57 protein-coding genes and 1 riboswitch (1 of these 58 cut by a window edge) are annotated in these 54,830 nt (G+C 63.1%); of the genes, 28 read left to right on the top strand and 29 right to left on the bottom strand.

Annotated features, from left to right (window positions below; translation table 11 throughout):
• Positions 1 to 19 precede the first annotated feature (19 nt).
• Positions 20 to 460, bottom strand: coding sequence for a winged helix-turn-helix transcriptional regulator (locus HU737_RS19810; protein WP_186557333.1), 441 nt, complete (start codon positions 458 to 460; stop codon positions 20 to 22).
• Between the two features lie 102 nt (positions 461 to 562).
• Between HU737_RS19810 and HU737_RS19805 the strand changes: the two genes are divergently transcribed.
• Positions 563 to 1,759: an MFS transporter gene (locus HU737_RS19805; protein WP_186557334.1), complete on the top strand. Its 1,197-nt coding sequence runs from the start codon at positions 563 to 565 to the stop codon at positions 1,757 to 1,759.
• A gap of 42 nt (positions 1,760 to 1,801) precedes the next feature.
• Here the strand turns inward: HU737_RS19805 and HU737_RS19800 are convergent, their stop codons facing one another.
• The 5 genes from HU737_RS19800 to HU737_RS19780 all read right to left on the bottom strand — a co-directional run bounded on the left by HU737_RS19800 (position 1,802) and on the right by HU737_RS19780 (position 5,746).
• Entirely contained in the window at positions 1,802 to 2,485 is a 684-nt protein-coding gene (locus tag HU737_RS19800; protein WP_186557335.1) for an OmpW/AlkL family protein, read from the bottom strand.
• Between the two features lie 109 nt (positions 2,486 to 2,594).
• Positions 2,595 to 3,185: a DUF3299 domain-containing protein gene (locus HU737_RS19795; protein ID WP_225915628.1), complete on the bottom strand. Its 591-nt coding sequence runs from the start codon at positions 3,183 to 3,185 to the stop codon at positions 2,595 to 2,597.
• A gap of 9 nt (positions 3,186 to 3,194) precedes the next feature.
• On the bottom strand, positions 3,195 to 4,460 hold the full coding sequence (locus HU737_RS19790; RefSeq protein ID WP_186557336.1) for an ABC transporter permease: 1,266 nt from the start codon (positions 4,458 to 4,460) through the stop codon (positions 3,195 to 3,197).
• Positions 4,460 to 5,170 carry an ATP-binding cassette domain-containing protein gene (locus tag HU737_RS19785; protein ID WP_186557337.1) on the bottom strand — a complete coding sequence of 237 codons (711 nt, stop codon included), beginning with the start codon at positions 5,168 to 5,170 and terminating at the stop codon, positions 4,460 to 4,462. The genes HU737_RS19790 and HU737_RS19785 overlap by 1 nt, the downstream gene beginning before the upstream one ends.
• Complete coding sequence (locus HU737_RS19780) at positions 5,171 to 5,746, bottom strand: DUF2796 domain-containing protein (protein ID WP_186557338.1); 576 nt, start codon at positions 5,744 to 5,746, stop codon at positions 5,171 to 5,173.
• A 132-nt stretch (positions 5,747 to 5,878) separates the two neighbouring features.
• Here HU737_RS19780 and HU737_RS19775 point away from each other — a divergent pair, with 132 nt between their 5' ends.
• Positions 5,879 to 6,220, top strand: coding sequence for a hypothetical protein (locus HU737_RS19775; RefSeq protein ID WP_186557339.1), 342 nt, complete (start codon positions 5,879 to 5,881; stop codon positions 6,218 to 6,220).
• 495 nt (positions 6,221 to 6,715) lie between these two features.
• On the opposite strand, the gene trxA is transcribed toward HU737_RS19775, so the two are convergent.
• The 3 genes from trxA to HU737_RS19760 are packed head-to-tail and all read right to left on the bottom strand — an operon-like array spanning position 6,716 to position 8,747.
• Entirely contained in the window at positions 6,716 to 7,603 is an 888-nt protein-coding gene (gene trxA, locus HU737_RS19770) for a thioredoxin (RefSeq protein WP_186556616.1), read from the bottom strand.
• A 31-nt stretch (positions 7,604 to 7,634) separates the two neighbouring features.
• Complete coding sequence (locus tag HU737_RS19765; protein WP_186556617.1) at positions 7,635 to 8,294, bottom strand: class I SAM-dependent methyltransferase; 660 nt, start codon at positions 8,292 to 8,294, stop codon at positions 7,635 to 7,637.
• Positions 8,295 to 8,747 carry a YbaY family lipoprotein gene (locus HU737_RS19760; protein WP_186556618.1) on the bottom strand — a complete coding sequence of 151 codons (453 nt, stop codon included), beginning with the start codon at positions 8,745 to 8,747 and terminating at the stop codon, positions 8,295 to 8,297.
• Between the two features lie 105 nt (positions 8,748 to 8,852).
• Here HU737_RS19760 and nrdR point away from each other — a divergent pair, with 105 nt between their 5' ends.
• From nrdR to HU737_RS19700, 12 genes are all read left to right on the top strand, one after another.
• Entirely contained in the window at positions 8,853 to 9,317 is a 465-nt protein-coding gene (nrdR, locus tag HU737_RS19755) for a transcriptional regulator NrdR (protein ID WP_186556619.1), read from the top strand.
• A 2-nt stretch (positions 9,318 to 9,319) separates the two neighbouring features.
• A complete protein-coding gene (gene ribD, locus HU737_RS19750; protein WP_186556620.1) occupies positions 9,320 to 10,450 on the top strand; it encodes a bifunctional diaminohydroxyphosphoribosylaminopyrimidine deaminase/5-amino-6-(5-phosphoribosylamino)uracil reductase RibD in 1,131 nt (376 codons plus the stop codon).
• 43 nt (positions 10,451 to 10,493) lie between these two features.
• Positions 10,494 to 11,159, top strand: a complete 666-nt coding sequence (locus tag HU737_RS19745; RefSeq protein ID WP_186556621.1) for a riboflavin synthase — start codon at positions 10,494 to 10,496, stop codon at positions 11,157 to 11,159.
• Between the two features lie 18 nt (positions 11,160 to 11,177).
• Complete coding sequence (gene ribBA / locus HU737_RS19740) at positions 11,178 to 12,269, top strand: bifunctional 3,4-dihydroxy-2-butanone-4-phosphate synthase/GTP cyclohydrolase II (RefSeq protein WP_186556622.1); 1,092 nt, start codon at positions 11,178 to 11,180, stop codon at positions 12,267 to 12,269.
• A gap of 90 nt (positions 12,270 to 12,359) precedes the next feature.
• On the top strand, positions 12,360 to 12,836 hold the full coding sequence (ribH, locus tag HU737_RS19735; RefSeq protein WP_003255395.1) for a 6,7-dimethyl-8-ribityllumazine synthase: 477 nt from the start codon (positions 12,360 to 12,362) through the stop codon (positions 12,834 to 12,836).
• On the top strand, positions 12,833 to 13,333 hold the full coding sequence (gene nusB / locus HU737_RS19730) for a transcription antitermination factor NusB (RefSeq protein ID WP_186556623.1): 501 nt from the start codon (positions 12,833 to 12,835) through the stop codon (positions 13,331 to 13,333). Before ribH ends, nusB begins: the two co-directional genes overlap by 4 nt.
• 18 nt (positions 13,334 to 13,351) lie before the next feature.
• Entirely contained in the window at positions 13,352 to 14,317 is a 966-nt protein-coding gene (gene thiL / locus HU737_RS19725) for a thiamine-phosphate kinase (RefSeq protein ID WP_186556624.1), read from the top strand.
• Entirely contained in the window at positions 14,314 to 14,817 is a 504-nt protein-coding gene (locus HU737_RS19720) for a phosphatidylglycerophosphatase A family protein (protein ID WP_186556625.1), read from the top strand. Before thiL ends, HU737_RS19720 begins: the two co-directional genes overlap by 4 nt.
• 17 nt (positions 14,818 to 14,834) lie before the next feature.
• Positions 14,835 to 15,587 carry a substrate-binding periplasmic protein gene (locus HU737_RS19715; RefSeq protein ID WP_186556626.1) on the top strand — a complete coding sequence of 251 codons (753 nt, stop codon included), beginning with the start codon at positions 14,835 to 14,837 and terminating at the stop codon, positions 15,585 to 15,587.
• A 426-nt stretch (positions 15,588 to 16,013) separates the two neighbouring features.
• Positions 16,014 to 16,631 carry a GTP cyclohydrolase II gene (gene ribA, locus HU737_RS19710; RefSeq protein WP_186556627.1) on the top strand — a complete coding sequence of 206 codons (618 nt, stop codon included), beginning with the start codon at positions 16,014 to 16,016 and terminating at the stop codon, positions 16,629 to 16,631.
• Positions 16,628 to 17,047 carry an MFS transporter gene (locus HU737_RS19705; RefSeq protein ID WP_186556628.1) on the top strand — a complete coding sequence of 140 codons (420 nt, stop codon included), beginning with the start codon at positions 16,628 to 16,630 and terminating at the stop codon, positions 17,045 to 17,047. The genes ribA and HU737_RS19705 overlap by 4 nt, the downstream gene beginning before the upstream one ends.
• On the top strand, positions 17,047 to 17,859 hold the full coding sequence (locus HU737_RS19700) for a cobalamin-binding protein (protein ID WP_186556629.1): 813 nt from the start codon (positions 17,047 to 17,049) through the stop codon (positions 17,857 to 17,859). The genes HU737_RS19705 and HU737_RS19700 overlap by 1 nt, the downstream gene beginning before the upstream one ends.
• On the opposite strand, the gene HU737_RS19695 is transcribed toward HU737_RS19700, so the two are convergent.
• From HU737_RS19695 to HU737_RS19680, 4 genes are all read right to left on the bottom strand, one after another.
• On the bottom strand, positions 17,837 to 19,729 hold the full coding sequence (locus tag HU737_RS19695) for a TonB-dependent receptor domain-containing protein (protein ID WP_186556630.1): 1,893 nt from the start codon (positions 19,727 to 19,729) through the stop codon (positions 17,837 to 17,839). The genes HU737_RS19700 and HU737_RS19695 overlap by 23 nt on opposite strands.
• 93 nt (positions 19,730 to 19,822) lie before the next feature.
• Positions 19,823 to 21,718, bottom strand: a complete 1,896-nt coding sequence (gene dxs / locus HU737_RS19690; RefSeq protein WP_186556631.1) for a 1-deoxy-D-xylulose-5-phosphate synthase — start codon at positions 21,716 to 21,718, stop codon at positions 19,823 to 19,825.
• Positions 21,719 to 21,844: 126 nt separating this feature from the next.
• Complete coding sequence (gene ispA, locus HU737_RS19685) at positions 21,845 to 22,732, bottom strand: (2E,6E)-farnesyl diphosphate synthase (RefSeq protein ID WP_186556632.1); 888 nt, start codon at positions 22,730 to 22,732, stop codon at positions 21,845 to 21,847.
• The gene (locus HU737_RS19680) at positions 22,729 to 22,971 is read right to left on the bottom strand and encodes an exodeoxyribonuclease VII small subunit (RefSeq protein WP_186556633.1); all 243 of its coding nucleotides are present in this window, start codon (positions 22,969 to 22,971) and stop codon (positions 22,729 to 22,731) included. Before HU737_RS19680 ends, ispA begins: the two co-directional genes overlap by 4 nt.
• A gap of 242 nt (positions 22,972 to 23,213) precedes the next feature.
• Here HU737_RS19680 and HU737_RS19675 point away from each other — a divergent pair, with 242 nt between their 5' ends.
• The 3 genes from HU737_RS19675 to HU737_RS19665 are packed head-to-tail and all read left to right on the top strand — an operon-like array spanning position 23,214 to position 26,936.
• Positions 23,214 to 24,617 (top strand): MBOAT family O-acyltransferase, encoded by a 1,404-nt coding sequence (locus HU737_RS19675; protein ID WP_186556634.1) that lies wholly within the window; start codon positions 23,214 to 23,216, stop codon positions 24,615 to 24,617.
• Positions 24,604 to 25,740, top strand: coding sequence for an SGNH/GDSL hydrolase family protein (locus HU737_RS19670; protein ID WP_186556635.1), 1,137 nt, complete (start codon positions 24,604 to 24,606; stop codon positions 25,738 to 25,740). The genes HU737_RS19675 and HU737_RS19670 overlap by 14 nt, the downstream gene beginning before the upstream one ends.
• A 2-nt stretch (positions 25,741 to 25,742) precedes the next feature.
• Entirely contained in the window at positions 25,743 to 26,936 is a 1,194-nt protein-coding gene (locus HU737_RS19665) for an SGNH/GDSL hydrolase family protein (RefSeq protein WP_186556636.1), read from the top strand.
• A 109-nt stretch (positions 26,937 to 27,045) separates the two neighbouring features.
• On the opposite strand, the gene ribB is transcribed toward HU737_RS19665, so the two are convergent.
• Entirely contained in the window at positions 27,046 to 27,696 is a 651-nt protein-coding gene (gene ribB / locus HU737_RS19660) for a 3,4-dihydroxy-2-butanone-4-phosphate synthase (RefSeq protein WP_186556637.1), read from the bottom strand.
• Between the two features lie 80 nt (positions 27,697 to 27,776).
• A riboswitch (FMN riboswitch) is annotated at positions 27,777 to 27,918 on the bottom strand.
• Between the two features lie 93 nt (positions 27,919 to 28,011).
• Between ribB and HU737_RS19655 the strand changes: the two genes are divergently transcribed.
• Positions 28,012 to 29,217: an RtcB family protein gene (locus HU737_RS19655; RefSeq protein WP_186556638.1), complete on the top strand. Its 1,206-nt coding sequence runs from the start codon at positions 28,012 to 28,014 to the stop codon at positions 29,215 to 29,217.
• A gap of 87 nt (positions 29,218 to 29,304) precedes the next feature.
• Positions 29,305 to 30,279: a zeta toxin family protein gene (locus HU737_RS19650; protein ID WP_186556639.1), complete on the top strand. Its 975-nt coding sequence runs from the start codon at positions 29,305 to 29,307 to the stop codon at positions 30,277 to 30,279.
• Between the two features lie 37 nt (positions 30,280 to 30,316).
• Here the strand turns inward: HU737_RS19650 and HU737_RS19645 are convergent, their stop codons facing one another.
• From HU737_RS19645 to exaC, 10 genes are all read right to left on the bottom strand, one after another.
• Complete coding sequence (locus tag HU737_RS19645) at positions 30,317 to 31,207, bottom strand: alpha/beta hydrolase (RefSeq protein WP_186556640.1); 891 nt, start codon at positions 31,205 to 31,207, stop codon at positions 30,317 to 30,319.
• Between the two features lie 555 nt (positions 31,208 to 31,762).
• Complete coding sequence (locus HU737_RS19640; protein ID WP_186556641.1) at positions 31,763 to 32,461, bottom strand: XRE family transcriptional regulator; 699 nt, start codon at positions 32,459 to 32,461, stop codon at positions 31,763 to 31,765.
• Positions 32,462 to 32,649: 188 nt separating this feature from the next.
• Positions 32,650 to 33,177 (bottom strand): inorganic diphosphatase, encoded by a 528-nt coding sequence (gene ppa, locus HU737_RS19635; protein WP_110737970.1) that lies wholly within the window; start codon positions 33,175 to 33,177, stop codon positions 32,650 to 32,652.
• A gap of 105 nt (positions 33,178 to 33,282) precedes the next feature.
• Complete coding sequence (locus HU737_RS19630; RefSeq protein ID WP_186556642.1) at positions 33,283 to 34,098, bottom strand: M90 family metallopeptidase; 816 nt, start codon at positions 34,096 to 34,098, stop codon at positions 33,283 to 33,285.
• Between the two features lie 7 nt (positions 34,099 to 34,105).
• Entirely contained in the window at positions 34,106 to 34,753 is a 648-nt protein-coding gene (locus tag HU737_RS19625; RefSeq protein WP_186556643.1) for a DedA family protein, read from the bottom strand.
• Between the two features lie 274 nt (positions 34,754 to 35,027).
• Positions 35,028 to 35,486: a GNAT family N-acetyltransferase gene (locus HU737_RS19620; protein WP_186556644.1), complete on the bottom strand. Its 459-nt coding sequence runs from the start codon at positions 35,484 to 35,486 to the stop codon at positions 35,028 to 35,030.
• Between the two features lie 109 nt (positions 35,487 to 35,595).
• A complete protein-coding gene (gene eutC, locus HU737_RS19615) occupies positions 35,596 to 36,414 on the bottom strand; it encodes an ethanolamine ammonia-lyase subunit EutC (protein WP_186556645.1) in 819 nt (272 codons plus the stop codon).
• Between the two features lie 8 nt (positions 36,415 to 36,422).
• Positions 36,423 to 37,817, bottom strand: a complete 1,395-nt coding sequence (locus tag HU737_RS19610) for an ethanolamine ammonia-lyase subunit EutB (protein ID WP_186556646.1) — start codon at positions 37,815 to 37,817, stop codon at positions 36,423 to 36,425.
• Positions 37,818 to 37,866: 49 nt separating this feature from the next.
• Positions 37,867 to 39,315, bottom strand: a complete 1,449-nt coding sequence (gene eat / locus HU737_RS19605) for an ethanolamine permease (RefSeq protein WP_186556647.1) — start codon at positions 39,313 to 39,315, stop codon at positions 37,867 to 37,869.
• 225 nt (positions 39,316 to 39,540) lie between these two features.
• Positions 39,541 to 41,061 carry an acetaldehyde dehydrogenase ExaC gene (exaC, locus tag HU737_RS19600; RefSeq protein WP_186556648.1) on the bottom strand — a complete coding sequence of 507 codons (1,521 nt, stop codon included), beginning with the start codon at positions 41,059 to 41,061 and terminating at the stop codon, positions 39,541 to 39,543.
• A 268-nt stretch (positions 41,062 to 41,329) separates the two neighbouring features.
• Between exaC and HU737_RS19595 the strand changes: the two genes are divergently transcribed.
• The 4 genes from HU737_RS19595 (at position 41,330) to HU737_RS19580 (ending at position 45,689) form a co-directional block, all read left to right on the top strand.
• The gene (locus tag HU737_RS19595; protein WP_186556649.1) at positions 41,330 to 43,360 is read left to right on the top strand and encodes a sigma-54-dependent Fis family transcriptional regulator; all 2,031 of its coding nucleotides are present in this window, start codon (positions 41,330 to 41,332) and stop codon (positions 43,358 to 43,360) included.
• 66 nt (positions 43,361 to 43,426) lie between these two features.
• On the top strand, positions 43,427 to 44,776 hold the full coding sequence (gene mpl / locus HU737_RS19590; RefSeq protein ID WP_186556650.1) for a UDP-N-acetylmuramate:L-alanyl-gamma-D-glutamyl-meso-diaminopimelate ligase: 1,350 nt from the start codon (positions 43,427 to 43,429) through the stop codon (positions 44,774 to 44,776).
• The gene (gene ubiX / locus HU737_RS19585) at positions 44,776 to 45,405 is read left to right on the top strand and encodes a flavin prenyltransferase UbiX (protein WP_186556651.1); all 630 of its coding nucleotides are present in this window, start codon (positions 44,776 to 44,778) and stop codon (positions 45,403 to 45,405) included. The genes mpl and ubiX overlap by 1 nt, the downstream gene beginning before the upstream one ends.
• Entirely contained in the window at positions 45,402 to 45,689 is a 288-nt protein-coding gene (locus HU737_RS19580; RefSeq protein WP_186556652.1) for a YceK/YidQ family lipoprotein, read from the top strand. The genes ubiX and HU737_RS19580 overlap by 4 nt, the downstream gene beginning before the upstream one ends.
• Positions 45,690 to 45,839: 150 nt before the next feature.
• Here the strand turns inward: HU737_RS19580 and HU737_RS19575 are convergent, their stop codons facing one another.
• From HU737_RS19575 to HU737_RS19565, 3 genes are all read right to left on the bottom strand, one after another.
• Entirely contained in the window at positions 45,840 to 46,484 is a 645-nt protein-coding gene (locus HU737_RS19575) for an oxidoreductase (RefSeq protein ID WP_186556653.1), read from the bottom strand.
• Positions 46,485 to 46,510: 26 nt separating this feature from the next.
• Positions 46,511 to 48,244, bottom strand: coding sequence for a C13 family peptidase (locus tag HU737_RS19570; RefSeq protein ID WP_186556654.1), 1,734 nt, complete (start codon positions 48,242 to 48,244; stop codon positions 46,511 to 46,513).
• A gap of 203 nt (positions 48,245 to 48,447) precedes the next feature.
• Positions 48,448 to 48,903 (bottom strand): MaoC family dehydratase, encoded by a 456-nt coding sequence (locus tag HU737_RS19565; protein WP_186556655.1) that lies wholly within the window; start codon positions 48,901 to 48,903, stop codon positions 48,448 to 48,450.
• Positions 48,904 to 49,062: 159 nt separating this feature from the next.
• On the opposite strand from HU737_RS19565, the gene HU737_RS19560 reads away from it, so the two are divergent.
• Genes HU737_RS19560 through HU737_RS19550 form a run of 3 tightly spaced genes read left to right on the top strand, consistent with a single transcriptional unit; the run spans position 49,063 to position 50,738 of the window.
• Positions 49,063 to 49,425: a CidA/LrgA family protein gene (locus HU737_RS19560; protein WP_186556656.1), complete on the top strand. Its 363-nt coding sequence runs from the start codon at positions 49,063 to 49,065 to the stop codon at positions 49,423 to 49,425.
• The gene (locus tag HU737_RS19555) at positions 49,422 to 50,138 is read left to right on the top strand and encodes an LrgB family protein (RefSeq protein ID WP_186556657.1); all 717 of its coding nucleotides are present in this window, start codon (positions 49,422 to 49,424) and stop codon (positions 50,136 to 50,138) included. The genes HU737_RS19560 and HU737_RS19555 overlap by 4 nt, the downstream gene beginning before the upstream one ends.
• Positions 50,139 to 50,147: 9 nt before the next feature.
• Positions 50,148 to 50,738, top strand: a complete 591-nt coding sequence (locus HU737_RS19550; RefSeq protein WP_186556658.1) for an LON peptidase substrate-binding domain-containing protein — start codon at positions 50,148 to 50,150, stop codon at positions 50,736 to 50,738.
• 82 nt (positions 50,739 to 50,820) lie between these two features.
• On the opposite strand, the gene HU737_RS19545 is transcribed toward HU737_RS19550, so the two are convergent.
• Both HU737_RS19545 and HU737_RS19540 read right to left on the bottom strand, forming a co-directional pair.
• Positions 50,821 to 52,137, bottom strand: coding sequence for a bifunctional DedA family/phosphatase PAP2 family protein (locus HU737_RS19545; RefSeq protein ID WP_186556659.1), 1,317 nt, complete (start codon positions 52,135 to 52,137; stop codon positions 50,821 to 50,823).
• A gap of 3 nt (positions 52,138 to 52,140) precedes the next feature.
• Positions 52,141 to 52,833, bottom strand: a complete 693-nt coding sequence (locus tag HU737_RS19540) for a DNA-3-methyladenine glycosylase (protein ID WP_225915627.1) — start codon at positions 52,831 to 52,833, stop codon at positions 52,141 to 52,143.
• 317 nt (positions 52,834 to 53,150) lie between these two features.
• Here HU737_RS19540 and HU737_RS19535 point away from each other — a divergent pair, with 317 nt between their 5' ends.
• Complete coding sequence (locus HU737_RS19535) at positions 53,151 to 54,422, top strand: glutamate-5-semialdehyde dehydrogenase (protein WP_186556661.1); 1,272 nt, start codon at positions 53,151 to 53,153, stop codon at positions 54,420 to 54,422.
• On the top strand, positions 54,391 to 54,830 hold the 5' portion of the coding sequence (nadD, locus tag HU737_RS19530; protein WP_186556662.1) for a nicotinate-nucleotide adenylyltransferase. The gene runs 253 nt beyond the window's last position; only the first 440 of its 693 coding nucleotides appear in the window; the start codon lies at positions 54,391 to 54,393; the stop codon falls past the right edge of the window. The genes HU737_RS19535 and nadD overlap by 32 nt, the downstream gene beginning before the upstream one ends.

The raw sequence follows: 54,830 nt of genomic DNA, 5'->3' as shown, positions 1-54,830 counted from the left end.
CGCAGAGCGGCCCCAAAACCTAATGCCGCACCGTACGCCTCAGACAATCCCCAGGCGCAAGTGCCCGCCCATCCTTAGCCCGCACCTGTAACACCTCTACCGGCTGCCCCTGAGCACTGTCCACCAATTGCGATCGCACTTCCCCCGCCTCGAACAGATACCGCTCCCCCCACTGGCGCATTCCAACCACGATCGGAAACACCGAGCGGCCTTTCTCGGTCAGTACGTATTCCTTGTAGGCACTGCCATCCGAGGCCGGTTGCAACTGCAGCAATTCACTCTCCAGCAACAGTTTCAACCGTGAGGCGAGGATGTTCTTCGCCAGACCAAGGTTTTTCTGAAACTCACTGAAGCGCCGCAGGCCGTCGAAAGCATCGCGCAGAATCATCAGCGCCCATCGATCACCAATCACCTCGAGGGCTCGGGCCACCGGGCATTGTTTATTTTGTGGGTCGAGCATGAGCCAAGCCTTCTCTTCAGTTCTGGTTGCAGATTAAAACCAGGTTTGCTAGAAAGCCAGCATGTGGTTTCATTTTGAAACCAGATTGGCAAGGTAGTGCACATGTCTTCGATCCAGTCTGCGACCGTCGGCCAAATCCCGCTGAGCCGCTCCCTGACGCTATTGCTCGCCGCGACCTGCGCCTTGGCTGTGGCCTCGGTGTATTTCTCCCAACCATTGCTGGAGTCGATGGCTGCCAGCCTAGGCGTAGCGACAGCCCGGATCGGACTGGTGGTGGGGGCGACCCAGGCCGGTTATGCGCTGGGGCTGCTGCTGGTGGTTCCGCTGGGCGATCTGTTCGACCGCAAGCGCCTGATTCTTTCGCAGTTGCTGCTCTCGGCGTTGGCCCTGCTGGCTGTTGGCATGGCGATGGACTGGGCGCTGCTGCTGGTAGCCATGAGCATGCTCGGCCTGATGGCGGTGCTGGTGCAGGTGGTCGTGGCCCATGCCGCGACCTTGGCCACCCCCGCCGAGCAGGGACGGGCCGTGGGTACGGTCACCAGTGGCGTGGTGCTGGGGATTTTGCTAGCGCGCCTGGTTGCAGGTGTGACGGCCGATCTGGCCGGTTGGCGCAGCGTATATTTCGCCGCTGCCGGGTTGACTGTGCTGATGGCCTGCCTGCTCTGGCAAACGCTGCCTAGCGCCAAGCCGGTGACAGCGTCAGTAAGTTACTTGCAGTTGTTGGCTTCGGTGCTGCGCATGTATCGACACGACCGTCTGTTGCGTCAGCGCGGTGCGTTCGCGCTGTTGATATTCGCCGCATTCAGCGTGATGTGGAGTGCCATGGTATTGCCGCTCAGTGCTGCACCACTGGCGTTGACCCATACCCAGATCGGTCTGTTCGGCCTGGCCGGAATTGCCGGGGCACTGGCCGCATCGGGCGCTGGACGTTTGGCCGATCAAGGCCACGGTCAGCGCACCACGGGGCTGGCCCTGGCGCTGTTGACGCTGGCGTGGATCCCCAGTGGATTGCTCGAACACTCGTTGCTGGCGCTGGTGTTGGGCGTGCTGCTGCTGGATTTCGCCGTGCAGGCGGTGCATGTCACTAACCAGACGCTGCTGTTGACTGGGCGGGGAGAGATGGCCAGCCGTTTGATCGGCGCCTACATGTGCTGCTATTCGGTAGGCAGTGGCCTGGGCGCAGTGGCGGCAAGTTGGGTGTATGCCCGCTGGGGTTGGCTTGCGGTGTGTGGACTGGGGGCGGGGTTCAGTGCACTGGCTTGGGGTTATTGGCTGTATCTGCGCCTACGCGGGGAGTAGAACGACACATGGCGGCCGCAGCCGCCATGTGAGGGCGATGGATCAGAACTTGTAGCCCAGGCCCACCATGTAGACCCATGGGTCTACATCCACGTCGACCTTGGTCTTGCTGTAGCCCAGTGCGGTTGGGCCATCGACGGTGGCCTTGGTGTCGATATCGACGTACCAGACCGAGGCGTTGACCAGCAGGTTGTCGGTGATCATGTAGTCCATGCCCAACTGGCCGGCCAGGCCCACCGAGTCTTGCAGCTTGAGGTTGCTGAAGCCCTGCTGTTTACGTTCGCTGCTCAGGTCTTCATCGAAGAACATGGTGTAGTTGATGCCCACGCCCACGTACGGTTGGAACTTCGAGCTTGGCTCCATCGGGAAGTACTGCAGCGACAGGGTCGGTGGCAGTTGCTTGATGTCCGCCAGCTTGCCGTCCAGGCCGCCGCCCAGGCCCTTGACGCCAACGGTGTGCTGGAACGGGGTGGCCGCCAGCAGCTCCAGGCCGATGTGATCGGTGAGCATGTAGGCGAAGGTCAGGCCCAATTGGGTATCGCTGTCCAGAGTAGCCTTGGTGCCCGAGACCTTGTTGCCGTCGAACTTCAGGTCGCCGCTATTTTCGTTGGGTGCGGTGGTGATGGCGCCGGCACGCAGGATGAAATCGCCCGCCTGGTGGGCGTGGGCAACAGGGGCTACGAGCGCCAGGGCAACGAGCGAGGCGCCGAGCAAGGACTTGTTCATGGAAGCTCCCAAAGGACGTTATTAAATGAGTAGTCCAATGGTACGGAGGCGTCTAAACCTAATGTTTGACCCAGCTCAAAGAACTGGCTTCACGAATCGCTAGCAGTTCTCATTTCAGCTCATAAGCGTAGATTTTCTCGGCTTCCATCTGATAACCCGCGTCGGCCAGCTCGCTGCTGCTGGCTTTGACCTGCATGCGCCCTTCGATCCAATAGGGCTGATAGAGGTCTTCGACGCGTACGCCCATCTCGCTGAAAATGTGCACGATCTGGTTCGACGGGGGTGGCGGTACATGGATGCACGCGCCGTAGTAGGGCACCAGCAGAAACTCGGTGGTGCGGCCCTCTTCGCTGACTTCCAGTGGCACGATGTAGCCGGGCAGTTTGACCTGCTGCTTGTCGAGTGCCTTGACCACTGGCGCGGCGGGGGCTTGTTGGCGCGCAGCGGGGGCGGCTTCGGCAGCCAGCGCGTCGCCGATCTGCGACAGGTCGTGCAGTGGCGTGAGCTGGGGCGGGATGACCGGGGCGCCTTCCGGGATCAGCGCCGGCCAGTCCAGCTCGCGCGGCTCTGCGGCCCAGGCTAGCGGCGTCAGCGCTATCAGCACCAGCAGCAACAGGATTTGCTGTGTGGCTGCCCGCCTGTGCGCGGGCTTGTCGAACTGTCGAACCGCAGCGAACAGGTGTGTAAGGTTCTGGATCATTGCCACTACTCAGAGATGAATCGACAAACCATCGGCCAGCGACTGCCGATAGGCACGCCAGGCTGGCACGCTACCCATCAGCAATGCCGCCCCAAGGATGATAGCCAGCAGCGTCCACTCATGTGCGCTGGGCCAGGCCAGTGGCAGGTACAAACCATAGTTGGCCTGCACATAGCCCTGGGCCAGGGCGATCCCGGTGTACAGTAGCCCCAGCCCGGCGGCAATACCGGCCACCGCCAGGGCCAAGGCTTCGAGCACCAGCAGGCCGGCGATATGCCAAGGCCGGGCGCCGACCGAACGCAAGATGGCCATCTCCCGCCGCCGTTCGTTGAGGCTGGTGAGAATGGCAGTGAGCATGCCGATCAACCCAGTCAGCACGACGAACAGCGACACCACGAACAAGGCCTGCTCGGCCGTGCCCATCAGGCTCCACAACTCCTGCAAGGCCACGCCTGGCAGGATCGCCAGCAACGGCTCAGTGCGGAACTGGTTGATCTCGCGCTGCAAACTGAAGGTGGCGATCTTGTTGTTCAGGCCCAGCATGAACGCGGTAATGGCAGCGGGCTGCAGGTCCATGGTCCGCGCTTGCTCGGCGCTGATCCTGCCGGCACCGCGTGCGGGCACGCCGTTGTGCCAGTCGATATGAATGGCCTCCATACCGCCGAGGCTGATGTGCAAGGTGCGATCGACTGGCGTGCCGGTGCGCTTGAGCACACCGACCACAGTGAACGGCTTGTCATCGTGCTTGACCAGGCTGATCGCCGCCACGCCGTGGGCCAGCACCAGTTTGTCGCCAAGCCCGTAGTGCAGCGCATCCGCCACTTCGGCGCCGAGCACCACCTCGAAGGGATCATCGGCGAACGCCCGGCCCTGGCTCAGTTCCAGGTGCTGGCGCCGACCGTATTGGTAATGGCTGAAGTAATCGCCCGTGGTGCCCATTACCCGGTAGCCGCGATGAGAGTCGCCCAGGGAGATCGGGATGGCCCACTTCACCCGTGGATCCTTGGCGTAATGCTGGTAGCTGTCCCAACGGATGTTGTTGGTGGCGTTACCGATGCGAAACACCGAGTACAGCAGCAAGTTGACCGACCCGGAGCGGGCGCCGACGATCAGGTCGGTGCCGCTGATGGTGCTGGCGAAACTGGCGCGGGCCTCGGTGCGCACGCGCTCGACGGCCAGCAGCAGGCACACCGACAGGGCAATCGCGAAAGCGGTCAGAAAGGCGGTGAAACGCCGGTTGGCCAGGCTGGCCAGGGCAAGGCGGAGCAGGTACATCAGGCCTCCCGGGGCTTGGCGGCGCGATTGAGTTCGGCCAGGGACAGGTGACGGTCGAACAGCGGTGCCAGGCTTTGGTCATGGCTGACGAACAGCAGGCTGGAGCCGGCCGCCCGGCATTCGTCGAACAGCAACCGGATGAACGCCTCGCGGGTATCGGCGTCCAGCGCCGAGGTCGGTTCGTCGGCGATCACCAGTTCAGGCTGGCCGATCAGCGCGCGCGCCGCCGCCACCCGTTGTTGCTGCCCGATCGACAGGGTGTCGGCACGTCGAGCGAGCAAGGCCGGATCGTCCAGCCCCAGGTGCGCTAGCAACACCGCAGCGGCCTGGTCGATGCTGCCGTGGCGCTGGCTGGCGCGTTCGGCGCGACTGCGTGAGAAGCGACAAGGCAACTCGACGTTCTCGCGCACCGAGAGGAATGGCAGCAGGTTGAACTGCTGGAAAATGTAGCCGGTGTGATCGACCCGGAAGCGGTCGCGGGCGCCTTGGCTCAGTTCACCGAGGGCCTGGCCAAGCAGGCGAATGCTGCCTTGGCCGGGCAGGTTCACCCCGCCCAGCAAACCGAGCAGGGTGGTCTTGCCGCTGCCGCTGGGGCCTTTGAGGAACATCGCCTCACCGCGCTCCAGGCGAAACTGGGCAATCTCCAGCAGTGGCGGCTGGCCCGGCCAGGCGAACAGCAGATCTTGCAGGTCGATCAGCGGCTGACTCATTTAGAAGGCGACCACCGCTTTGCTCGGCGTGGCCTCCACACCTTTCTGACCATTGGGGCCGATCAGCTGCAGATTGATCTTCTGCGTTGCCGGGAAGGCTTTGAACAGCGGGGTCAGGTCGAGGCTGCTGAGCTTGTCCGGCGTGGCGCAGGTCAATTGGTAGTGGGCATGGATATCGCTGTGCTGGTGCTCATGGGCGTCGCCGTCGTCATCAGCTGCAGGCTGGTCGCCGAATAGCGGGCTCTCCAGCTCTTGCGCGTCTTCGCTGCAACCGGCGGCCTTGGCCAGGCCGAACAGCTTCAAGGGTTGTTCGAGCTGCTGGCGCACGGCGGCGACTTTGGCCTTGTCGGCGTCGCTGCTGGCGGCGTGCTCGAAGCCCACCAGGTTCATCGCCGGGCTGTCCAGTTCCAGTTCCAGGGTGCTGCCGTCGAGTACCGCATTGAGCTTGGCCACACCATGTTCATGAGCGCCGAGGCTGCCGTGGGCATGGTCGTGATCATGGTCATGGTCGTCGTGGGCATGGGTCACGGCCAGGGGCAGCAAGGCGAAGGGCAGGGCGAGGAGCAGGCGGCGCATGGACGACTCCGGGAGCGTGCGGGAAGGGTTTGGTAATGTTATAACAACTTTTCTTGGCCACGCCAGCCGCTTGGCGAAGGTTTCATGTCGTGGGAGCATGGACGCCATTGATCCTGTTGGAAGGAAGGCTTCGTGAGAATACGCGGAACGATTGGTGACTGGCCGGTGGATCTGAGCATCGAGCTGGAACCGGAGGAGTGGGCGCAGTTGGGGCGTCAGCTGGAGGTGCCGGTGGCAGAGGCGGTAGTTTCCACGACGAGTGCAGCGCCACGCCAGGACGATGGCCAGTGGGCGGCGGCGCGTGAGGTGCTGCGCGCGGCTGGACAGATGAGTGGGCCAGAGTTGCTGGAACGCTTGGAAGGGCTGGCGGGCAGTACCGCGGCGGGCAAGCGCCTGCTGGTGCGCTTGCGCCATAGCAGTGAAGTGAAGGTGCAAAGCGGGGCGGATGCCCCGGTTTATCACTGGCTCGGATGAAAAGCATCGCGGGGCAAGCCCGCTCCCACGTGAGCTTAAGCTCTGTACGAAAAGCCTGAGACTTTTCATGCAGGCCTAGTGGCGAGCCACGTGAGCTTAAGCTCTGTACGAAAAGCCTGAGACTTTTCATGCAGGCCTAGTGGCGAGCCACGTGAGCTTAAGCTCTGTACGAAAAGCCTGAGACTTTTCATGCAGGCCTAGTGGCGAGCCACGTGAGCTTAAGCTCTGTACGAAAAGCCTGAGACTTTTCATGCAGGCCTAGTGGCGAGCCACGTGAGCTTAAGCTCTGTACGAAAAGCCTGAGACTTTTCATGCAGGCCTAGTGGCGAGCCACGTGAGCTTCGGCTCTGTACGAAAAGCCTAAGACTTTTCATGCAGGCCTAGTGGCGAGCCACGTGACCTTCGGCTCTGTACGAAAAGCCTAAGACTATTCATGCAGTCCCTAGTGGCGAGCCTCGTGGGAGCGGGCTTGCCCCGCGATGAGCGTTGGCGCTGTTAGAACAGCGCCGCCGCCAACTTGCGACGATAGACGCTGACCAGCGGGTGATCGCTGCCGAGCAACTCGAACACCTGCAACACTGCCTTTTGCGGCAAGCCGTTCTCATAGCCGCGATTACGCTGGAACAACTTCAGCAAGCCATCGAGCGCCGCTTCGTACTGCTGACGCGCCAGTTGCTGAATGCACAGTTGATACGCGGCCTCATCGTCCTGCGGGTTTTGCGCCAGGCGGCTCTTGAGCTCGGCCGCCTCCGGCAGGCTGGCAGCCTGGCGCAGGAAGGTCAGTTGCGCCTTGGCGCCGGCCAGGGCCGCCTTGTGCTCATCGGTCTTGACCGCATCGAGCACCACTTGCGCCTCACCCAACTCACCCCGCTCGGCCAGGCAGCGCGCATACAGAATCAGCGCTTCGGCATTGCTGTTGTCTTCACCCAGCAGGGTCTTGAGCGCGGTTTCGGCATCGGCGAAGCGGCTCTCGGCGAACAGCGCCTTGGCTTCTTCGAGCGGCGAAGCAGTGGGCGCCGCCGGCATCTGCACATGCGGTTCGAGCAGGGCGCGGATGGCCGACTCAGGCTGGGCACCGGCAAAACCGTCGACTGGCTGGCCGTCCTTGAACAGCACCACGGTGGGCAGGCTGCGGATGCCGAACTGGGCAACCACCTGCTGTTCCACATCGCAGTTGATCTTGGCCAGCAGCAGTTCGCCCTGGTAACCCTCGGCGATCTTCGCCAGTAGTGGCATCAGCGCCTTGCACGGCGCGCACCACTCGGCCCAGAAGTCCACCAGCACGGGCTTGTGGAAGGAGTTTTCGATGACCAGTTGCTGGAAGTTGGCGTCGGTGGCGTCGAAAATATACGGCAGGGCGTTGCTATCTGGGGCTTGGCTCATCGCGACTCTCGCAAATCTCTGGATGGCACCACTATAAAGGCTCGCGGCTGGCGTGGTACAGGCTGACCCGGCGGAATTCGTGTGGCTCGGCCAGGTCCGGCAGGGTCAGTGCTTCAAGCACCCCCAATGGCTGGTACAACGGGTGGCTGAAGTCGCGCACCCGCGAGTCAGCGACCAGCGCCTGGCGGCCTCGGCTAAGAAACGCATCGAGCAGTGGCAGGTTGGCGCGATCGTAGAGCACGTCTGCCACCAGGATCAGGTCGAAGCGATCGGCTTCGGCAAAAAAATCGCTGCTGTAACCCAGTTCGACCTCATTGAGCGCCGCGTTCGCCTGGCAGGCTTGCAACGCCAGCGGATCGAGGTCGCAGGCCACCACTTCCAATGCCCCCGCTCGCGCGGCAGCGATCCCGGCGATGCCTGAACCGGCGCCGAAATCCAGCACGCGCTTGCCACGCACCAACTCCGGGCGCTCGGCCAGGTAGCGCGCCATGGCCAGGCCGCTGGCCCAGCAGAAGCTCCAGTACGGCGGGTCTTCGAGGATGCGTTGGGTTTCTTCGCTGCTGAAGGCGCGATCCATGTTCTGCGCATCGATCAGCCACAGCTTCAAGGCGCACTGCGGCAGCTCGCTGGCGACCAGCCGCGCTTCACCGATCAGGCCGCTCAGGGCCTGTTGCAGATGCAACGGCGCCATCTATGGCGCCTTCTCGAAGCGCAGTGGGCCAGTGGCTTGGCTCGCGGCTTGAACAATACGCTGCGGTGGCAGGTGCATGATCAGCTGGCCGGAGCGGCTGGCGCGGCCACGCAATTCGACCCTGGCCCCGGCCGGGAATGCCTCGGGATTGAAGCGCAGCTGATAGGGCAGGGCCTGGCCGGTACCGATCAGGTTGCTGCTGGCCAGCAGGCGCTGCGGCCGGTCGCGTTCATCGATCACCAGCAGCGCCAGTTCGACGTCGGCGCCTGCCGGCACCTCCAGCAAGGTGCCGCTGATTTCGCGCTGGTAGGCCGGTAGCGGCCCCAGTGCCGGCGCCTTTTTCGCGACCTTGGGAGCGGGCGCTGCAGTGGGCTGCTCGCCTTTGGGTTTATCGCTGCTGCAGGCCGTCATCAGGCCAGCGAGACAGAGCACGACGAGCGCTCGATAGTGCATGGTGGAGTCCTTCACGGGCAGAATTGATTGGATGGTAACCCCTTTGGCTTGTCTTGCCAGTCGGATGCGCTACCATGGCCCTCCCTTTTTTTGTTGCCTGCCACCATGCACTGTCCCTTTTGCGGTGCCAACGACACCAAGGTCATCGACTCGCGCCTGGTCGCCGAGGGCGAACAGGTGCGTCGCCGGCGCGAGTGCGTCGCCTGCGGCGAACGCTTCACAACCTTCGAAACCGCCGAGCTGGTGCTGCCGCGGCTGATCAAGCAAGACGGTACACGCCAACCGTTCGATGAAGACAAGCTGCGTGCCGGCATGCAGCGCGCGCTGGAAAAGCGCCCGGTCAGCGTCGAGCGGCTGGAAGCGGCGCTGGCCCACATCAAGCACAAATTGCGCGCCACTGGCGAGCGTGAGGTCAAGTCGCTGGTGGTGGGTGAACTGGTCATGGCCGCGCTGCGCGAGCTCGACGAAGTCGCCTACATCCGCTTCGCCTCGGTCTACCGGCGCTTCCAGGACCTCGACGAATTCCGCGAAGAAATCGACCGCCTGGCCCGCGAGCCGGCTAAAGAGTAAGCATGCCCAGCCAGACCGCGATTCTCGACGCCCACTACATGGCCCAAGCCCTGCAACTGGCCCGCAAGGGCCAGTACAGCACCCATCCCAACCCGCGCGTGGGGTGCGTGATCGTTCGCGACGGCGAGGTGGTGGGCCAGGGTTGGCACGTACGCGCCGGTGAGCCGCACGCCGAGGTGCACGCACTGCGCCAGGCTGGCGAACGCGCTAAAGGCGCCTGCGCCTACGTGACCCTGGAGCCGTGCAGCCACCATGGGCGTACCCCGCCGTGCGCCGAGGCACTGGTCAAGGCCGGCGTCGCCCGGGTAGTCGCGGCCATGCAGGACCCCAATCCGCAAGTGGCCGGCCAAGGCCTGCGGCGCTTGGCCGAGGCGGGTATCGAAGTCGCCAGTGGCGTGCTGGAAAGCGAAGCGCGCGCGCTCAACCCAGGTTTCCTCAAGCGTATGGAACACGGGCTGCCGTTCGTCCGGGCCAAGCTGGCGATGAGCCTGGACGGGCGCACGGCGATGGCCAGTGGCGAGAGCCAGTGGATTACCGGCCCTGCCGCGCGCGCCGCCGTGCAACGCCTGCGCGCCCGCTCCAGCGTGGTGTTGACCAGCGCCGAAAGTGTGTTGGCCGACAACGCCCGGATGACCGTGCGTGGCGAACAGTTGGGCCTTGATGCAGAAACCACGGCCCTGGCCCTGTCACGCCCACCGCTGCGCGTGTTGATCGACGGCCGCCTGCGTCTGCCGCTGACGGCGCCGTTTTTCCAGGCAGGCCCGGCGCTGGTAGTGACTGCGGCGGCGGCTGATCCGCGTTACGCCCAAGCCGGTCACGAACTGCTGTGCCTACCCGGCGCCGAAGGCCGGGTCGACCTGCCCGGGCTGCTCAGGGCCCTGGCAGCGCGTGGCGTCAATGAAATTCTCCTGGAGGCCGGCGCCGGCTTGGTGGGGGCCTTCGCCCAGCTTGGCCTGATCGACGAGTTCCAGTTGTTCGTCGCCGGCACCTTCCTCGGCTCCCAGGCCAGGCCGCTGCTGGACTGGCCGCTGGCGCAGATGAGCCAGGCGCCGCGGCTGAAAATCACTGAAATGCGCGCCGTCGGCGATGACTGGCGGGTCACGGCCATCCCCCTGCCGGCCACCGGCGTATAATGCCTGGCTAGCCCAGCGCAGCCCTATTTGCGAGGACAACCGCATGTTCACCGGCATCATCGAATCCATCGGCACCATCCGTAGCCTGACCCCCAAGGGCGGTGACGTGCGCGTCTACGTCCAGACCGGCAAGCTTGACCTGGGCGACGTCAAACTCGGCGACAGCATTGCCGTCAACGGCGTCTGCCTGACGGCCGTCGACCTGCCGGGCGACGGTTTCTGGGCTGACGTCAGCCGCGAAACCCTCGAGTGCACCGCCTTCGACGACTTGAAAAGCGGCAGCCCGGTCAACCTGGAAAAAGCCCTGACCCCGACCACCCGCCTGGGCGGTCACTTGGTCAGCGGCCACGTCGACGGCGTCGGCGAAATCATCTCGCGCAGCGATAACGCCCGCGCCATCCAGTTCCGCGTGCGTGCGCCCAGAGAGCTGGCCAAGTACATCGCCCACAAGGGCTCGATCACCGTCGACGGCACCAGCCTGACGGTCAACGTGGTCGATGGCGCCGAGTTCGAGCTGACCATCGTCCCGCACACCCTGTCCGAAACCATCATGGCCGACTACCGCCCAGGTCGTCGGGTGAACCTTGAGGTCGACCTGCTGGCCCGTTACCTGGAGCGTCTGCTGCTGGGCGACAAGGCTGCCGAACCGAGCAAGGGCAGTAGCATCACCGAAAGCTTCCTGGCCGCCAACGGCTACCTGAAATCCTGATTGAGAAGGGGGTGCCGAGTGGCGCTCAACAGCATTGAAGAGCTGGTGGAAGACATCCGCCAAGGCAAGATGGTCATCCTCATGGATGACGAAGACCGCGAGAACGAAGGCGACATCATCATGGCCGCCGAGTGCTGCCAGCCTGAGCACATCAACTTCATGGCCAAGCACGCCCGTGGCCTGATCTGCATGCCGATGAGCCGCGAACGCTGCGAAACCCTCAAGCTGCCGCTGATGGCGCCGCGCAATGGTTCGGGCTTTGGCACCAAGTTCACCGTGTCGATCGAAGCCGCCGAAGGCGTCACCACCGGCATCTCCGCTGCCGACCGTGCGCGGACCGTGCAGGCGGCCGCAGCCAAGGACGCCAAGGCCGAAGACATCGTCAGCCCCGGTCACATCTTCCCGCTGATGGCCCAGCCTGGCGGTACCCTGGCCCGCGCAGGCCACACCGAGGCCGCCTGCGACCTGGCGCGCATGGCTGGCTTCGAGCCGAGCGGGGTGATCTGCGAGGTGATGAACGACGACGGCACCATGTCGCGTCGCGCCGAGCTGGAAGTGTTCGCTGCCGAACATGGCCTGAAGATCGGCACCATTGCCGACCTGATCCACTATCGGATGATCCACGAGCGTACCGTTCAGCGGGTTTCCGAGCAGCCGCTGGACAGCGAACTGGGCCAGTTCAACCTGGTCACCTACCGCGATTCGGTCGAAGGCGACGTGCACATGGCACTGACCCTGGGCAAGATCTGCGCCGAAGAGCCGACCCTGGTGCGGGTGCACAACATGGACCCGCTGCGCGACCTGCTGATGGTCAAGCAGCCAGGCCGCTGGAGCCTGCGTGCGGCGATGAGCGCGGTGGCCGAGGCCGGCAGCGGCGTGGTCCTGCTGCTCGGCCACCCACTCGATGGCGACGTGCTCCTGGCGCATATCCGCGAAAGCGCCGGCGAAACCCAGGTCAAGACGCCGAGCACCTACAGCACGGTCGGTGCCGGTTCGCAGATCCTGCGTGATCTGGGCGTGCGCAAGATGCGCCTGATGAGCTCGCCGATGAAGTTCAACGCGATATCCGGATTTGATCTGGAAGTTGTAGAATACGTGCCCTCTGAGTGACACAGGCGCGCTAGTTGCCCTGGCGCTCGTGTCCAAACCCTCCTGCAGGCCGTCTACGGCGGCCTCGCTCTTTAAAATGAGAACACCGGAATGACCCTGAAGACCATCGAAGGTACCTTCATCGCCCCCAAAGGTCGCTATGCTTTGGTGGTTGGCCGCTTCAACAGCTTCGTCGTCGAAAGCCTGGTAAGCGGTGCCGTCGATGCCCTGGTACGCCATGGCGTCAGCGAAAGCGACATCACCATCATCCGTGCTCCTGGCGCCTTCGAAATCCCGCTGGTTGCACAGAAAGTCGCCCAACAAGGCGCTTACGACGCGATCATCGCCCTGGGCGCTGTGATCCGCGGCGGTACCCCGCACTTTGAATACGTGGCGGGCGAATGCACCAAGGGCCTGGCCCAGGTGTCCATGGAGTTCGGTGTTCCGGTGGCCTTCGGCGTGCTGACTGTCGACTCCATCGAGCAAGCCATCGAGCGTTCCGGCACCAAGGCTGGCAACAAAGGTGCTGAAGCTGCCCTGTCCGCCCTGGAAATGGTCAGCCTGCTGGCGCAGTTGGAGGCCAAGTGATTAGCGACGAAAGCGATCGTTTCAACCCGCGCGATCCAAAACCTGCGGATGCCGGCAAGCCCTCGAAGAGCGCCAAGCGCCGCGAAGCCCGCAAGCTCGCGACCCAGGCCCTCTACCAGTGGCACATGGCCCGGCACTCGCTGAACGAGGTCGAGGCGCAGTTTCGGGTCGACAACGATTTCTCCGATGTAGACGGCGCTTACTTCCGCGAGATCCTGCACGGGGTTCCGGCCAAGGTGAAGGAAATCGACGAGGCTCTGGCGCCGTGCCTGGACCTTGCCCTGGAAGAGCTCGACCCGGTTGAACTGGCCGTTCTGCGCCTGTCCACCTGGGAGTTCATCATGCGCGCCGATGTGCCGTATCGCGTGGTGATCAACGAAGGTGTGGAGCTGGCCAAAGTGTTCGGCGCCACCGACGGTCACAAGTTCGTCAACGGTGTACTGGACAAGCTCGCTCCGCGTCTGCGTGAAGCGGAAGTCAAGGCGTACAAGCGCTGATTGCGGCGCTGACCAGCCATGGGTGAGTTTGAGCTGATCCGCCATTACTTCGCTGCCGCGCCCTGTGCGCAGGGCGGCGAAGGCGTGGCGTTGGGGATTGGTGACGACTGCGCCCTGCTGGACCTGCCTGCTGCGCAGCAGCTGGCGGTGTCCACTGATACCCTGGTCGCCGGCGTGCATTTTCCTGCCGTCTGCGACCCTTCGCTGCTTGGCCAGCGGTCCTTGGCCGTGGCCGCCAGCGATCTGGCCGCGATGGGCGCCACGCCCATTGGTTTTACCCTGGCGCTGACCTTGCCCGAGGTCAGCGCGCAGTGGCTGCAGGCTTACGCCGAAGGCCTCAATCGCATGGCCCGCCGCTGCGGCCTGAGCCTGATCGGCGGCGACACCACCCGTGGTCCCCTGAGCATCACCATGACGGTGTTTGGCCGCGTTGCACGTGGGCAGGCGTTGCTGCGCAGCGGCGCCCAGGTGGGGGATCTGCTGTGTGTCGGTGGTGAACTGGGCAATGCTGCTGGCGCCTTGCCGCTGGTGCTCGGTGAACGCCAGGTCGAAGCCGACTTGGCTGGGCCCTTGCTGGCCCATTACTGGTCGCCCTCGCCACAATTCGCCCTTGGCCAGGCCCTGCTTGGCAAAGCCACGGCGGCCCTGGACATCTCCGATGGTCTGTTGGCCGACTGCGGCCATATCGCCAAGGCCTCCCGGCGGGCGCTCGAGGTGAACCTGGCACAGGTGCCGGTGTCACCTGCTCTGCAGGGCTTTCTCGGCTCTGAAGCTGCGCGCCAGGCCGCGCTGATCGGTGGCGACGACTACGTGCTGGCCTTCACCTTGCCGCCGGCACAGCTTTCATCCCTGCGCGCCGCTGGTGTGCCGGTCCATGTCGTCGGCCGCGTGCTCGATGGCGAGGGCGTGCGCCTGCTGGACGAGCAGGGCCAGGACATCACCCCGCAGCAGCGGGGCTATCAACATTTTAGGGAGACACCGTGACCGACCACCCCAACCAGGTGCCTGCGGAGTTCGTTCCGCCCTCGGTCTGGCGCAACCCGTGGCACTTCATCGCCTTCGGCTTCGGCTCTGGCACTCTACCCAAGGCTCCTGGTACCTGGGGCTCCCTGGTGGCGCTGCCGTTCATCCCGCTGTGGCAGATGCTGCCAGACTGGGGCTACTGGCTGCTGCTGGGCGTGACCATGCTGTTTGGCTTCTGGCTGTGCGGCAAAGTGGCAAACGACTTGCGCGTGCATGACCATGAAGGCATTGTCTGGGACGAAATGGTCGGCATGTGGATCACCCTGTGGCTGGTGCCGGAAGGCTGGCAGTGGCTGCTCGCAGGGTTCCTGATGTTCCGCTTCTTCGACATCCTCAAGCCGTGGCCGATCCGCTGGATCGACCGGCATGTGCATGGCGGAGTCGGGATCATGCTCGACGATATCCTCGCCGGGGTCTTTGCCTGGCTGGGCATGCAAGTTCTGGTGTGGGCGGTGGCCTGATACTTAGGAGCGGGTGGATGGGCATAAGGACGGCGTTGCTGGCGATGTTGCTGCTGCTCAGCGGCAGCGTGTGTGCCGCTAACGTGCAGGGGCAGCACCCTGCGCAGATCCACCTGGTCAGTGAAGAATGGCTCGACTACACCAATGCCGACGGCACCGGGGTGGCCTGGGACGTACTGCGCAAAGTGTTCGAGCCGGCCGGGGTCAAAGTGCTGATCCAGAGTGCGCCTTACAGCCGCGCGGTGGGCTTGGTCAAACGTGGCGAAGCGGATGCCTGGGTCGGCTCCTACAAGGAAGAGAACGACGACAACCTCTATCCGCGTTGGCATTTCGACATGGACCATATCTATGCCTTGGGCCTTGCCAGCAAGCCGGAACCTACCCCTGAGAACATTGGCCAGTACCGGTTGGCCTGGGTGCGCGGCTATGACTACGGCAGTTACCTGCCCAATGTTCATCAATTCCGCGAGATCCAGCGGCGTGAAGGGATCCTGCCGATGCTCGAGCACGAGCGAGTGGATTTCTACATCGATGCGCTGACTGAAGTCGACTACGTGCTGGGCCAGGCGGCGCAGCCTGAGCGCTTCCGGCGTACCCATATCGCTGAGTTGCCGCTGTATCTGGCATTTGCCAAGAACGAACAGGGTAAATCCTTGAAAGACTTGTTTGACCGGCGCATGGAGCAATTGGTGCGTAGCGGCGAGCTGAAAGCGATCTACGAAAAGTGGCAGCAGCCGTATCCATTTACTGCGGACAGTCAGCCCCATTAAGTTGGCTTCTTCGCGGGCAAGCCCGCTCCCACAGCTACCGCGCAGATCTGAGGCTTGCGCTGAGTCATGACTGACTCAATACAAATGCTCTGACCGACTTGGCCCCTATGGCAGCAGCCGTATCCTTTTACTGCGCACAGTCAGCCACATTGAGTTGGCTTCTTCGCGGGCAAGCCCGCTCCCACAGCTACCGCGCAGATCTCAAGCCAGCGGTGAGTCATGACTGACACAATAAAAGTCTCTGAGCGACTTGGCCCCCTGTGGGAGCGGGCTTGCCCGCGAAGAGGCCAGTGCTGGCACCCTGCAATGTTCAATAAGCATCGAACTTTTCGATCTTAAGCCACGGTATTCAGCCTGCGCATATGCGCCAGCCTGCTGATACAATCGGCTCACGTGAAATTCCAAGTTACTTATCAGGAGCACAACGTGCCCGTCGTCTTTGTTGCCGCCTCGAAACTCCCGACTCCCTTCGCGACCTTCACCATGCATGGCTTTCTCGACGAAGCCACTGGCCGTGAGCACGTGGTGCTCAGCCTGGGTGATATCGCTGACGGCGAGCCGGTGCTCGGGCGCCTGCATTCCGAGTGCCTGACCGGTGATGCCTTGTTCAGCCAGCGTTGCGACTGCGGCTCGCAACTCGAAGCCGCCCTGCAAGCCATCGCCCGTGAAGGCCGTGGCGTGCTGCTGTACCTGCGCCAGGAAGGTCGTGGCATTGGCCTGTTGAACAAGATCCGCGCCTATGAGCTGCAAGATGGCGGCGCCGATACCGTCGAGGCCAACGAGCGCCTGGGCTTCGCCGCTGACCAGCGCGACTATGCCATGTGCCTGCCGATGCTCGAGCACCTGGGCGTCAAGGCGCTGCGCTTGATGACCAACAACCCGCGCAAGGTCAAGGCGCTGACCAGCATGGGCATCAACGTCGCCGAGCGCGTGCCGCTGCATACCGGCCACAACCCGCACAACCGCCTGTACCTGGCGACCAAGGCTGGCAAGCTTGGCCATATGATGGGCACCGAGCACCAAGGCGAGGTGCCTCAGGCGTGACCCGCAGCGAGGTGAAGCGGCGCCTGGCGCTGGCCTGGTGGCAATACCTGGCAGTCGGGCTGTTGCCGCTGCCAGTGATGGCCTGGGCCTTCGGTGGTGGCGACGGACTGATCCCGGTGCTGGCCATGCCACTGTTCATCGCGGGAGCCGCGACCATGTTCCTCAGCCTGCCACGTTTCGGTGCCTACAAGCGGGCGTTGATTGCCACCTCCAAGGTGCTCGGCACCCCTGAAGAGCCGGCCGCCTGGATCGAGCTGGCGCGGGTGCGGCGCATGGCCATGCTGTTCGCCTGCATCCCCGCCTGGGTCGCCGCGTTGTCAGTCTTGGTCGGGCTGGAAGCGGTAGCGCAAATCCTTCTGGCGCTGTCCACCTTGGTGCTGCTGTACCTCTATCGCATTCCGCGTCAGCTGGGCTGATGCGCGTCTTTCTTTGCCTGCTGTTGCTACTGGTTGGTGGTGCTCACGCAGCGGCTGGGCCACGGGTAATCAGCCTGGCGCCGTCGATGACGGAAATCATGCTCGAGCTGCACGCCGATGACCTGCTGGTGGGGATGCTCGACGGCGGCGAACGGCCCGCAGGGTTGGCTGCGTTGCCTTCGGTGGGGCGTCACGGCCAGCTGGACATGGAACGCCTGCTCAGCCTCAAGCCCGACTTGCTGCTGCTCTGGCCTGGCAGTGTTGCCCCGGCCCAGCGCGATCAGCTGCGCCGCCTGGGCATCGCTACCTTCAGTGATGAAGCGAAAAACCTCGACCAACTGATCGAGCAGATCGAGACCATCGGTGTGCGGGTGGGTCGCGCTGAGCAGGCTCGGCACTATACCGCGCAACTGCGTGCCCGCCTGCAAGCGCTGCGCGAGCGCTACCAACGTGATCGGCCGCTGGCGGTGTTCTATCAGGTGTGGGACAAACCGCTGTATACCTTGGGTGGCCAGCAGATCGTCAGCGATGCGCTGACTGTCTGTGGCGCGCGCAATGTCTTTGCCGACCTGACGCAGCCGGCGCCGCTGGTCAGCGTAGAGTCGGTGCTGGCGCGTGATCCAGAAGTGATCCTGGCCGCTGACAACGCGCAGCTGACGCCGTGGAAGGCCTGGCCGCAACTGCGGGCCACGGCCAATCAGCAGCTGCTGGTGGTGCCAGACAAGGGCCTGGAGCGGCCCAGCGGGCAGATGATCGAAGCGACCGCCAAGCTCTGCGCAGTGCTCGACGCTAGAGTGCCGGCGTCCAGGTAAGGCTCAGCAGCCAGGTGCGGCCTTCTTCGCGATAGCCGTAGTTGCTGTTGTCATAGCTGTACAGCGCACGGCTGTAGCCTTTGTCCAGCAGGTTATCCAACTTCAGGTCGACCCTGATCTGCTGGCTGGCCGTCCAACTGCCACGCAGGCCAAGCAAGCCATAGCCTGCGAGCCGATTGAGGTTCTTCTCCTCGTTGTAGCTGCTGCTGACCGCCTGCCAACTGCCACCGACACTGAACCGTTCGAACTGCCGATCGACATCCAGGCTCAGGGTGCGACGGGCGCGGCGGGCCAGGGTGTGCCCGCTGTCGCGATCACGCGGATCGATCACCGCCAGGCCCAATTGGGCCTGCCAGGCTTGCCACTGCTGATGCAGGGTCAGCTCCACCCCGTCGATGCGCGCGCTGGCCACGTTGTAGGGCTTGGTCTGCATGTCGGGGAAGATGATCGCGTCACGCAGGTCGGTGCGGTACAGCGAGGCTTCCAGGCGGCTGCTGCTGGTCAATTGGCTGCGCCATTGCAGCTCGTAACTCTTGGAATGCTCGGGCTTGAGCTCAGGATTGCCGTACTGAGGATCGTAGAGATCATTCAGCGTTGGTGCGCGAAAGCCCTCGCTGTAGGACAGCAGCAGGTCGTTGCGCTCGGTTACCGGCAGGGTCAGGCTTGCACTCAATGTGGTTTCGCGGCCGAACTGCTGGTTGCGGTCGTGGCGCAGGCCAAGTTCGCTAGAGAACCCTTCGCCGGCATAACGATGCTGCACAAATACCGCACGGTTCCAGCGACTGCCCTCGATGAACTCGGTCGTGCCCTGAGCGCGGTCCTGATACCAATCGCCACCCAGCAACAGGCTGTGGCGTTCACCCAGGCTCAGGTCGTTCTGCCAGGTGACCTGGTCACGGTAGGTGTTGTAGACGAAGCGCTCAGCGCTGAGTTTGTCGCGCTTGTCGTCGCGGTTCTCGCTGTGGCCCAGTTCCAGGCGCGAGTGCCAGACGTCGTTCACCTGCGCGTCGAAGTAGCTGCCTACGCTGCTGACACTGAAGTCAGTGTAAGGCTTCTGGCCGAAACTCTCGAAGGTGACCGGGTCGAAGCGCCCGTAAGGGTTGTCGTATTCACTGCGACCACGGCTGTCGAGCAGGTTCAAGCCGGCTTCGAAGCGCTCGTTGAAGGAGTGGCTCAGGCTTAGGTTGAATGATTGGTTGCGATAGGCGTCATGGTCACCGTCGCTGGCAAAGGACGGGCCGGTCGAGTCGATGCCAGCGGTTTCGTCCAGGCTGGCGCCCAGACTGAAACGGGTAGCGCCGTCACCGCCAGACAGGCCCAGGCTGCGCTGCCAGGTTTGGTTGCTGCCGGCCGCCAGGCGCAGGCGCGGTTGCAGGCCAGGGCCGCTGCTGCGGCGGGTGAAGATCTGGATAACCCCGCCAATGGCGTCGCTGCCATAGACCGCCGAGCGCGAACCGCGCAGCACTTCGATGCGCTCGATCTGGTCGACGTCGAGAAACTGCAGGCCGCTGTCGCCAGAGGTGGCGTTGGCGATACGTACGCCGTCGACCAGCACCAGGCTCTGGGCGGCCTTGGTGCCGCGGATGAAGATCCCCGGTAGGCTGCCGCGACCGCCGGTGGGGGCGACCTGGACGCCGGGCACGCGGGTCAGTAGGTCGCTGACGCTGCTCGGTTGCAGGCGGTCGATGTCGCTGCGGGTGAATACGCTGTTGGCAGCGCTGGTGGTGGTGCGCGATTCAACCTGGCGGCTGGCGCTGATCAGCACGTCGGGGAGTTTCAGGGCGTCGTCGCGGGCCGGTTCGGCGGCCAGCAGGGTGGTCGGCAAGCAGAGCAGGGTGGTGAGGGTTGGGATTTTCACTGGCAGTTCCATCGCTATCGCGGGGCAAGCCCGCTCCCACGCAGATGGGCGCTATGTGCACGCCTGCGTGGGAGCGGGCTTGCCCCGCGATTGAGCCGCAAAAAATCAGAGGCTGAGCTTGGCCATCCGCGCGCGCACCGATGCTTCGATCCCCGCCGCATCCAGCCCGCATTCGGCCAGCATCTGTGCAGGCTTGGCGTGTTCGACATAGATGTCCGGCAGCCCCAGGTGCAGCAGCGGCTTGAGCAGCGCCTCGCGAGCGAGGAACTCGCCCACCGCAGCGCCCGCGCCGCCCATGATGGCGTTCTCTTCGATGGTCACCAGCAGTTCGTGGTTGGCCGCCAGCTCGCGTATCAAGGCCTCATCCAGTGGTTTGACGAAGCGCATGTCGACCACGGTCGCGTTGATCTGCTCAGCCACGTGTAGGGCCTCGGCCAATTGCACGCCGAACACCAGCAGGGCGACTTTCTCGCCCTGGCGACGGACCACGCCTTTACCAATTTCCAGCGGCTCAAGATCGCCACTGATCGGCGCATTCGGGCCAGTGCCACGCGGATAGCGTACCGCAGCCGGGCCGTTGTACAGGTGGCCGGTGCTGAGCATCTTGCGCAGCTCGTTCTCATCGCTCGGGGTCATCACCAGCATGCCGGGGATGCACCGCAGGTACGACAAGTCGTAGCTGCCAGCATGGGTCGGGCCGTCTTCACCGACCAGGCCGGCGCGGTCGATGGCGAACAGCACATCGAGGTTCTGCACCGCCACGTCGTGAATCAGCTGGTCGTAGGCACGCTGCAGGAAGGTCGAGTAGATCGCCACCACCGGCTTGGCGCCTTCGCAGGCCATGCCCGCAGCCAGGGTCACAGCGTGCTGCTCGGCAATGGCCACGTCGAAGTAGCGCTCGGGGAAGCGCTCGCTGAACGCCACCAGGTCCGAGCCTTCCTTCATCGCCGGGGTAATGCCCACCAGGCGATTGTCGGCGGCGGCCATGTCGCACAGCCATTGGCCGAACACGGCGGAGTATTTAGGGCCGCTGGCTTGTTTCGGCGCGACCGGTTTGTCGGCAGGTTCGAGCTTGGTAATGGCGTGGTAGCCGATCGGGTCGACTTCGGCGGGGGCGAAGCCCTTGCCCTTTTTGGTCACCACATGCAGGAACTGCGGGCCCTTGAGGTCACGCATGTTGCGCAGGGTGGCGATCAGGGTCGGCAGGTCGTGGCCGTCGATCGGGCCGATGTAGTTCCAGCCCAGCTCTTCGAACAGGGTGCCGGGAACCAGCATGCCCTTGGCGTATTCTTCAGTGCGCCGGGCGATTTCCCAGGCTCCAGGCAAACGCGAGAGGACCTTCTTGCTGCCCTCGCGCATGCTTGCGTAGGTGCGGCTGGAGAGGATCTTGGCCAGGTAGTTGGACAACCCGCCGACGTTGCGCGAGATCGACATGTCGTTGTCGTTGAGGATCACCAGCATGTCGGCGTTGACTTCCTGGGCGTGGTTCAACGCCTCGAAGGCCATGCCCGCAGTCAGCGCGCCGTCACCGATCACCGCGATCGATTTACGCGGGCTGTTTTGCAGGCGGGCGGCAATCGCCATGCCCAGCGCGGCACTGATCGAGGTGCTGGAGTGGCCGACGCCGAAGGTGTCGTACTCACTTTCGACGCGGCGCGGGAAGGCGGCGATGCCATCCTTCTGGCGCAGGCTGAGCATGCGCTGGCGGCGGCCGGTGAGGATCTTGTGCGGGTAGGCCTGGTGACCGACGTCCCACACCAGACGATCGTCCGGGGTGTCGAAGACGTAGTGCAGGGCAACCGTCAATTCGATCACGCCCAGGCCGGCGCCGAAGTGCCCGCCAGTCTGACCAACGGTATAGAGCAACTCCTGGCGCAATTCGTCGGCCAGGTTCTCCAGGTCGGCTTCAGCCAGCCGGCGCAGGCCGGCGGGCGTATCGGCGCGGTCCAGCAACGGGGTGACCGGGCGTTCGCGGGGGATCTCTTGAAACGTCGTGGGCATCAGGCGAGTCGTTATAGGTTTGAAGACGCGGCAGTTTACCCCATTGTGTAGGAAGCTGCCCATTCACAGGGGGGGCGGTCCAAGCTTGCTGAAGCAATACCGGCGGCGTGGCGAGATCTGCTTAGTTTAGTGGCGCCGCTCGACGATATAGCGGGCCAGCGCGCGCAGCGGCTCGGCGTTATCACCAAAGCCCTGCAATGCAGCCAGCGCCTGGTCGCGCAGCTCGATCGCGTAGGCCTTGGCCGCATCCAGGCCAAGCAAGGCTGGATAGGTCGGTTTGTCACGGGCTATGTCAGCGCCCTGGCGTTTGCCCAAGGTGGCGGTGTCACTCTCGACGTCGAGGATATCGTCCTGCACCTGGAAGGCCAGGCCGATGGCCTGGGCATACACCTGCAAGGCATCCAGTTGGGCCTGTTCGGCGCGCGCGCTGGCCAGGGCGCCGAGGCGCACGCTGGCTTCGATCAGGGCGCCGGTCTTGTGCCGGTGCATGTACTCCAGGGCTTGCTGGTCGAGCTTCAAACCCACCGAGCCGAGGTCGATGGCCTGCCCGCCGACCATGCCGGCAGGGCCGGCGGCCTTGGCCAGGGTTTGCACCATGTCCAGGCGGGTGGCAGCGGTTTGGCTGCTCAGGCGCGGGTCGAGCAGGGCGTCGAAGGCCAGGCTCTGCAGGCCGTCGCCAGCGAGGATCGCGCAGGCTTCGTCGAATTTTTTATGGGTGGTCGGCTGACCACGGCGCAGGTCGTCATCGTCCATCGCCGGCAGGTCATCGTGGACCAGCGAGTAAGCGTGGATCAGTTCGACCGCACAGGCCGCGCCATTGGCGTCTTCGGCCGGCGCGCCAAAGGCTTCGCAGGCGGCATAGGCGAGCAGCGGGCGCACGCGCTTGCCGCCATTCATCACGCTGTAGCGCATGGCTTCATAGAGCCGCTGCAGCTCTGCCGACGGCGCCTGGAACAGCTGTTCGAGAGCGGCATCGACGCGTGCCTGGCAGGTGGCCTGGTAGCTATTGATCATTCTTGCGGCTCCGCGTCGAACGGCTGAGCGGCCAGCTCGCCGTCGCGCTCGAGCAGGATTTGCACTTTTTGCTCGGCCTGGGCCAGGGCGCCCTGGCAGTCACGGGTCAGGGCGATGCCTTGCTCGAAGGCGGCCAGCGACTCTTCCAGCGACAATTCACCGTTCTCCAGGCGCTCGACCAGCGCTTGCAGATCGGCGAGGGATTGTTCGAAATCGATGGAGGTTTTTTTGCGGGCCATGGCGACTGTCTCGGTGGCATTCAGAACGGCGCGACACTAGCAGAGCGGGGCAGGGGGAGCAAATTGCCGAGGCCTATCGTTCGTCGCATTTTGTTTCATTTGCCTGCGAATATTCGTATTGCAATTTCAGAGTCTGTCCGATTGTGGCGTTCAGACCCCTCTGCCATAATCCCGCGCGCTCTGCGCCGGGGCTTGCATGGCAGCCGCCGCCCCTCCCTCCACGTCACGTAACGGACTACGTTGTGAGCTTCCTTTCGATCGAATTCGGCTTGTGCTTCACGCTGTTCTTCCTGCTCTATTGGAGCCTGTGCTGGAGCGTGCGTTTGCAGAATGCGCTGCTGCTGACCGCCAGTTATGCCTTGGTGGCCAGTTTCAGCCTGCAATCGCTGTACATCCTGCTCGGCTACAGCGCACTGGTGTACCTGCTCGGGCAATTGACAGCGCGCTATCCCGGGCGCTGGTTCAACCCGGTCTTGTTACTGGCCCTGGTGCTGGGCTGCTTCTATCTATTCAAGTACCAGGAGTTCTTCGTCGCGGGTGCGCAGAGCGCGCTGGCAGCGCTGGGGCTGACGGTTTCGCTGCCGATTCTGGAGTTGCTGGTGCCGATCGGGCTGTCGTTCTATGCCTTCCACTCGGTCAGCTACCTGGTGTCGATCAATCGCCGTGAGCTTGCGCCTGTGCCCGTGCTGGATCTGGCGCTGTACCTGGCGTTCTTCCCCAGCCTGGTGGCGGGGCCGGTCAATCGTGCAGCGCACATGCTGCCGCAGATTCGCCCACAGGCCATGCGCCAGGTACTCGAGCCACAGCGTGCGCTGGGGCTGATCGCCCTGGCGGTGGTGAAGTTATTCTTCTTCAGCGCCTGGCTGGGCAGCGAGTGGGTCGATCCGGTATTCGACACCCCCGGCAGCGCCAGCCCCGAGCAGGTGCTGCTGAGCGTGTATGGCTACAGCTTCCTGATCTATTTCAACTTCAGCGGCTACACCAACCTGGTCACCGGTATCGCCCTGCTATTGGGAGTGCGCTTGCCGGACAACTTCAACGCCCCCTACGCGGCACATAACCTCAAGGAATTCTGGGCGCGTTGGCACATCAGCCTGTCGCGCTTCATCCGCGATTACGTGTACATCCCGCTGGGCGGCAACCGGCAGGGGGTGTGGCGGGGCAACCTGAACATGTTGCTGGCCATGCTGGTGTCCGGCCTGTGGCACGGCGCGAGCCTGAACTTCATTATCTGGGGCGCGCTGCATGGCGTCGGTCTGGCGATCTATAAGCTGTTCGACCAGTTGTTGCCTGGCTTTGCCCGACTGCCTGGGGCAGGGCTGCTGGCTCGCCTATTGACCTTCCATTACGTCGCCTTCGCCTGGATTTTCTTCCGCAGCCCAACCCTGGACAGCGCCCTGGAAATGCTCGGCGATATTGCCCAGGTCAGTGTCGCGGGGCTGAATTCGTCCAGCGGCCTGCTGATTCTGGCCAGCGTGCTGTTGGTGGCCAGTTATCCCCAGTGGCTGAGCTTGCTACGCCAGGGTTTCGCCGCGAGCCAGCGGTTGCCCTGGCAGCTCTATCCGATCCCGCTGGCGTTGTTCGTGTCGCTGGTGATCTTCGCTTCGCAGTCGGGTGTGCCGGGGTTCATTTATGCCAGCTTCTAATGCCACGTCGTTGTCCCAGGTGCAGCTGAGCGCGGCCAAGGCGCTGTACGCCATCGTCGTCACCACGCTGTTGTTGTTCTGGCTGAACCAGGACTCGATCAAGCTCTATTGCCAGCAGAAGTATCACCAGAGCTGTGAGCTGCCGGTCATTGGCCAACTGCCGGCCTGGCGCCTGGGCGCGGGCTTGACCATGGCATTGGGCGAGGCGCGCGACAGCTTCCTCGACAGCCTCGAGCGCCAGACCCAGCTCGCCAAGGCGCCAGAGCCGCAAGTGCTACCGCCACCAATGCCGGTGGTGACGGTCGATCTGGAGCGACCACTGCTGCCGAGCAAGCCGCCAGCTAGGGCCGTGCACACTGCGGCGGCGCCATCGGTAGCAGCTGATGCTGTGACGCCGCCAGTCGCCGCCGCGCCGGCGCCCACACGTCCGTCAACTGCGCCACCGCTATTACAGCCGGGCACCGTGGCAGCCTTGGCGGCCGGTGATGAGGTATTCCTGGTCGGCGACTCACTGATGCAGGGGGTTGCGCCGCATCTGGCCAACAGCCTGCGCAAGCGCTATCAGATCAAGACCGTCAACCTCAGTCGGCAGAGTACCGGCCTGGCCTACCCAGGCTTCTTCAACTGGCCCAAGACCGTCGCCGAGACCCTTGAGCGTGAGCCGAACATTCGCCTGATGGTGGTGTTCCTTGGCCCCAACGATCCGTGGGATATGCCCCAGGGCAAGGGCAAGCCGTTCCTGCGCTTCAAGTCGCCGGAGTGGGAAGTGGCCTATCGCGCCCGCATCGATGCGATTCTCGAGCAGGCACGGGCGCATCAGGTCCAGGTGATCTGGGTCGGGCCGCCGAATATGAATCAACCGCGGCTGTCTTCGGCCATGGCCTATCTCAGTGGTCTGTACCAGCAGCAGGCAACGCTGTTCGGCCAGCACTTCGTTTCGGCCAACCCGTTCCTCGGCTATCCGGACGAGCAGTTCTCCTTTACCGTGCAGTCGCCGCAAGGCAAGCGAATCAAAGTCCGTTATGACGACGGCGTGCATTTCACCATCACCGGGCAGAAGATGATTGCGGCGCAGGTACTGTCGCTGATCAGCTTCCCGGCCCTCACCGTTACAGGACATTGACCATGCGCCAATGGCATCACCTGCTGGGCCTGGCCCTGCTGATCAGCAGCGTGCCCGGCTGCAGTGCCGGTGTGAGCGTGCCGGCCCAGCCTGCGCCCGCCAAAGTTGCCACCGCGCTCGCCACTCGCCAGGACGGCAACCTCGGCGTGTTCGCCGACAAGTTGCGCAACGCCAGGCGTGCGCCTGTCTCTATTGTCCAGCTGGGTGACTCACATACCGCCGCCGACCTGTTCAGTGGCGAGCTACGGCGTCTGCTGCAAGCGCGCTATGGCGATGGTGGTATCGGCCTGGTGCCGGCGACCTCGGTGCCGGGTATCCGCAATGATCGGGTGATCATCAACAGTGAGCGCCGCCAGTGGGAGTTGATCTCGGCGCGTAACCAGCAGAGCAGCCAGTTTCCTCTGGGCGGCTACCTGTCGTTGCCGCTCGCAGCCCGGCCTAAGGTGAACCTGCAAGCGCGCGACGCCGATGCGCAGCGTTACAAGGTGTCTGCCTTGTACCAGGCCAGCCGTAACAGCACCTTGCTCGCCAATGGCAATCAGCGGCGCATGCTGCCAGCCACCAACGGTCAGTGGCGCTTGAGCCCAGCGTTTAACAATCTTGGCCTGCCGATGCAGCTAGGCCTGGAGGGGGGCGAGGGTGTGCTGCTGGGTGGCTGGTACCTCCAGGGGCAGAAGAATGCCGGGGTGACCTATTCCTCGCTGGGCATCAATGGTGCGCGTCTGGAGGTTGTGGATAAGTGGCAGCCCGGTTGGCAAGACAGCCTCAAGCTGTTGCGACCGGACCTGGTGATCCTCGCCTACGGCACCAACGAGGCGTTCGATGACAAGCTCGACCTGGCGCTGTACCAGTCTCAGCTCGATGCGACCCTGAGCAGCTTGCGCAAGCAGTTGCCGCGGGCGGCGATCTTGTTGGTCGGGCCACCGGACTCGATCAAGCAGCGCAAGGCGCGTTCATGTGCAGCCAAGCAGCCACAGCCGTTGGCTGGGGTGGTGCGGGTGCAGCGGCAGATGGCGCAGAAACACAAGGCGTTGTTCTGGGATTGGCAGGCCTACATGGGCGGGCCATGTTCGATTGCCCGGTGGCAGGCCGGGGGGCTGGCGCGAGGGGATATGGTGCACCTGACTGGCGAGGGTTATCGCAAGAGTGCGGCGGGGTTGTATGAGTTCTTGAAAGGGTCGCTTCGGTTGCGCTGAGGCGGCCAACGCCATCGCGGGGCAAGCCCGCTCCCACGCGGCTTAAACTCTGCGTGGGAGCGGGCTTGCCCCGCGATAGGGTTCTACAACCAGTGCTGTAGACGATGGATCAGGCGGGCACCGCCTCGCGCTCCATCATCGCTACGCGGTACTGCGCCAGCTCTTCGATGGTCAGCATTGGCATGTTGTACTGGCGGGCATACACCGCCACCTGCTCACCGCGGGCCATGGTGCCGTCGGGGTTCATCAGCTCGCACAGCACGCCGGCCGGACGCAGCCCAGCCAGGCGCGCCAGGTCCACGGTACCTTCGGTGTGACCACGGCGAGTCAGTACGCCACCGTTGCGCGCACGCAGCGGGAACACGTGGCCAGGGCTGACGATCTGGCGCTGTTCGGCAGTCGAGCGCAGCGCAGCTTCGATAGTGGTGATGCGGTCCTGGGCAGAAACGCCGGTGGTGATGCCTTCGGCCGCTTCGATGGTAACGGTGAAGCCGGTGCCATGGCGGGCCTGGTTGTTCTGCACCATCGGCGCCAGTTGCAGGGCGTCGACGGTGGCTTCATCCAGGCACAGGCAAACGATGCCGCTGCAATCGCGGATCATCATGGCCATGGTCTGCATCGAGATGTTTTCGGCGGCGGCAATGATATCCGCTTCGTCCTCGCGATCGTTGTCGTCGAGCAACAGCACCGGTCGGCCAGTCTGGAAAGCGGCAATGGCAGCCGCGACATTGGGGAATTGCTTTTGCAGCATGGGGGACATGAAACGCTCCTCGTGAATAATCGATGAACGTCTCGGGGCGAACAAAACGCGCGCGCAGCAGCACCTTTTTGGCTGCTACCAAACGCCTTCTTTCATCCGGACTATGACCGTCGGCCCTGGAATCTCACCAGATCTGCTGTCCCCCGACAGGGTCGGGGCGCTCGCGGGCTCATCTTTCGATTTACCGCCGGTGGGGACTTTCACCCCGCCCTGAAGACCGGCCAAGCATACAGCACTGTGCCACCTGGTTGGCAAGCCGCCGGCCTACGACCTTCGGCGGTATCATGGGTTATAGCTTTTTGTGGAAACGACACCATGGACATTCTCCAAGTCGCCGGCGGCAAGCCGATCAAACTGTGGACCGACGGCGTGCCGGTAGAGGAGGAAGCCCGCCAGCAGTTGCTCAACACCGCGCGCATGCCGTTCATCTTCAAGCACCTGGCGGTGATGCCGGACGTGCACCTGGGCAAGGGTTCGACCATCGGCAGTGTGATCCCCACAGTGGGGGCGATCATCCCTGCGGCAGTGGGCGTGGATATCGGTTGCGGCATGATCGCCGCACGTACCTCGTTGCATGCGCGCGACCTGCCGGACAACCTGCATGGCCTGCGCAGCGCCATCGAACAGGCCGTACCTCACGGCAAGACTTTCGGCCGGCGTGATCAGGGCGCCTGGGACACTGTGCCCAACCAGGCCGAGCGCATGTGGAGTGGCCTGGTCGCGCGTTTCAAGGCCATCACCGACAAGTACCCACGGCTGGAGAAAACCAACAACCGCCATCACCTGGGCACGCTCGGCGGTGGTAATCATTTCATCGAAGTCTGCCTGGATGAAGCCGACCGGGTCTGGTTCATGCTGCACAGCGGCTCACGCGGGGTCGGCAATGCGATCGGCAACCTGTTCATCGAGCTGGCCCAGGCCGACATGCGTCAGCACCTGGCCAACCTGCCCGACAAGGACCTGGCCTATTTCGAAGAGGGCAGCCGGCATTTTGCCGATTATGTCGAGGCGGTGCAGTGGGCTCAGGATTTTGCCCGACACAACCGCGAACTGATGATGCTGGCGGTGGTTGGCGCCACGCGCAAGGTATTGGGTAAGCGCTTCGAGGCCAGCCTGGAGGCGGTCAACTGTCACCACAACTACGTGCAACGCGAACAGCATTTTGGTCGCGAAGTGCTGGTGACCCGCAAGGGCGCGGTGTCGGCGCGCCAGGGCGAGCTGGGCATCATTCCAGGCTCGATGGGTGCCAAGAGCTTTATCGTGCGTGGGCTGGGTAATGAGCAGTCGTTCTGCTCGTGCAGCCACGGTGCCGGGCGAGTGATGAGCCGAACCAAGGCCAAGAGCCGTTTCACTGTCGAGGATCAGCGCCGCGCCACGGCCCATGTCGAGTGCCGCAAGGACAAGCAGGTGATCGATGAGATTCCCATGGCCTACAAGGACATCGATGCTGTCATGCTGGCTCAGCGCGAGTTGGTGGAGGTTGTGCATACCTTGCGCCAGGTGGTTTGCGTCAAGGGTTAAGCGGCTTAACTATCTACCTCGCTGGTTATGCTGCGTGCTCTACCTTGTTGATCTGCCCAATACGGGGCAGATCAACAAGAGACGATTATGAGTACCCAATATCCCTTCACTGCTGTCGATGTGCAAAACGCTTTCGAGCAGCTCCATAACAGCTTGTTCAACAAGACCCGTGAGATTGATGCGGGCGATAGCTTGCCCAGTCCGAAGATCCTCATCCTCGCCGGCGCCCAGGGCTCGGGTAAAACCTACCTGCTGGAGAACACCCTGTTACGCAGCAAGCGCTACGAAAACTATGTGCGCTTGTACCTGCCTTCCTTCCGCGAGCTGCACCCGTCCTACGAGACGATGAAGCCTAACGGCGTGCTGCATGTCTACGAGCACACCGAGGATTTTATCTGGCGGTTGGGCGAGATGATCTGTAGCTATGCCATGGAGAACAAGTACAACATCATCATGGAAACGGCCCTGGATAACCCAGGTTTCGCCAAGTTCCCCCCAGTAGCGGCGAATCTTGGCTACCAGTTCGAAGTGCATGTGATTGCTTGCCAGAAGGAGCTCAGCCATTGGGCCTCGCTCGACCGGGTGGTTAAAAGCGTGGCCAAAGGCGAGCTGGAGCGCGTGGTGACCTTGACCCAGATCGAGGAAGCGCAGGCCAACGCGCGAAAGATTCTCGATGCTTTCGAAAATGCCTGCACGCAGAAGGTTGGATCGCAAATCGTCCTGTATCTGCGCGGTATGGAGACCGATATGGAAAGTCGGCCGGTCTGCTACAGCACGTGCAACGCCATCGGCGAACTAGCCCCGCAGCAGAACTACTTAGGGCAAGCGTTTGTATATCTAGCGCATCTGAGCTTCAAGATCAGTCGCAACGCCAAGGAGAGTTTTCCTTGCTCATACATTCAATACTCGCAAGTTGTGCATGCCGGATTGATGGGCAAGGAAGTGCGCCAAAAGATGGCAGCGGCTTGTTGTAAAACCTTGGGCAAGGCACAGATTACTGACATGCCGACCGCTGTGTTCCGTGAGTTGTGCCTTTATGTCCTCAGATATGTAAACCCTTGAGCGCCATGACATGTAGTGTTGACGGGCTGTGCTGAGATTACTTGGCCATCGTCTCGATCACTCGTCGCAGGGACGCCGGCAACATCGGCCCATGCCCCAACCCGTCGAAGCGTTCGAAGCGCACCTGTAGTCCCTGCACCTTCGCCAGGTCAGCGACCAGTTCGCGTGCTGGACGCTCGACATCACCTTTGACCGCTGCGCGCGGGTTGGATGGCTCGTCACCGCCGCGCATCAGCAGCAGGTTCGGTCGGGCGTCACCCAGGCGTTGTTGCAAACCCTGCGCCTCATTGACGACGGCGCCATCATGCCACCACAGCGAGGGGCTGGCGGCAGCGTAGGTGCTGAACTCGCCAGGGCGGGTGAACAGTGCATGCAGTACCGCCAGGCCGCCGTAAGAGTGTCCCCACAGGGTCTGCCGACTGGCGTCGATGGGGGCCACCTCGGCCACCATCGGCCGCATGCGCTGGCTAAGCAGATCGAAGAACTGTTGCACGCCACCGCTGGGCTGTCCGCTGAGCGGATCGAGCTGCTCGCGCTGGCCTGGCAGGGCAGGGGTGTAGTCGTAGGTGCGGGCGCTGCGCTCGATGCGTTGCGCGGTTTGATAGCCTACGGCAACCAGCAGTGGTGCCTGGCCCTTGGCGAGTTGATCGAGCAGGGCTGGGTCGAGCGCGCCGAGGGCGGCGTTGCCATCGAGCATCCACAGCACCGGATAGCCTGTTGCAGGGGCGGGTCGCTGGGGCGTGCCGATCCATAGCTGGTAGTGGCGCTTGCCGTCGGCCGAATCCAGTGTGAGGGTGGTGAAGCGGTAGGCCAGGTCCTGACGTTGCAGCAGGCTGGTGTCCATTTTCTGCTCCGGCATGGGTCGTGCCAGGGCGGGGGCGCTGGTTATCACGAGGGCCAATGCCAGGGTGAAGGTGGTCAGTTTCATCAGGCGATCTCGTTATGGCTTGCTCCGCGCGTCATCTGCTGTGACGAGTCTTCAGAAGACTTCGCTATACAAGCATCGTCCAGCCGGTTGGGTCAGCAGGGGAGGCTTGGTAGGTGGGGTCGACCAGAGCCGGCACTGGATTTGTCCTAACGCAGGAAATTTTGGCGGATTGCTCAAGGTTGCTATTTTTACCTTGGCATCGGCGATGGCCACACACTGCGGCGCGTAAGTCTCGATGTCTTTTAGGGACGTGCGCGCATAGCGGCCAGGGCACAACGATCCTTGTGTCACGTGGTGTGTCAGTGCCAACTCAAATTTTACGCATTAAAAAGCCGGCTTGTGGCCGGCTTCTCGGGGACGATCTTGGCTCATTTTTGGTAAGCCGCAACCGCCTTAAACGGTATGGCCTCAAGGACCATGAAAAAGATGGCAGACGGCTGTATGAGGCGTCGCCAGGCCCTCTGGAGCGCGGCCTTGGCCGGTCTGGGGCGAAATGTGCGGGCAAGGATACTAGGGCTCGCTCGTGTTGCCCAGCAAAAAGTGGCACTGGGTGTTTCAGCCTGATACTGGCTGGCTGAAATATGACCAATGAAACACCCGGCCAAGGATTTCCAGGCCTTGCGCATGGCGTTGGGCGGGGGTGTAGCGCTCGACGGCGTAATTGCGGCGGTCGTGGCTGTGTAAACACAGGGTGTCGTTGTTGCCGAGGCTGAGACTGTGCACTTTCAGTTGGCCGTTGTGCAGTAGGGCATAGGCTTGGCCTTCGACGACTTGAGTCATGCCCCGGTCGATGGCAACGATGGCGTTCACGGGGATCAGCGGGGCCATGTTGGCGGCGGGCATGTTCACGCAGATGGCCTGTTCCACTGCCACGCCAAGCGCTTCGAGGGCTTGCTGGGGGAGCGGCAGATAGCTGTGTTGGTCGGCTTGCAGACGCCTGTTGCGCACGCTGTGTAGGGCGATGTTTATCATGCGCGTATCGTCGCCCAGCAGCGGGCTGGCTTTTGCCGGGGTGGGCGTTAAGAGGCTTTGGCGCAGGATCGGGCTTGGATGTTTAGGGCCTTCGCCGCTTAGCAGCCAGCGACGGTGCACGCAGAACAGGTCGGCGGTTTCATCGAGGCGGGCCAGAGGAATACCGCGCTTGAACCAGTTGTTGACGTGCTGGGGCGTGACGCCGCGCTGGGCAGCGAAGTCGGAAGGGGTTAGTTCGCACTCCTGAAGGAGTGACTTTAGGCGGTCACCAGAGGTAGTCATGGGTCCGAGTCTAGCGGGCAAGCGGCTGCGGGAAAATGAACCTGAGGTTTGCGTGGTGTGTGAGAAATGGCGTGTATTGAGAGACGGCTCCTAGGACTGAGTAGGACTTTTCTTGGATATTGCCCTTACCGCCGTTGAGCAGGCACAAAAAAGCCCCGCCGAAGCGGGGCTCTAGATACCCATCGGGCTTAGCCTTTGTAGGCTGCAACCGATTTGGTGATCGCGGCACGGGCGGCGTCAGCGCCGTCCCAGCCTTCGATCTTGACCCACTTGCCCTTCTCGAGATCTTTGTAGTTCGCGAAGAAGTGCTCGATCTGCTGGATCAGCAGCGCTGGCAGGTCGGTGTACTCTTTGACGTCGACGTACAGCTGCGACAGCTTGTCGTGCGGTACGGCGATGACTTTGGCGTCGCCGCCGCCGTCGTCGGTCATGTTCAGGATGCCGACTGGACGGGCGCGGATGACCGAGCCTGGAGCGACCGGGTAAGGGGTCACGACCAGCACGTCGAGCGGATCACCGTCGTCAGCCAGGGTGTTGGGGATGTAGCCGTAGTTGGCTGGGTAGAACATCGGGGTAGCCATGAAACGGTCGACGAACAGCGCGTCGCTGTCTTTGTCGATCTCGTATTTGATCGGCGCGTGGTTAGCCGGGATCTCGATGGCGACGTAGATGTCGTTCGGCAGGTCTTTGCCAGCCGGAATCTTGCTGTAGCTCATTGGGCAGTGCCCCCGTGTCTGATCGGAAAATTGGCGGCGATTATAGGCATATTCTGCTGGGCCACGCCACGCCCTGCCTGATGTGCGGGCGTGTGCAGGAGCATGTCAGTGCTGATGATCGCGGTACAGCGGATGTTCGGCCTGTAGTTGGCTCAGGCGGGCTAATGGATCCTGGCGGTAGAACAGCGCCAATTGCTGGTACACCTGTGGATAAGCCTGGTGCAGCAGGTCGGGGGCGCTGAAGAAATACTCGCTGGTGACGGCAAAGAATTCGCCGGGGTTTTCCGCAGCGTAGGGGTCGATGGCGGTCTCGGCTTCAGGGTTGGCGTCCAGCTGCCGGTTGAGATCGTCGTAGGCGTGTTGCATGGCCTTGGACCAGTCGCCGACGTGCATGTCGCTGTGCAGTGGCGGCAGGCCGTTGGCGTCGCCGTTGAGCATGTCGAGTTTGTGCGCCAGCTCGTGGATCACCAGGTTGTAGGCCTCCCAGCCACCCCCGCTGAGCACGCCGTCCCAGGCCAGGATCACCGGGCCTTGTTGCCAGGCTTCGCCGCTGTGTTCGCCGTCATACACGTGCTCGACGCCGCTGGCGTCGCGGTGGCGCTGGGGGCTTTTGAAGTCGTCGGGGTAGAGGATGATTTCGTGAAAGCCTTGATACCAGTCCAGGTCGCCCAGGTGCAGCAGTGGCAACTGGGCCTGGGCGGCGAGCAGCAGGGGCTGCTGGTCGTCCAGCTCGACGCCGGGCAGGGTGGTCAGGTGCTTGTCATGCAGAAACAACACGCAGGCTTCGCGCAGCCAGCGGTCTTCTTCCTCGCTGATACCGTCGAGCAGTGGCAGCTGTTCACGAACAGCCTGCCACAGCTGGGCATCGATCGGATAACGGGCCAGGGTACGTCGACGCCGCCAGGCGCGTAACGACCACATGGGCCGGTCAGTGCGCCTTGGCGGCGCGGCCGAAGCGGCCACGCAGCAAACCGAGGATCATCGGCACCAGCGACAAGACGATGATGGCGACGACCATCAGCGACAGGTGCTGCTTGATGAACGGCACATTGCCGAAGAAGAAGCCCAGGGTGACCAGGCCGCCGACCCACAACAGCGAGCCGGCGACGCTGAAGGCCAGGAAGCGCGGGTAATGCATGTGGGCGATGCCGGCGACGAACGGCGCAAAGGTGCGCAGGATCGGCAGGAAACGCGCCAGGGTCACGGTCTTGCCGCCGTGGCGCTCGTAGAATTCGTGGGTGCGCTGCAGGTAATCGCGGCGGAAGATCTTCGAATCGGGTTTGTTGAACAAGCGTTCGCCCGCCGTTCGCCCGATCACATAATTGGTACTGTCGCCCATGATTGCCGCCGCCATCAGTAGGCCGGACAGCAGTACTGGGTCCATTCCGCCGCCTGCGGCCACGGCACCAGCGATGAACAGCAGCGAGTCGCCGGGCAGGAAGGGCATCACCACCAGGCCGGTCTCGCAGAAGATCACGGCAAACAGAATGGCGTAGATCCAGGGGCCGTAGTTGGTGACCAGCAGATCGAGGTAGGCATCGAGATGCAGGATAAGGTCCAGCGGGTTGAAATCCATGTACAGCACCTGTGTTCTTGACCCGCGACTACGGGCGCGCAAAGACGGAGATCGGCAAGGCCGTAGGCTTGTTTACCTGCGAGTGGGTAAATTTTCACACATGTAGGAGGGGCATTATACGGACAAGGGGAGATTGTGCCCGGGGAGATTGTAGCGGCGGGTTACGATGGTTTGGCTGGGATGAGGGCTACGTGGGAACGGGTTGCCGCAATCGCGGGGCAAGCCCGCTCCCACGCTTGGCCACAACCCGCATAGCGACCTCGCGTGGGGTAGCTCAATCCTGGTTGATCGGCAAAATGTAGCTGGTGAACTCGGTATCTTCGCGAAAGCCCATGGATTCGTAGGTTTTCTTCGCCACCTCGTTATCACTGCTGGTCGACACCCGCATGCGCACGGCATTGGTTTCTTTGGCCATTTTCTTGGCCTCGCGCATCAGGTGGTCGGCCACCAGCATGCGCCGGGCGTCTTCGGCCACGTAGATGTCGTTGAGAATCCACACGCGCTTGAGCGACAGCGACGAGAAGCTCGGATACAGCTGGCAGAAACCCAGCAGCTTGCTGTCGTCATCATCCGCCAGCGCCAGGTAGATCACCGACTCTTTGAGCCTGAGGCGCTTCTCGAGGAAGCTGCGCGAACTGTCCGGATAGGGCAACTGCCCATAGAACTCGCGGTACTTCACGAACAACGGGTTGAGCAGGTCGAGGTGTTCCAGGGTTGCCTTGATGATGCGCATGTGCGGCCCTCAGAGTCCATTTGGGGAAACAGCGGATTGCCAGCAGCTTTCAAGGGCATGCTGCCCCAATGCAGGCTAGAAGCGCAATCCACCTTCCGTGACATGATTTTTACTCTTCCCCAAGTAGGAAGTTTCCGCTTTTGCTTGAAGAGTTTTCAGTGTCGAGGCTATGGACCTCGGCTTCGTCCTTAAGATTCACCCCCGACAGCTGGCGCCGGCAGGCTTCGCGCATCAGGTACAACAGGCGGTGAGCGGCCATGCCGTAGCTCAAACCCTCCAGGCGTACGTTGGAAATGCAGTTGCGATAGGCGTCGGTCAGGCCGACCTTGGGGCCGTAGGTGAAGTACAGGCCAAGGCTGTCTGGCGAGCTCAGGCCAGGGCGTTCGCCGATCAACATCACGGTCATGCGTGCGCCAAGCAGTTCACCGACTTCATCGGCCACGGCAACCCGGCCTTGCTCGACCAGCACCACCGGGGCACTGCTCCAGCCGTCAGCGGCGGCCTGCTCTTCGAAGCGCGCGAGCAACGGCAAGGTATGGCGGTGTACGGCCAGGGCCGACAGACCGTCGGCGACCACGATGGCCAGGTCGACGCCACCCGGATTGGCTTGGGCGTGCTCGCGCAGTTGCTGGACCGACTCCTGGTTCAGCCGGCGGCCCAGATCCGGGCGTTGCAGGTACTGGTCGCGGTCGCTGGCGGCGCTGTGCAACAGCAGGCTGTCTCGGCCGCGTTCGCTCAGTTGGCTGCGCAGGCTCGCGTGATCGAAGGCCAGGTGCACCGCATCACGGGCCTGGGCGTGAGCGAACTGGAAATCCAGCTGGGCGCCGGTCGGCAGGCTGATGCCGCTGCGGCCCAGGGCAATCCGCGCCGGGGTGAGATTGCGCAGGGCCAACCAGGGGTTGTCGTGGGTGGGCGTGTGTCGTTCCATGGTCACCTCTAGGCCAACTGCGCCAAGGCTTGGCGGAAAGCGGGCGGCAGGTTGTCGCCAAAGCGAATGCGGCCATCGGCCTGGGTGAAGATGCCGGTGCGCTCAAGCCACGCCTCGAATTCCGGGCCGGGCTTGAGGCCCAGGGTCTGGCGCGCATATAGCGCGTCGTGGAACGAGGTGGTCTGGTAATTGAGCATGATGTCGTCGGAGCCGGGGATGCCCATGATGAAGTTGATCCCGGCCACACCCAGCAGGGTCAGCAGGGTGTCCATGTCGTCCTGGTCGGCTTCGGCGTGGTTGGTGTAGCAGATGTCGCAGCCCATCGGCACGCCCAGCAGCTTGCCGCAGAAGTGGTCCTCCAGGCCGGCGCGGATGATCTGCTTGCCGTTGTACAGGTATTCCGGGCCGATGAAGCCGACCACGGTGTTGACCAGAAACGGCTTGAAATGGCGGGCCACGGCATAGGCGCGGGTTTCGCAGGTCTGCTGGTCAACGCCATGGTGAGCGTTGGCCGACAGGGCGCTGCCTTGGCCGGTTTCGAAATACATCAGGTTCTGGCCGAGGGTGCCGCGCTTGAGCGACAGGCCGGCTTCATAGCCTTCCTGCAGGACATTGAGATTGATGCCAAAGCCGGCGTTGGCCGCCTCGGTGCCGGCGATGGACTGGAATACCAGGTCCAGCGGCACGCCGCGGTTGATCGCCTCGATCGAGGTGGTGACGTGAGTCAGCACGCAGGCCTGGGTGGGGATCTGGTAGCGCTGGATGATCGCATCGAGCATTTCCAGCATGGCGCAGATCGAAGAAATACTGTCGGTGGCCGGGTTGATGCCGATCATGGCGTCACCGTTGCCATACAGCAGCCCGTCGAGGATGCTCGCGGCGATCCCGGCCGGTTCATCGGTCGGATGGTTCGGTTGCAGGCGGGTCGACAGCCGACCGCGCAGGCCCATGGTGCCGCGGAACTGGGTCTCCACGCGGATTTTCTGCGCGACCAGCACCAGATCCTGCACGCGCATGATTTTCGACACTGCCGCAGCCATTTCCGGGGTCAGGCCGGGGGCGAGGGCGCGTAGGCTGTCTTGCGTGGCGTCTTCGCCGAGCAGCCAGTCGCGCAGGCCGCCCACCGTCAGGTGGCTGACCGGGGCAAAGGCTTCGGCGTCATGGCTGTCGATGATCAGCCGGGTGACTTCGTCTTGCTCATAAGGGATCAGCGCCTCACTCAAAAAATGCGTGAGCGGGATGTTGGCCAGGGCCATCTGCGCGGCGACCCGTTCGCCGTCGTTGCTGGCCGCGACCCCAGCCAGAAAGTCGCCCGAGCGCGCCGGGCTGGCCTTGGCCATGACTTCCTTGAGGCTGTCGAAGCGGTAGACCAGGTTGCCTACCGTGTGTACGAAACTTGCCATACAGACTCTCCAGAGCGCCGCAGGAGCTAGCTGCGGCGCGTATCGGCGATCAGTGCAGGGCCTCTTCGGCCTTTTGGATCGCGGCGAATTCCTCTTCCGGCGTCCCCGCTACCAAGTGGTGGCGGCTGTAGAAAGCAAAGTAGGCAATTAATACCCCATAGATCACTGCCGCGCCAATCACCACGCGCGGATCGACCAGGAATCCGGCGACCACCGCCAGGCACGCCAAGACCAGGGCCACGCCCGAGGTGAAGATGCCGCCTGGGGTGCGGTACGGACGCTCCATCTTGGGGCGACGAATACGCAGGGTGATGTGTGCGGCCATCATCAGCACGTACGACAGGGTGGCGCCGAACACCGCGACCAGGATCAGCAAGTCACCCTGGCCAGTCAGCGACAGGGCGAAACCGATGATCCCCGGGATGACCAGGGCCAGCACGGGCGCTTTGCTTTTGTTGGTCTCGGACAATTTGCGTGGCAGGTAGCCGGCGCGAGAAAGCGCAAAGATCTGCCGCGAATAGGCGTAGATGATCGAGAAGAAGCTGGCGATCAGGCCAGCAAGGCCGACCAGGTTGACGAAGTTGCCCATCCAGGTTGAGCCGCCGTAAGCCTTCGACAGCGCCTCGACCAGAGGATTGCCCGAGGCCTTGAGCGCTTCGGAACCCGCGCCACCCGGGCCGATCACCAGAATCAGCAGGGCAAAGGCGAGCAGCACCAGCATCGCCCCGATCAGACCGCGCGGCAGGTCGCGTTTGGGGTTCTTGGTTTCTTCGGCAGCCAATGGCACACCTTCGACCGCCAGGAAGAACCAGATCGCATAGGGGATCGCCGCCCACACGCCGATGTAGCCGAATGGCAGGAAGCTGCTGGCGCCTGCCGCGCTGGTTGGGGCGATATCGAACAGGTTGGCTGCATCAAAATGGGGCACCATGCCGATCAGGAACACCACCAGGGCAATCGCCGCCACCGCGGTGATGATGAACATCAGTTTCAACGCCTCGCCAACACCGAAGATGTGGATGCCGATGAAGACGATGTAGAAGGCGAGATAAATCATCCAGCCGCCGATGCCGAACAGTGACTGGCAATAGGCGCCGATGAACACCGCGATAGCGGCCGGGGCGATGGCGTATTCGATGAGGATCGCGGTACCGGTCAAGAAGCCGCCCCAGGGGCCGAAGGCGCTACGGGCGAAGCCGTAGCCGCCGCCTGCGGTGGGGATCATCGACGACAGTTCGGCCAGCGAGAAGCACATGCACAGGTACATGGTGGCCATCAGCAGGGTGGCGAGGAACATGCCGCCCCAGCCGCCTTGGGCCAGGCCGAAGTTCCACCCGGCGTAGTCGCCGGAGATCACGTAGGCGACCCCCAGGCCGACCAGCAAGACCCAGCCGGCGGCGCCTTTTTTCAGTTCACGTTGCTGGAAATAGTCTGAGCCGACTTTTTCGAAGTCGACGGAAGAAGTGGCCGGTGTGCTACCGGAATGATCGCTTGGCATAGGTTCACCTGTTGTTTTTCTTGGTGGCCGGAAGGCTTCCGGCCGATGGTGATGGGTACTGCAGGAAGCGAGCCAGAGCGGTTCGTTCAGACGATCCGGTCTGGAATGGTAAAAGTCAGTGCCGGCCTCTTCGCGGGCAAGCCCGTTCCCACAGGGACAGCACAGTTTCAAATGCAGTGGTGTACCTGTGGGAGCGGGCTTGCCCCGCGATGGGATCACCCGGTGTTAGAAGAAGCCCAGCGGATTGATGTCGTAGCTCACCAGCAGGTTCTTGGTCTGCTGATAATGATCGAGCATCATCTTGTGGGTTTCACGGCCTACGCCGGATTTCTTATAGCCGCCAAACGCGGCGTGCGCCGGGTACAGGTGGTAGCAGTTGGTCCACACCCGGCCTGCCTTGATCCCACGGCCCATGCGGTAGGCGCGGTTGATATCACGGGTCCACACGCCGGCGCCCAGACCGAACTCGGTGTCGTTGGCAATCGCCAGCGCTTCGGCTTCATCCTTGAAGGTAGTGACGCTGACCACCGGGCCGAAGATCTCTTCCTGGAACACGCGCATCTTGTTGTTGCCCTTGAGCAGGGTCGGCTGGATGTAATAGCCGGTCGCCAGGGCGCCTTCGAGTTTTTCCACCTTGCCGCCAGTGAGCAGCTCGGCGCCTTCTTCCTGGGCGATGTCCAGGTACGAGAGGATTTTCTCGAACTGTTGCTGCGAGGCCTGGGCGCCGACCATGGTGTCGGTGTCCAGCGGGTCGCCACGCTTGATCTTCTTGACCTTGTTCAGCACCGCTTCCATGAACTGCGGGTAGATCGACTCCTGCACCAGCGCCCGCGAAGGACAGGTGCACACTTCGCCCTGGTTGAAGAACGCCAGGACCATGCCTTCGGCAGCCTTGTCGATGAAGCTCGGCTCGGCCTGCATGATGTCTTCGAAGTAGATGTTCGGCGACTTGCCGCCCAGCTCGACGGTGGACGGGATGATGTTCTCGGCTGCGCATTTCATGATGTGCGAGCCGACTGGGGTGGAGCCGGTGAAGGCGATCTTGGCGATGCGCTTGCTGGTGGCCAGGGCCTCGCCCGCTTCACGGCCATAACCTTGCACCACGTTTAGCACGCCCGGCGGCAGCAGGTCGCCGATCAGCTCGACCAGCACGGTGATGCCCAGTGGGGTCTGCTCGGCCGGCTTGAGCACCACGCAGTTACCGGCGGCCAGGGCCGGGGCGAGTTTCCAGGCGGCCATCAGGATCGGGAAGTTCCACGGAATGATCTGCCCGACCACGCCCAGCGGTTCGTGGATGTGATAGGCCACGGTGCCTTCGTTGATCTCGGCGGCGCCGCCTTCCTGGGCGCGGATGCAGCCAGCGAAGTAGCGGAAGTGGTCCACGGCCAGTGGGATGTCGGCGTTGAGGGTTTCGCGCACCGGCTTGCCGTTGTCCCAGGTTTCGGTGATGGCCAGCAGTTCGAGGTTCTGCTCGATGCGGTCGGCGATTTTCAGCAGGACGTTGGAGCGGTCCTGCACCGAGGTGCGGCCCCAGGCGTCGGCGGCTGCATGCGCGGCGTCCAGCGCCTTATCGATGTCTTCGGCAGTGGAGCGGGGGAATTCGGCGATCAGCTTGCCGTTCACCGGAGAAGTGTTTTCGAAATATTGCCCTTTGACCGGAGCTACGAACTCGCCACCGATGAAGTTCCCGTAACGGCTCTTGAAGCTGACCTTGGAGCCTTCGGTACCGGGATGTGCGTAACGCATGGTGTCTCTCCTGGCTATTGTGTTTGTTGGGGAGTTGGAAAGCGTAGAGCAAAGCTTGGGCCACTGCCGGGCGCTCCTTGTGAATCAAGGAGTTACTGCGCTCATTCCGGTATTGTTGAGCCCCTGTGTACCCGCTATGGCACGGGCGCAGTGACAGTTTGTACCGCTAATGACACGCTGCGTGACCTGTGGGTCAGTGCGCCATTGCAAAGCCTTGCCGGGTGGAGGATGCTGGCCCTGAGTCTCTATCTGCGGAGCACAACAACAAATGCAGAGCAATGCGTTCAGCCGCCATGCCCATCAAGTCCTGACAGTTGCCCGTGGCGAGGGCAGCGGACCTGCTAGCGACCCTTCGATCGCCCGCTCCTGGCTGCGCTGCCTGGAGGACTATCACCTCGACCCTGACCGTGGCCAGGCGCCGGTGGTGCTCGAACACGGGCGCCTGCTGGAAACCCGCGAACGCCTGCGCCAGGTGTTGCAGATCGCCGGCACCGAAATGAACAGCCTGCACCAGCAGCTATCGGGCGCGGGGCACGCGGTATTGCTGACCGACGCCCGTGGGGTGATCCTCAATTGCGTCACCGCGCCTACCGAGCGGCGTATTTTCGAGCGCGCCGGGCTGTGGTTGGGCGCCGACTGGAGCGAGGCCAGTGAGGGCACCAATGGCATTGGCACCTGCCTGGTCGAGCGTCAGGCGCTGACCATCCATCAAAACGAACATTTTCGTGGCCGCCACACCGGGCTGACCTGCTCGGCGAGCCCGGTGTTCGACCCGCATGGCGAGCTGCTGGCGGTACTCGACGTGTCTTCGGCTCGGCCAGATGTCTCGCGCCAGAGCCAATTCCATACCATGGCGCTGGTCAACCTCTCGGCGAAGATGATCGAGAGCTGTTATTTCCTGCGCCATTTCGAGCATCAGTGGCTGCTGCGTTTCCATTTGCAGGCCGAATCGGTCGGGCTATTCAGTGAAGGGTTGCTGGCATTCGATGGCGAAGGGCGGATCAGTGCGGTCAACCAGAGTGCGTTGAATCTGCTCGGCACTATTCGTGGTGGAGTGCTGGGCAAGCCTGTGGATATGTTTTTTGCCTGTAGCCATGATGATTTGCTCGGCCGTGCCACGCCGCAGGGCAGCGCAGTCTGGCCACTGCATACCCGCGACGGCCGCCAGGTGTTCGCCAGCCTGCGTGGCCAGGCACGTACAGCAGCTTGGGCAGTGCCAGCGGCGATGCCGCTGCAAACGGCCGAGGCGCAGGCGCAGATCTGTCTGCTCGATCCGGCTCTTAAAGCTGATTTCAGCCGGGCCGTTCGCGTGTTCGAGCGCGACGTGCCGCTGCTGCTGCGCGGCGAGACTGGATGCGGCAAGGAGGCGTTCGCCCAGGCCGTGCACCAGGCCAGTCAGCGTCGGCACAAACCTTTTGTGGCCATCAACTGCGCTTCGCTGCCAGAGAGTTTGATCGAGAGCGAGTTGTTCGGTTATCGCGGTGGCAGTTTCACCGGTGCGCGCAAGGAAGGCATGCGCGGCAAACTGCTGCAGGCCGATGGCGGTACGTTGTTGCTCGATGAAATCGGCGATATGCCGCTGGCGTTGCAGACGCGACTGCTCAGGGTGCTGGAGGATCGCCAGGTGGTGCCGATTGGTGGTGAGGCGCAGGCGGTGGATGTGCGGATCATCAGCGCTACCCACCGCAACCTCTTGCAGCGGGTGGAGCAGGGCAGCTTCCGTGAAGACTTGTACTACCGGCTCAACGGCCTGGAAGTGGCGTTGCCGGCGGTGCGTGAGCGCAGTGACAAAGCGCCGCTGCTGGACTTTTTGTTGCGCCAGGAAGCTGAAGGGCAGCGCATCGAGATCGAGCCGCAGGCGCGCCAGGCGCTGTTGGCATTCGCCTGGCCGGGTAACGTGCGGCAACTGCGCAATGTGCTGCGCACGCTGGTGGCGCTGTGCGACAACCAGCGCATTACCTATGGCGATTTGCCTGTGCTGGTGCGATCTAATACGGATTGCGTGGGAGCGGGCTTGCCCCGCGATAGCGACATGGGTCAGTTCGCTGGTGTCTGCGCCGGCGCTATCGCGGGGCAAGCCCGCTCCCACGCTGATCTACCTCCACGCGCTGATCTACCTCTGCATGCCGATCTTCCTTTACGCGCCGATCTTCCTCTAGAGGATGCTGAGCGCAGTGTCTTGCTGGCTGTGCTGGAACAAAACCGCTGGCACCTGACCAACGTCGCCAGCCACCTGGGCATCAGCCGCAATACCTTGTATCGAAAACTTCGCAAACACGGCATCGCCAGGGCTGGCTGAACGAAACAGCGGGTGCGATTTCGCTCGCCCTGGGCTACCCTGCCTCGACGTTTTGCGAGGTCGATCATGCACATTCATATTCTTGGTATTTGCGGCACTTTCATGGGTTCCCTGGCGGTCCTGGCCAAGGAGCTGGGCCATCGGGTCACCGGCTCCGATGCCAACGTCTATCCGCCAATGAGCACCCAGCTCCAGGCTCAGGGCATCGAGCTGACCCAGGGCTACGACCCTGCCCAGCTGGAACCGGCGCCGGATCTGGTGGTGATCGGCAATGCCATGTCGCGCGGCAACCCTGCGGTCGAATATGTCCTGAACAAGGGCCTGCCGTACGTTTCCGGCCCGCAGTGGCTGGCTGACCATGTGCTGCAGGGGCGCTGGGTGCTGGCGGTGGCCGGTACTCATGGCAAGACCACGACCAGCAGCATGCTGGCCTGGGTCCTGGAGCATGCCGGCATGAGCCCGGGCTTCCTGATCGGCGGCGTGCCGCAGAACTTCTCGGTGTCGGCGCGCCTGGGCGACACGCCGTTCTTCGTGGTCGAGGCCGATGAATACGACAGCGCCTTCTTCGACAAGCGTTCGAAGTTCGTGCATTACCACCCGCGTTCCGCGATCCTCAATAACCTTGAGTTCGATCACGCAGACATCTTCCCGGATTTGGCATCTATCGAGCGGCAGTTCCATCACTTGTTGCGGACCATTCCAAGCGAAGGCCTGGTCATCCATCCGACCACCGAGCAAGCCTTGGAGCGGGTGATCGGCATGGGTTGCTGGACGCCGGTGCAAACCACGGGTGAAGGCGGCCAGTGGCAAGCGCGCCTGCTCAGTGCCGATGGCTCGCACTTTGAAGTGCTGTTCGACGGGGTTGCCCAAGGCATCGTGAAGTGGGAGATGACCGGCCAGCATAACGTCGCCAACGCCTTGGCTACCTTGGCCGCTGCCCGCCACGTCGGCGTGGTACCGGCGATGGCGATTGACGGTCTGAGCGCCTTCAAGAGCGTCAAGCGGCGGATGGAAAAGGTCGCCGAAGTCCAGGGCGTGACCATCTACGATGACTTCGCCCACCACCCGACCGCCATTGCCACCACCCTCGACGGCCTGCGCAAGCGGGTGGGCGAAGCGCCAGTGATTGCAGTGATCGAGCCGCGCTCCAACTCGATGAAGTTGGGCGCTCACCGCGATGGCTTGCCGGAAAGCGTCAACGACGCCGACCAGGTCATCTGGTACGCCCCGGCCAACCTCGGCTGGGACCTGGCAGCCACTGCCGCCCAGTGCAAGGTGCCGTCCGTGGTTGCCGACAGCCTGGAAGCGATCATCGAGCGGGTCAAAGGCCAGGCACGGCCGGGCACCCACGTGGTGATCATGAGCAACGGCGGCTTCGGCGGCCTGCACGGCAAACTGGCCGAGGCGTTGCAGTGATGAGCGGGCCGGAACGCATCACCCTGGCCATGACCGGCGCCTCCGGGGCGCAGTACGGCCTGCGCCTGCTCGACTGCCTGGTACGGGAGGACCGAGAGGTGCACTTTCTCATCTCCAAGGCCGCGCAACTGGTGATGGCCACCGAGACCGACGTGCTGCTGCCAGCCAAGCCCCAGGCGATGCAGGCCTTCCTCACCGAATACACCGGCGCCGCCGATGGGCAGATCCGGGTGTATGGCAAGGAAGACTGGATGTCGCCGGTGGCCTCTGGCTCCGGAGCACCAGCGGCGATGGTGGTGGTGCCGTGCTCGACGGGGACGTTGTCGGCGATCGCTACAGGCGCCTGCAACAACCTGATCGAACGCGCTGCCGACGTCACCCTGAAAGAGCGTCGCCAGTTGATTCTGGTGCCGCGTGAGGCGCCGTTCTCCACCATTCACCTGGAGAACATGCTCAAGCTGTCGCAGATGGGCGCGGTGATCCTGCCGGCGGCGCCGGGCTTCTATCACCAGCCGCAGACTATCGATGATCTGGTCGACTTCGTTGTCGCGCGGATTCTCAATCTGCTGAACATCCCGCAGGACATGCTGCCGCGTTGGGGCGAGCATCATTATGGGGTCGATGATTGAGGCGGGCGTTGCTGGGGTTGCTGGTGCTGGCCCAGCTGGGTGGCTGCGCCACGGTGCGTACGCTGGATGCCAGCAAGCCGGGGGCGCCCTTGGTGTATGCCGGGACGCGTCTGGATTGGTATGTCATGAACGGCGGCTGTTGCCCGCTGGATAGGTTTGGCGCCGAGGCGCCGGCTTATCCGCGGTTGGATTTACCGGGGAGCCTGTTGCTCGATACCTTGTTGCTGCCATTGTCGGTGTTGACGGCGCTTGGGGTGAGCTTCAACGCTACTGGTGGTCTGTGAGATTTTTTGGGGCCGCAACGCGGCCCTTCGCGGCGGTTCGTCGCCCCGACAAGCCCGCTCCCACAGGGAGGGCGCCGCTCTGAAGATGGGCGCGGTCCCTGTGGGAGCGGGCTTGCCCGCGAAGGCCGCAACGCGGCCCCAGGATCTTAATCACTTCCGACCAAGCCTGCGCAGCTCATCCGATTCCACAACCCGAATGCCGTCTTCCTCCTCCAGCGCCAGCCGCCACAGCGCACGTGCCAAGGTGCACGCCTCGATGCCGCGGTATTTGCCCGGCATGAACTTGGAGAACGGCGCCGCCAAACGCTCGCCCAGGCGCGGTTCGATCCGCTCGCCAAGCAACAGTGACGGCCGCACGATGGTCAGCTGTGGCCAGTCCTGGGCCTTGAGCGCCTCTTCCATCTCGCCCTTTACCCGGTTGTAGAAAATCGACGACTTGGCATCGGCGCCAATCGCGCTGACCACCAGCAGGTGCCGCGCGCCCATCTCCCGGGCACGCTTGCTGAAGGCCACGACCATGTCCAGATCCACCGCGCGGAAGGCCGACTCCGAGCCTGCCTGCTTGAGGGTAGTACCCAGGCAACAGAACGCGATATCGACGCGTCCGCCCAGTTGCGGGAGAAACACCGCCGGGTCACCCACTGGGTTTTCCAGGTGCGGGTGCTCGGCCAGGGGTCGGCGAGTTGGCGCCAGCACCCGGCTGATGGTCGGTTCGTTGAGCAGGCGGTCGAGCAGGTGTTCACCGGTAAGACCGGTGGCTCCGGCAAGCAGGACATGCTGAGGCGTCAAGTACATGATGTCTCTCCCTTGTTACACACAGCTTAGTGGCTGGCAGGGTTTTTTTCCTGCGCCGGGTTGGCTGTCTGAGCTTCATTGCGCAAGGCTTGCTCGGCCTGTTGCCGGCGTAGGCGCTGCCAGTGCGAGAGCACGGCGGGCGGTGCCCACAGCTGCGGTTCCGAGGCTTCGAAGCCTTCCCTTGCTTCCCGTTCGGCAACGCTGGCGCGCGCCAGTTCAAACGCCTGTTTCAAGTCGTCGGTCTGGTTCAGCGCTTCAGCGAACAGGGCATCGCCGAAATAGGTGAAGTCGGCTTCTTCCGAGCAACCGAATGACACCCGGTCGGGGCGCGCGGCGGTCATGATCAAGGTCCGGTCGTCCTTGAGCGGGGCGATATAGCCCCCTGAATAGCAGGCGGAGATGACGATGACTTTGTCGCGATCTTTTAACGGCGCCAATGAACTGGCCAGTTCGTCGGCGGACAGGTCGGCCAGTTGCAGGCGCGGCTGGTCGAGCACCAGTTGATGGTCGTGGCTGCCATGGCTGGTCAGATAGACGAACACCAGGTCTTCCGGACCGCTGCGCTCGGCCAGGGTCTTGGCGGCGCGGGTGAGGTTCTCGCGGGTGGCCATGGGGCGGTCGGTCAGGTGATCGCGGTGGTTGACCAGGGTGATCTGGCCATGGGCGCCAAAGCGTACCTTGAGCATGTTGCTGACGTAGTCGGCCTCGCGCAGGAATACGCTCTGCTGGCCATCGCCAGCGACCACCAGGCTGTAGAGCTGGATCGGCGGCTTGGAGTGCGGGACCTTGGCCAGGGCGTCTGCGAGCAGTTTGCCTTGATTGAGCAGGGCCAGGTCCAGCGGGTCGGGCAACAGCTTGCCTTTTTCGTCACGCACCCGCACACCCTTGACCCAGTAGCCGCTCTCGACCCGGCCGTTGGCCTGGGTCAGCCGGCCATGGCCCTGGTAAGCGTCATCGACGAAACCGCCAAGGTATTGGCTGCCGTCAGCCAGGTGCAGGTGGCCTTGGCCATTGAAGCGCCATTGGCGAAAGCCGCCCTTGTAACGGCTGCCATCGCTGCCAAGCAGTTCGCCTTCGCCATCGAGCGAGCCGTCCTTGAATTCGCCGATCCACACGTCGCCGTCGACGTTCTCGTAGCGGCCGCGGCCTTCCAGGCGGTTGTCCTTGAACTCTCCGATGTACTGCTCGCCCTCGACGCTGTCGTAGGTGCCGCTGCCTTGCAACTGGCCATCGATGAAGCGGCCGCTGAACTGATTGCCACTGGCATCACTGCGCACCCCGGCGCCATTGGGTTTGCCCTTGGCGAACAGGCCCTGATAGCGGCTGCCATCGGCCAACTCCAGTTCACCAGCACCGTGGTACTGGTCGTCCTTGAATTGGCCGCGATAGACCTGATCGTTCTGCTTGAGGGTGCCTTCGCCATCGCGCCGGCCGTGCTTGAAGGTGCCGGCGTAGTGGCTGCCGGGGGTGGTCAGGTCGCCCAGGCCATCGAACAGGCCGCCAGCGAACTGCCCGCGGTAGACCTCGCCGTTGCTGCCGTGCCATTCGCCTTGGCCATGCCATTGGCCATTGTTGAAGGTGCCGGCGTACCAACTGCCGTTGGGGTAGTCGATGCGGCCTTCGCCCTGCAGCAGGCCGTTGACCACTGCACCGCGATAGCGGCCACCATCGGGCAGGCGCGCGTCCGGCGGCGACAGCGGTTCGCCTTCGCCACAAGCGGCGAGCAACAAGGTCAGGGCGAGGGGCAGCAGAGGACGCATGGCGGATTCCGGGCGATAGATCTACCGAGTATGCCGCAGAATGTGTTGGCACAGACAGCGCTGGCGAGCCAGGGAATGCGTGGGGCTCACGCAGCCTGCGATGGGCTGCACAGCAGCCCCCAAGGCATCCAGTCGCTAAAGCGAGGGCAATACACCCTCGTTTACAGGCTTCGTCAGCGCCTACAGATCAGTGCAAGGAAGGATCAGACGAAGCACAACGATAACGGCTCAGCGATATACGCGGGTTTCTCCTCGCCTTCGATCTCCAGGGTGGCGGTAGCCTTGAGCAGCCACTGCCCCGGCTTCTTCTCGGTGGCATCGGTTAGCTCGACTTTGAGCCGAACCTGGCTATCGACCTTCACCGGCTGGATGAAGCGCACGCTGTCCAGGCCATAGTTGACCACCATCTTCAGCCCTTCAGGCAGGACCAGGATGTCTTCCATCAACTTGGGAATCAACGACAGGGTGAGGAAACCATGGGCGATGGTGGCGCCGAAGGGGGTCTTGCTGGCTTTTTCAGGGTCGACATGGATGAACTGGAAGTCGCCGGTAGCCTCGGCGAACAGGTTGATGCGCTGCTGATCGATTTTCAGCCATTCGGAACGTCCCAGTTCCTTTCCAACGTACTGCGAAAGCTCTGCAACAGGTACATAGGGCATCGTGACTCTCCGGATTGTCATTGCTGTTCGGGTGGTACGAAAGTCCAAGATCAGCACGTCGCGCGGTTGCGGTCAAGTTGCCATGTTTTCGGCGAATATCGGCTTATAGGCATAACCAACGCGTGCTTATAATAGCCGCCATGCCCGAAGGAGATGCTTATGCTGTTGCGTGGTTTGACCTGGCTGGTGTTGTTCCAACTGCTGGGTACGGCAATCAACCATCTGTGTGTGCCCATTCTGCCTGGGCCGATCATTGGCCTGCTGCTGTTGCTGGTGTTCCTGATGATTCGCGGCGAGGTCGGCAAGCCGCTGAACGAGGCCGCTTCCAGTCTGCTGCGCTACTTGCCGCTGTTACTGGTACCGCCGGCGGTAGGGGTGATGGTGTATGCCAATGACATTGCCGCAGACTTTTGGGCAATCGTCGGTGCGCTGGTGCTGTCGTGCCTGGCCACCCTGGTGTTCGTCGGCGTATTGATGCAAAAGCTCATCCATCGCCAAGGCAAACGCGAGGAGCAACCATGACCCTCGACTGGCACGGCGCGCTCAACGCGGTCATTCATCACCCGCTGTTTGGCATCGGCATCACCTTGGGGGCCTACCAGATCGTGCTGGCAGGCTATGAGAAAACCCGCTGGATCTTCCTGCAGCCGGTGCTGGTGTCGATGCTGCTGGTGATCGGCGTGCTGGTCACCTGTGGTATCGACTATGCCGAGTACCGCAAAAGCACCGAGATCATGAATATCCTCCTCGGCCCGGCCACGGTGGCCTTGGCGGTCCCCCTCTACCTGAACCTGCGGCGCATTCGCCAGCTGTTCTGGCCGACATTTACTACGCTGGTAATCGGAGGCCTGTTTGCCACCCTGGCGTGCCTGTTGCTGGGTTGGTGGTTCGGTGCCGAGCACATGATCCTGATGACCATGGCGCCAAAGTCGGTGACCTCGCCGATTGCCATGCTGGTGGCCGAACAAATCGGTGGCGTGGCCGCGCTGGCGGCGGTGTTCGTGTTGATTACCGGGGTGATCGGGGCGATTTTCGGTCCGGCGCTGCTGACCCGCTTTGGCGTACTCAGCCCAGAGGCGCGGGGCATGTCGCTGGGCGTGACCGCGCACGCGGTGGGCACTTCGGTGGCCTTGCAGGAAAGTGACGAATGCGGCGCCTTCGCCGCGTTGGCGATGAGCCTGATGGGTGTGGCCACGGCGGTGTTCCTGCCGTTGGCGGTTAGCCTGGTGGCCTGAGGATTTGTGATGACGCTACCGCTGTTTCCGCTCAATACCGTGCTGTTTCCCGGTTGCATGCTCGACTTGCAGATCTTCGAGGCGCGCTACCTGGACATGATCGGCCGCTGCATGAAACAAGGCAGCGGTTTTGGCGTGGTATGCATCCTGGAGGGCGAGCAGGTTGGCAAGGCGCCGCCGGTGGTGGCTTCGATTGGCTGTGAGGCGCTGATTCGCGACTTCACCCAGCAGGACAACGGCTTGCTGGGGATCCGCGTCGAGGGCGTGCGGCGCTTCGAGGTGATCCAGACCGAGGTGCAGAAGGACCAATTGCTGCTGGGCGAGGTGCACTGGCTAGCGGACGGCACGGACAGCGAATTGACCGAGCATGAGGATGATTTGCTCGCGCTGCTGCTGGCCCTGGGTGAGCACCCGATGGTCGAGGCACTGGATATGCCCCGGCCGGTCGACGGCCAGCTGTCGTTGGCCAATCAGCTGGCTTACCTGCTGCCGTTCATGGAAGAGGACAAGTTGGATTTGCTGACCATCGATTCGCCGCAGGAGCGTTTGGCGGCGATTCAGAACCTGCTCGAGCGGATTCAGGGCGAGTTGTTTGCCTGATAGGTCGTTTGCCTGTGCGGCTCCATTCACATCCTTGGCGTGGGAGCGGGCTTGCCCCGCGATGAGGCCGGCCCTGACTCACTCAATACTGATAACGCAGCAAAGCCTGCGGCAACGCATGCAAGGCAAAGAACGCCAACAACGCCACGCACGCCGGCAACACCAGCCACCAAACCCGCTGGCCCAAGGCGTTCAGCGGCTGGCGATACTGCATCAGGGTCAGGCTCACAGCGCACACACAGCACGCCAGCAGCGCACCGGCGAGAATGTCGGTCGGCCAATGCGCGCCCAGGTACACCCGCGACAGCGCAATCGACAGCGCCGGCAGGCAGCCAAGCAGCACCCAGGTCAGCCGCATCCGCGGCGGTTGGCCACGTCCGGCTAAAATGGCCATCACCAAGAAGAACGCAAACGACGCCGAACTATGTCCGCTGGGCATGCTGTAGCTGGTCAGCGGGTCGGTCAGCACTTCAGGTCGTGCCCGCGCAAACAACCACTTCAACGTGCCATTAGCCAGCGCAGTACCCATCAATGCACCACCGGCAAACAGCGCATGACGCCATTGCCGTGCCAACAGCAGTAAACCGGTCAGCAGCGCGCCAAGGAACAGCTGGGTCTGGAAGTCGCCCAGACGGGTAACCAGCACCACCACGCCATCCACGGCCTGGCTGCGATGCTCCTGCACCAGGGTCATTACGCCCTGGTCGAACTCGTGCAGATAAGGCCAGCCGATGAACAGCCCGGCCAGCGCCAGGAAGCTCAGGGCGGCGATCAAGCGGGTGCCATGGCGCTGGTCGCGGATGCTGCTATTGAGGCTCAGGCCGATCAGTACCGCCAGTGTCCCGGCGATCAGCCCGGCATCGAGCCAGAAGCCTTCCGGCAATGGCAGGCGCATGGCCGCGCCAGTGGCCCAGCCGGGCAGCAGGTAGGCCACCGACCAACCGGCGCCGGCCACCATGCTGACGGCGATAAAGCGCGGCAGGGGCATGTCGAACATGCCCGCGACCATCGGCAGCATTGGCCGCAGTGGTCCAATGAAGCGCCCGACCAGCAAGCTGGCGATTCCGTAGCGCTGGAAGTAGGTCTCGGCGCTGCCGATCCATTCCGGGTGATGGCGGATCAGTGGCAGGCGGCGGATGTTCTGGTGGAAGTACTTGCCGATGCTGTAGGACAGCGCATCGCCGAGCAGCCCGCCGGCAAAGCCCAGCAGTAGGGTTTCACCGAGGGTGAAGGCGCCACTACCGGCTAGCACCGCGACCGCAAACAGCAGCACGGTGCCCGGTACGATGATGCCGGCGATGGCCAGGCATTCGATGCACGCCACCAGAAAGATTGCCAGGCCAAGCCACTGCGGGTTGGCGCTGAGCCAGCCGGTCAGGCTGTCGAGCCATTGGCCCATGAGTCAGCTTCCTTGTTCCAGAATGAAGTAGTCCCGGCCTTCGACTTGGCCCCGACGCAGCGGGTTCCGTGTGCAAAAGCGGGCAAATTGAGCATCGACGAAACGGTACGGCAGGTGTTCGTCGCGCCCGTGCGGGATGCCCAGGCGCGCGCATTGGATGATCTGCGGCACACGGGTGGCGCAGTCTTCGACATAGAGACGATCTGGGTCGAAGCGCTTGGCGTCCCAGTGCGGCACTTTCAGGCCCAGCGCGCGGCAGAGCAAGGTCTGCCCGGCGCACAGGCGCTCGTCTGGGCGGATGTTGCCGTTGGCGTCAGGGTTGTTCAGCTGCATCTGTGCCAGGCTGTTGGCACCGGAGATGGCGTCCAGCCACGGGTAGGCGGATTTGATCAGCACGGCGTTGCCAGGCCCATGGGCGCTGAAATTGAGCGAATCGCCGCCACGGGCGTAATACATGTAGATGTGCCCGCCATCGAGAAACAGCGCCTTGCGTTTTTCGGTGAAACCGAGCGAGGCGTGGCTGCCTTTGTCGCTCAGGTAGTAGGCCTCGGTCTCGATGATCCGCGCGGCCAGCCAGAGATTGCCGTGGCGATGACGAATGACCTTGCCCAGCAATGCCTTGGCCAGGGTCTGGGCGTCACGGTCGAAAAAGCTGTCGGGCAGGGCACGTGCCGGGCAGGGGGCTGGGTCGGGCATGCTGATCGTTCGTGGTTGAGTGGCGCGGATCATAGCAATTAATCGCTTAATCGAGGCTGAACTGAGCGACTGCGTGGTGTCAGTGTTCACCTCATCGCGGGGCAAGCCCGCTGCCACGCAGGCTGTGAGAATCCCCGTGGGAGCAGGCTTGTCCCGCGATAGCGTCGGTTCGGATCAGGAAATTTCTGATAAGGCCCGTTACATCTTTCCTACCCATTACCCCCGCCATCTTCTACCATCCGCCACCCGCCGCTGGGCGTATAGGGGCGTGCCAGTTATAATCAGCCGATTTCCCCTTTCGCCAAGACACCGAGCCCATGACTGAGTCCGTTCTTGACTACATGACCCGCCTGGGTCGCGCCGCCCGCGAGGCCTCTCGCGTGATCGCCCGTGCCAGCACCGCGCAGAAGAACCGCGCCCTGCAGGCCGCCGCCGACGCGCTGGACGCTGCCCGCAGCGAGCTGACCGCAGCCAATGAACAGGACCTGGCCGCTGGCCGTGCCAATGGCCTTGAGCCAGCTCTGCTCGACCGTCTGGCCCTGACCCCGGCGCGCATCGACGGCATGATCACTGGCCTGCGCCAGGTTGCCAGCCTGCCGGACCCAGTCGGCGCCATCCGTGACATGAGCTACCGCCCGTCGGGGATCCAGGTGGGCAAGATGCGCGTACCGCTCGGGGTGATCGGCATCATCTATGAGTCGCGCCCGAACGTGACCATTGACGCTGCCAGCCTGTGCCTCAAATCGGGCAACGCCACCATCCTGCGTGGCGGCTCCGAGGCGATTCATTCCAATCGCGCCATCGCCACCTGCATCCAGCGTGGCCTGGCTGCCGCCGGCCTGCCGGCGGCGGTAGTGCAAGTGGTCGAGACCACCGATCGCGAAGCCGTCGGCGCGCTGATCAGCATGCCGGAGTTCGTCGATGTCATCGTCCCGCGCGGCGGCCGTGGTCTGATCGAGCGCATCAGCCGTGATGCGCGCGTGCCGGTGATCAAGCACCTCGATGGCATCTGCCACGTCTATATCGATCAGCACGCTGATCTGGACAAGGGCTGGCGCGTGGCCTTCAACGCCAAGACCTACCGCTACGGCATCTGTGGCGCGATGGAGACGTTGCTGGTCGATCAAAGCGTGGCCAGCGACTTCCTGCCGGAAATGGCCCGCCGCTTCCAGGACAAGGGCGTCGAGCTGCGCGGCTGCGAGCCTACCCAGGCGATCATCGAGGCCAAGCCTGCCAGTGAAGACGACTGGCACACCGAATACCTCGACGCGATCCTGTCGATTCGTGTGGTCGACGGCCTGGACCAGGCTATCGAGCACATCAACCATTACGGCTCGCACCACACCGATTCGATCATCACCGAACACCAGGGCCAGGCCCGGCGCTTCATGGCCGAGGTGGACTCGGCGTCGGTGATGCTCAATACCCCGACCTGCTTTGCCGACGGCTTCGAATATGGCCTGGGCGCAGAAATCGGGATTTCCACCGACAAGCTGCACGCCCGCGGCCCGGTCGGCCTGGAAGGCCTGACCTGCGAGAAGTATGTAGTGATCGGCGATGGTCAACTGCGCGGCCAGGAGTCCTGCTGAGTTGAGCACCGCCCAGCCAGTGCGGCGCGTCGGCATTCTCGGCGGTACCTTCGACCCGGTGCATATCGGCCACCTGCGCAGCGCGCTGGAAGTGGCCGAATTCATGGGCCTGGACGAGCTGCGCCTGCTGCCCAACGCTCGACCGCCACACCGCGACACGCCACAGGTGTCGGCGCAGGATCGCCTGGCCATGGTGCAAAGCGCGGTTAGCGGGGTCGAATGCCTGAGCGTTGATGCCCGGGAGCTGGCACGCGACAAGCCGTCGTACACCATCGACACCCTGGAATCGATCCGGGCCGAGCTGGCGGACGACGACCAACTGTTCCTGGTGCTGGGTTGGGATGCATTTTGCGGCCTGCCTGGCTGGCATCGCTGGGAAGAGTTGCTGCAACACTGTCACATCCTGGT

This window comes from Pseudomonas urmiensis, assembly GCF_014268815.2.
Classification (GTDB): Bacteria; Pseudomonadota; Gammaproteobacteria; order Pseudomonadales; family Pseudomonadaceae; genus Aquipseudomonas; species Aquipseudomonas urmiensis.
The sequence above is the reverse complement of the archived record's forward strand: the minus strand, read 5'-3'. Positions and strand labels throughout refer to the sequence as shown.

Excerpts from the sequence above, each read along its gene's own strand:
- ispA (WP_186556632.1), bottom strand. The coding sequence starts at position 22,732 with ATGATCAATAGCTACCAGGCCACCTGCCAGGCACGCGTCGATGCCGCT.
- HU737_RS19800 (WP_186557335.1), bottom strand. The coding sequence starts at position 2,485 with ATGAACAAGTCCTTGCTCGGCGCCTCGCTCGTTGCCCTGGCGCTCGTA.
- HU737_RS19695 (WP_186556630.1), bottom strand. The coding sequence starts at position 19,729 with ATGGAACTGCCAGTGAAAATCCCAACCCTCACCACCCTGCTCTGCTTG.
- thiL (WP_186556624.1), top strand. The coding sequence starts at position 13,352 with ATGGGTGAGTTTGAGCTGATCCGCCATTACTTCGCTGCCGCGCCCTGT.
- HU737_RS19780 (WP_186557338.1), bottom strand. The coding sequence starts at position 5,746 with ATGCGCCGCCTGCTCCTCGCCCTGCCCTTCGCCTTGCTGCCCCTGGCC.
- HU737_RS19665 (WP_186556636.1), top strand. The coding sequence starts at position 25,743 with ATGCGCCAATGGCATCACCTGCTGGGCCTGGCCCTGCTGATCAGCAGC.
- HU737_RS19785 (WP_186557337.1), bottom strand. The coding sequence starts at position 5,170 with ATGAGTCAGCCGCTGATCGACCTGCAAGATCTGCTGTTCGCCTGGCCG.
- HU737_RS19645 (WP_186556640.1), bottom strand. The coding sequence starts at position 31,207 with ATGAAACTGACCACCTTCACCCTGGCATTGGCCCTCGTGATAACCAGC.
- HU737_RS19575 (WP_186556653.1), bottom strand. The coding sequence starts at position 46,484 with ATGTACTTGACGCCTCAGCATGTCCTGCTTGCCGGAGCCACCGGTCTT.
- HU737_RS19625 (WP_186556643.1), bottom strand. The coding sequence starts at position 34,753 with ATGGATTTCAACCCGCTGGACCTTATCCTGCATCTCGATGCCTACCTC.
- HU737_RS19555 (WP_186556657.1), top strand. The coding sequence starts at position 49,422 with ATGACCCTCGACTGGCACGGCGCGCTCAACGCGGTCATTCATCACCCG.
- HU737_RS19650 (WP_186556639.1), top strand. The coding sequence starts at position 29,305 with ATGAGTACCCAATATCCCTTCACTGCTGTCGATGTGCAAAACGCTTTC.
- HU737_RS19745 (WP_186556621.1), top strand. The coding sequence starts at position 10,494 with ATGTTCACCGGCATCATCGAATCCATCGGCACCATCCGTAGCCTGACC.
- eutC (WP_186556645.1), bottom strand. The coding sequence starts at position 36,414 with ATGGAACGACACACGCCCACCCACGACAACCCCTGGTTGGCCCTGCGC.
- HU737_RS19595 (WP_186556649.1), top strand. The coding sequence starts at position 41,330 with ATGCAGAGCAATGCGTTCAGCCGCCATGCCCATCAAGTCCTGACAGTT.
- HU737_RS19715 (WP_186556626.1), top strand. The coding sequence starts at position 14,835 with ATGGGCATAAGGACGGCGTTGCTGGCGATGTTGCTGCTGCTCAGCGGC.
- HU737_RS19610 (WP_186556646.1), bottom strand. The coding sequence starts at position 37,817 with ATGGCAAGTTTCGTACACACGGTAGGCAACCTGGTCTACCGCTTCGAC.
- exaC (WP_186556648.1), bottom strand. The coding sequence starts at position 41,061 with ATGCGTTACGCACATCCCGGTACCGAAGGCTCCAAGGTCAGCTTCAAG.
- trxA (WP_186556616.1), bottom strand. The coding sequence starts at position 7,603 with ATGAGCCAAGCCCCAGATAGCAACGCCCTGCCGTATATTTTCGACGCC.
- HU737_RS19760 (WP_186556618.1), bottom strand. The coding sequence starts at position 8,747 with ATGCACTATCGAGCGCTCGTCGTGCTCTGTCTCGCTGGCCTGATGACG.
- ribD (WP_186556620.1), top strand. The coding sequence starts at position 9,320 with ATGCCCAGCCAGACCGCGATTCTCGACGCCCACTACATGGCCCAAGCC.
- HU737_RS19795 (WP_225915628.1), bottom strand. The coding sequence starts at position 3,185 with ATGATCCAGAACCTTACACACCTGTTCGCTGCGGTTCGACAGTTCGAC.
- ribB (WP_186556637.1), bottom strand. The coding sequence starts at position 27,696 with ATGTCCCCCATGCTGCAAAAGCAATTCCCCAATGTCGCGGCTGCCATT.
- HU737_RS19670 (WP_186556635.1), top strand. The coding sequence starts at position 24,604 with ATGCCAGCTTCTAATGCCACGTCGTTGTCCCAGGTGCAGCTGAGCGCG.
- ubiX (WP_186556651.1), top strand. The coding sequence starts at position 44,776 with ATGAGCGGGCCGGAACGCATCACCCTGGCCATGACCGGCGCCTCCGGG.
- ppa (WP_110737970.1), bottom strand. The coding sequence starts at position 33,177 with ATGAGCTACAGCAAGATTCCGGCTGGCAAAGACCTGCCGAACGACATC.
- HU737_RS19620 (WP_186556644.1), bottom strand. The coding sequence starts at position 35,486 with ATGCGCATCATCAAGGCAACCCTGGAACACCTCGACCTGCTCAACCCG.
- HU737_RS19630 (WP_186556642.1), bottom strand. The coding sequence starts at position 34,098 with ATGTGGTCGTTACGCGCCTGGCGGCGTCGACGTACCCTGGCCCGTTAT.
- HU737_RS19765 (WP_186556617.1), bottom strand. The coding sequence starts at position 8,294 with ATGGCGCCGTTGCATCTGCAACAGGCCCTGAGCGGCCTGATCGGTGAA.
- dxs (WP_186556631.1), bottom strand. The coding sequence starts at position 21,718 with ATGCCCACGACGTTTCAAGAGATCCCCCGCGAACGCCCGGTCACCCCG.
- HU737_RS19700 (WP_186556629.1), top strand. The coding sequence starts at position 17,047 with ATGCGCGTCTTTCTTTGCCTGCTGTTGCTACTGGTTGGTGGTGCTCAC.
- HU737_RS19805 (WP_186557334.1), top strand. The coding sequence starts at position 563 with ATGTCTTCGATCCAGTCTGCGACCGTCGGCCAAATCCCGCTGAGCCGC.
- nrdR (WP_186556619.1), top strand. The coding sequence starts at position 8,853 with ATGCACTGTCCCTTTTGCGGTGCCAACGACACCAAGGTCATCGACTCG.
- HU737_RS19810 (WP_186557333.1), bottom strand. The coding sequence starts at position 460 with ATGCTCGACCCACAAAATAAACAATGCCCGGTGGCCCGAGCCCTCGAG.
- HU737_RS19640 (WP_186556641.1), bottom strand. The coding sequence starts at position 32,461 with ATGACTACCTCTGGTGACCGCCTAAAGTCACTCCTTCAGGAGTGCGAA.
- HU737_RS19565 (WP_186556655.1), bottom strand. The coding sequence starts at position 48,903 with ATGCCCTATGTACCTGTTGCAGAGCTTTCGCAGTACGTTGGAAAGGAA.
- HU737_RS19550 (WP_186556658.1), top strand. The coding sequence starts at position 50,148 with ATGACGCTACCGCTGTTTCCGCTCAATACCGTGCTGTTTCCCGGTTGC.
- HU737_RS19655 (WP_186556638.1), top strand. The coding sequence starts at position 28,012 with ATGGACATTCTCCAAGTCGCCGGCGGCAAGCCGATCAAACTGTGGACC.
- ribH (WP_003255395.1), top strand. The coding sequence starts at position 12,360 with ATGACCCTGAAGACCATCGAAGGTACCTTCATCGCCCCCAAAGGTCGC.
- HU737_RS19570 (WP_186556654.1), bottom strand. The coding sequence starts at position 48,244 with ATGCGTCCTCTGCTGCCCCTCGCCCTGACCTTGTTGCTCGCCGCTTGT.
- HU737_RS19540 (WP_225915627.1), bottom strand. The coding sequence starts at position 52,833 with ATGCCCGACCCAGCCCCCTGCCCGGCACGTGCCCTGCCCGACAGCTTT.
- eat (WP_186556647.1), bottom strand. The coding sequence starts at position 39,315 with ATGCCAAGCGATCATTCCGGTAGCACACCGGCCACTTCTTCCGTCGAC.
- HU737_RS19535 (WP_186556661.1), top strand. The coding sequence starts at position 53,151 with ATGACTGAGTCCGTTCTTGACTACATGACCCGCCTGGGTCGCGCCGCC.
- HU737_RS19560 (WP_186556656.1), top strand. The coding sequence starts at position 49,063 with ATGCTGTTGCGTGGTTTGACCTGGCTGGTGTTGTTCCAACTGCTGGGT.
- HU737_RS19790 (WP_186557336.1), bottom strand. The coding sequence starts at position 4,460 with ATGTACCTGCTCCGCCTTGCCCTGGCCAGCCTGGCCAACCGGCGTTTC.
- HU737_RS19680 (WP_186556633.1), bottom strand. The coding sequence starts at position 22,971 with ATGGCCCGCAAAAAAACCTCCATCGATTTCGAACAATCCCTCGCCGAT.
- HU737_RS19545 (WP_186556659.1), bottom strand. The coding sequence starts at position 52,137 with ATGGGCCAATGGCTCGACAGCCTGACCGGCTGGCTCAGCGCCAACCCG.
- mpl (WP_186556650.1), top strand. The coding sequence starts at position 43,427 with ATGCACATTCATATTCTTGGTATTTGCGGCACTTTCATGGGTTCCCTG.